Here is a 57,671-nt window from a genome sequence, read left to right on the forward strand (position 1 = left end):
GTGGTCGGCGGCTCATGGGGAACGCTGTCGGAGCTGGCGCTGGCCAATCGACGCAGTGGGGTGCCGGTGACCTCGATCGGTGGCTGGCAGATTGTCGATGCCGACGGTGCTCCGGTGAGCGCGAGCCATATCTCGGCAAACGCGGCCGCCGCTGTCGAATTCGCGCTAGGACGTGGATCGATGAACCCATCTTGAATGAAGGTCTGCGCGCGCCCAGCGGATCTCCACCAGCGCCGGGTCGGCAACGGGATGTGGGCGGTGGAGTCGGAGGCCGAGCTCGTGACGGAACGGCGCCCAGATGTGGCGAATCTCGACCCTCGCATCCCACCACAAGCTCGTCAGGAATCCGGGTCCAGCAGTCGGCGCTCCTGGACGTCGCCCAGTTCGGCGTCGCGCGCCGATCCGAGCAGACGATCCCCGCCATGGGTAAGGAGGACCTGGAGTGTCTCCTGAATGGAATGCCAATCCGCTTCGGAGATCGAGACGGCGTTCCGGTCGCTCTCGGTCACCTCGGTGAACTATCGTGGTCGTTGACCTGCCGCACCAATGAGAAGAGCCGTGGGCACACGATGGACTCGCTAGCACGGTCATTTCCACCCTTCCGCCAACCTCGAAATGAGTTCATCCATCCCGCTGGTCGATCCGATTCCGGGTTCGCCCTGTTCGGCTGATCCTTCGGAGTCGCCTGGGGCCAGAGCAACGCGGCGACGAGTACCACTGCGGGTATGGCGATGACGATAACCAAACCTCCCTCCCAACCGATCACGCCCGCCCCCCGACAGCCGAACACCGCGCGAAAGACAGACGCGCAGTGACGATTTCGACATCGGCAAGATGCATCAGGTTGTCGATCGTCAACGGGCCGAGGTGTTGGGGCGTTCGACCGATTCACCGAGCACTTCAACGAACTGTGGGCACGCGGACGCGATATCTGGAAGGAGACTCCTGACCATGGGACGGATCGACTTCGAGGATGATCCGAACGCACCGAAGCCGAACTCGCTGGTTCCGGCCGCATCGGTCGTCGTCGTGAACGACGCAGGGCAGGTGCTCCTCCAGCGCCGGGTCGACAACGGCATGTGGGCGCTGCCCGGTGGGAAGATGGAACTCGGAGAGTCGTTGGCGGAGTGCGGAATCCGAGAAACGAAGGAGGAGACCGGGCTGGACATCGAGATCGCCGGGATAGTCGGGACCTATACCAACCCGCGCCAGGTGTTCGCCTACGACGACGGCGAGGTGCGGCAGGAGTTCTCGATTTGCCTGTTGGGCAAGCCGATCGGCGGAACGCTCGCCGTATCAGACGAGTCCCATGAAGTCTCTTGGTTCCCGCCCGAAGAGGTGGACCGGCTCCCGATGGTCGAGAGTGTCCGCCGCCGATTCGAAGTCTGGCGCTCGGGTTCGTACCCGGTTGTCAGGTGATGAGGCCGACGGTGAGCTCGGGTCGTGCCCGGTCGCCCGGGCACGACCCGACCGCTCGCCTCACGCGCTGAGGGTGCGGGCCGGTTCCTCGGCGATGATCCGTCGGCGGCGCGACGGCATCATGAGGGTCGGGTGCGACATGCTCCAGGCCGCGCCCCTGCAGATGAATTCCTTGATGCGCACGGCGAACCGGCCGGTGATCGCGGAGGGCGTGGCGCGATCGTCGGGGGTGACGGGCTGGATGACAGCGTCGCGGCGGCCGAGGCTGATGCACTGAATGCTGTAGCCGATCTTGTTGGGCGGCACCTTGCGCCCGGTCAGGCGGGCGGCGATGACGTCCGCGGCCAGCTGGGCGGTCGGGATGCCCGACGCGCAGGACATGCGGAGCGGGTCGCCGTTCGCGCCGGGGGCGAACGCCGCGTCGCCGACGGCGTAGACGTCCGGATGCGAGACCGACCGCATCGTCTCGTCGACGACGATCCGACCGGTTTCCGTTACTTCCAGGGTGCTGGCGGCGGCGATCGGGTGGACCGCGAAACCTGCTGTCCACACCGTCATTTCGGCCGCGATCGTCCGGCCGTCGGCGGTCTTCGCGCCGGCCGATTCGACGCGTGCGATGTCGGTGTGCTCGTGCACGGTGACGCCGAGCCGGTCGAACGCCGCACGGACGTGCTGCTGAGCCTTATCACTCAGCCAGTCGCCGAGGGCGCCGCGAGCGAGGAGCGCAACGGCCAGATCCGGTCGCGCTTCGGCGATTTCGGCGCAGGCTTCGATTCCGGTCAGTCCACCGCCGACAACCAGCACGGGCGCGCCCGCGCCCAGGCCGGCCAGTCGCTCCCGGACCCGCAGCGCGGACTGCTTGCCGGCGATATCGAAGGCATGCTCGGCCACACCGGGCAAACCGCTCGCCGCGACGCTGCCCAGTGCGTAAACCAATGTGTCGTAGGCGATCTCGTCGGCACCGTCGAGGGCGACCACCTTGCGCTCGACATCGACCGCGGTCACCCGCGCGGTGGTCACCCGCACCCCGGTCCCGGCGAAGACCTCGGTCAGCACGCGCCGCTTCAGCTCCTGACCGGAGGCCAGCTGGTGCATGCGGACGCGCTCGACGAATTCGGTGTCGGCGTTGACGAGGGTGATGTCGACATCGGCGGGGTGCAGCCGCTTGGCGAGGCGGGCGGCAGCGTTGGCTCCGGTGTATCCGGCGCCGAGAACGACGATGCGGTGCTTCATGGTCTCACTCCTGTCTGGGTGGGTTTCGCTTCCTGAACCGGACAGCGGCGCGAAACCTGACAGACCTGATGTGTGACCTACATCACCATCCAGCGAACAGGGGTTCCGGGCGATCGCCCGCCGTCCAGTGGCGTGCGGCGCGCTCGAGTTTTTCCGGGTTCGCCTGGGTGTGGACGGCGGCGATGCCGTCGGTGGTCACCTCCAGCGTGATGATCCCGACGATCCGGTCCCCGACCGCGATCACCAGCGCGGGACCGCCATTGACCACCGCGGCGAACAGGTCGGCGCGGCCGCCGATCATCGCCCACTTGTGTTCGGTGGGCTCGAACAGGCGCCGCAGGAACCGGGCCACTCGCAGCGCACCGGTGACCGGATGCGGCAGCGAGGTCACCACGCCGCCACCGTCGCCCGCGCTGATCGCATCGTCGGTCAGCAACCGCACCAGCGAATCGGTATCACCGCTGAGCGCCGCGGCCAGAAACTCCTCGACGACCTTGCGCGCGGTGGCCTCGTCGACTTCCGTCCGGGTCCGGTCCGAGGTCACGTGCTGTTTGGCGCGCCGGTAGATCTGATAGCTGTTGGCCTCGGTCAGATCGAGCATCTCGGCTATCTCGCTGTGCGAGTAGCCGAATGCCTCGCGAAGGACGTACACGACACGTTCCTTCGCCGACAGCCGTTCCATCAGGGTCAGCATCGCGAACGACACCGATTCACGCTGCTCGGCGGTTTCGGCCGGCCCGAGCATCCGGTCCCCGGCGACGATCGGTTCGGGTAGCCACTGGCCCACATAGTCCTCGCGCCGCGCCCGCGCCGAGGTCAGTTGATTGAGGCAGATATTGGTGAGCACCTTCGTCAGCCACGCCTCCGGCGTATCGACGTACTCGCGGTCGGCGGCATGCCAGCGCACGAACGTGTCCTGCACCGCGTCCTCGGCGTCGCTCGCCGAACCCAGCAGGCGGTACGCGATCGCCTCCAATCGCGCCCTGGAGTTCTCGAAGACCTCGGCCTCACGCATACCTACCGACACCGCTCGAAATTAGCCGTCGTCGCCACCTTCCGACAACCACGAGACCTGCCCAGCACCGGAGTGGCCTGCCTTCAGGCGACTGCCGGGCAAACGGAGGACCGCCGGTAATCCACGTCACTTTCGTACCGGAACGGATATTCTTTCGGCGCGCGCCGGCGGACCGAGAGCGCCCCGTCGGATGTGTTAACAAATGTAAAACGCCCGCGAAGCGCCGGTTTCCAAAGCATCACCGGTGGCGCGAATCCCGGCTCCCCACGGCCTCGTGGGAGTGGTGCGAACGGCTATCGCCGCAGGTCGGGCCCGAATTCGCGGCTGCGGTCGGCAATTGCTCAGTGACCGGGACGTTTCTCCCACCTCACAGCTCACCGGCGGTGCGCGCGGGGTGTGAGCAGATTGTTTTGCCGCCCCTGCGCGCGTCCTTACTCTCGGTTTCGTCAGCCCGGTTTTCCTGTGTCTCGATGGGGGCGTTCGTGGTCATTTCGCACAAACAGAGTTCGGCCCCCTCGGCGAAAGGAACGCCCGCGAGTTCGAGCGGTGTCCCCGACTCGGCGGCCGATGCGCTGTTGAAGGTGGGCCGCTACTTCCAGCGCGGCGAGGTGTCCGACGATCTACGCACGGTCCACAAGGTCGGCGGGCGCGAGGCCGACGAGTTCTATCGCGACCGCTGGGCCCACGACAAGGTCGTGCGGTCCACCCACGGCGTCAACTGCACCGGTTCCTGTTCCTGGAAGATCTACGTCTCCGACGGCGTGATCACCTGGGAATCGCAGCAGACCGACTATCCGTCGGTCGGCGCCGACAAGCCCGAATACGAACCACGGGGTTGCCCGCGCGGCGCGTCGTTCTCGTGGTACACGTATTCGCCTGCGCGCGTGCGCTATCCGTACGTGCGCGGCGTACTGCTGGAAATGTATCGGGAGGCCAAGGCCCGGTTGAAGGATCCGGTGCTGGCCTGGGAATCCATCGTCGAGGATCCGGATCGGGCACGGACCTACAAGTCGGCGCGCGGTAAGGGCGGATTCGTCCGGGCGGAGTGGTGGGAAGCCGCCGAAATCGCCGCCGCGGCGCACGTGTACACCATCAAGCAGTACGGCCCGGACCGGATCGCGGGCTTCTCGCCGATTCCCGCGATGTCGATGGTGTCGCATGCGGTCGGCGCCCGCTTCATTTCCCTGCTCGGCGGTTCGATGCTGTCGTTCTACGACTGGTATGCCGATCTGCCGGTGGCCTCACCGCAGGTCTTCGGTGACCAGACCGACGTGCCCGAATCCGCGGACTGGTTCGACGCCGGCTACCTGATCATGTGGGGCTCCAATGTCCCGGTGACCCGGACGCCGGATGCGCACTATATGACCGAGGCCCGCTACCGCGGCCAGAAGGTCGTCGTGGTCTCCCCCGACTACGCCGACAACACCAAATTCGCCGACGAGTGGGTGCCCGCTCGCCCCGGCACCGATGCCGCGCTGGCGATGGCGATGGGCCATGTGGTGCTGCGCGAATTCTTCGTCGACAAGGCCACCGCCCGGTTCGACGACTACATCAAGCGCTACACGGATCTGCCGTTCCTGATCACCTTGGACGAACGCGACGGCGGCTGGAGCGGTGCGGGCGAATACCACGGGCGCACCTGGCTGCCCGGAAAGTTCCTCACCGCAGCCGATCTCGCCGCAGCGGGCATCACGGGCTTCGACGTGGACAACGCCGAGCACAAAACCGTACTTCTCGACGGCGACGGAAATCCCGTCGTGCCCAACGGAACCCTCGGCGACCGCTTTTCCGAATCGGGCGCGGGCCGATGGAATCTGGACCTCGGCGGGGTCGATCCCCTGCTGACGCTGTACGGCCGCACCGACGATGCTGCGGCCGTACAGTTCCCCCGCTTCGACGGCGAGACCGGCGTCGTCACCCGCTCGGTGCCGACCACCGTCGTGGCCGGCCGCCGCGTCACGACCGTCTTCGACCTGCTGCTCGCGCAGTACGGCGTCGGGCGGCCGGATCTGCCGGGCGACTGGCCCACCGGCTACGACGACCCGGCCGCCCCCTACACGCCCGCCTGGCAGGAAACGATCACCGGAGTCCCTGCCGTCCAGGCGATTCGGATCGCGCGCGAATTCGCCGACAACGCCGATCGCTCCGGCGGCCGCTCGATGATCCTGATGGGCGCGGGAACCAATCACTGGTTCCATTCCGACCAGATCTATCGCGCCTTCTTCACCCTCACCCTGCTGACCGGCTGCCAGGGCGTCAACGGTGGCGGTTGGGCCCACTACGTCGGGCAGGAGAAGTGCCGCCCGGTCACCGGCTGGTCCACGCTGGCATTCGGGCTGGACTGGCAGCGTCCGCCGCGGCAGATGCAGGGCACCGTGTTCTGGTATCTGACCAATGATCAGTGGCGCTACGACCCGTTCACCTCCGAATCGTTCGCCTCGCCCTTGGGTTCCGGCGCGTTCGCCGGGCGCACGGCGGCCGACAACATCGCCCTGGCCTCGCGGCTGGGCTGGATGCCGACCTATCCGACGTTCGACCGGAATCCGCTGGACCTGGTAGACGCCGCCGAGGCAGCGGGCAGAACACCGCAGGAGTATGTGGTCGACAGCTTGAAGTCCGGCGCCCTCGAATTCGCCTGCGAGGATCCGGACGCGCCGCAGAACTTCCCGCGCGTGCTGACGGTGTGGCGGGCCAATCTGCTCGGTTCGTCGGGTAAGGGCAACGAGTATTTCCACCGCCACCTGCTCGGCGCCGATTCCAATCTGCAAGCCGACGATTCCGTCGGGGTGCCGCCGCAGGAGGTGCGCCGCCCCGAGCAGGCGCCCACCGGCAAACTCGACCTGCTGATGTCGATGGACTTCCGGATGACCTCGACGACGCTGTTCTCCGACATCGTCTTCCCGGCCGCGACCTGGTACGAGAAACACGATCTGTCCTCCACGGATATGCATCCGTTCGTGCACGCCTTCTCCCCCGCGATCTCCCCGCCGTGGGAGGCGAAAACCGATTTCGAGGCGTTCCATCGCATCGCACGCGGCTTCTCCTGGCTGGCCGAGAAACATCTCGGCGTGCGCAAGGATCTGGTCGCCGTTCCGCTGCAACACGATTCGCCCGACGCGCTGGCCCAGGCGCGCGGGCGGGTGCTGGACTGGAAGGCCGGTGAATGCGAGCCGGTTCCGGGCCGGACCATGCCGAAACTCGTAGTGGTCGAACGTGATTACCCCAAGGTCGCGGAAAAGATGGCGGCCCTGGGCCCGCTGATCGAGACCCTCGGCGTCACCACCAAGGGGGTCACCACCATCCCCGACGCGGAGGTCAATTATCTGCGCGGAGTCAACGGCGCCGTCGTTTCCGGAATCGCGCAGGGTCGCCCCTCGCTGGCCAAGGACGTGCATGCGGCCGAGGCCATCCTGGCGCTCTCGGGCACCACCAACGGCCGGCTCGCGGTGGAGGGATTCCATGCGCTCGAACGGCGCACCGGCACCCGGCTGGCCGACCTGGCCGCCGAACACGAGGGGAAGCGGATCACCTTCGCCGACACGCAGGCACGGCCCGTGCCGGTGATCACCTCACCGGAATGGTCGGGCTCCGAAACGGGCGGGCGGCGGTACTCCCCCTTCACCATCAACACCGAACGGCTCAAGCCCTGGCACACCCTGACCGGCCGCCAGCACTTCTACCTCGACCACGACTGGATGATCGAGTTGGGCGAACAGCTGCCGATCTACCGGCCGCCGCTGGACATGTCGGCGCTGTTCCGTGAGCCCGCGATCGGGAGCGTCGGCGCCGGCGCCGTCGGTGAACGGGGTGTCACGGTCCGCTATCTCACCCCGCATTCGAAGTGGTCGATCCACTCCGCCTACCAGGACAACCTGCATATGCTCACGCTCTCTCGGGGCGGCCAGGCGATCTGGATGTCGGACCGCGACGCCGCGAAAATCGGTGTGACCGACAACGACTGGATCGAGGCCGTCAACCGCAACGGCGTCGTCGTGGCCCGGGCGATCGTCAGCCATCGCATGCCCGAGGGCACGGTCTTCATGTACCACGCCCAGGACCGCGCGGTGGATGTGCCGCGCATCGAGGGCACCCCGGACCTGCGCGCGGGCAAGGGCAAGCGCGGCGGCATCCACAACGCACTGACCCGGATCATGATCAAGCCGACGCATCTGATCGGGGGTTACGCCCAGCAGTCGTTCGCCCTGAACTACCACGGGCCCACCGGAAATCAGCGTGACGAAGTCACCACCATCCGGAAGCGCTCACAGGAAGTGGAGTACTGATATGCGCGTCATGGCACAGCTCGCCATGGTGATGAATCTGGACAAGTGCATCGGATGTCACACCTGCAGCGTCACCTGCAAACAGGCCTGGACCAACCGCTCCGGCACCGAGTACGTGTGGTTCAACAACGTGGAAACCCGCCCGGGGCAAGGGTATCCGCGGCAGTACCAGGACCAGGAGAGGTGGAAGGGCGGCTGGACGCTGGACCGCCGCGGGCGGCTCACGCTGAAATCCGGTTCGCGGATCAAGCGGCTGCTCAACATCTTCGCCAACCCGGATCTGCCGACCGTGTCCGACTACTACGACCCGTGGAGTTACGACTACGACAATCTGCTCTCCGCGCCCGCGATGGACACCACCCCGGTGGCACGGCCGAAATCGCTGATCACCGGCGAGGATACGAAGGTCACCTGGGGCGCGAACTGGGACGACGACCTCGGCTCCGGCCCGGAGCAGGTCGGTCGGGACCCGCTGCTGGCGCGGCTGTCGGACCAGGTCAAACTCGAATTCGAGCAGACCTTCATGTTCTATCTGCCGCGCATCTGCGAACACTGCCTCAACCCGTCCTGCGGCGCCTCCTGCCCCTCGGGGGCGATCTACAAACGCGCCGAGGACGGCATCGTGCTGGTCGACCAGGACAAATGCCGCGGCTGGCGGCAGTGCATCACCGGCTGCCCGTACAAGAAGATCTACTTCAACCACAAGACCGGCAAGGCCGAGAAATGCACCTTCTGCTATCCCCGGGTGGAGGTCGGCATCCCCACGGTCTGCTCGGAGACCTGCGTGGGACGGCTGCGCTACATCGGCGTCATGCTCTACGACGCCGACGCGGTACTCGAGGCCGCCTCGGTCACCGACCCGGAGCAGCTGTATCCGTCGCAGCTGGGCGTCTTCCTCAACCCGCACGATCCGCGGGTGATCACCGAAGCCGAACGTGCCGGAATCTCCCCGGAATGGATTGCCGCGGCGCAGGATTCGCCGGTGTACAAGCTGATCGTCGACTACAAGATCGCGCTGCCGCTGCATCCGGAGTACCGAACCATGCCGATGGTCTGGTACGTGCCGCCGCTGTCTCCGGTCGTCGATGTGCTGTCGGAGACCGGGCACGACGGTGAGGACGCCCGTAACCTGTTCGGCGCCATCGATTCCCTGCGAATTCCGGTGGAGTATCTGGCGGAACTGTTCACCGCCGGCGATGTCGGCCCGGTCCGGGCGGCGCTGCAACGACTGGCCGGCATGCGCTCGTTCATGCGCTCGATCAACCTGGGCCAGGAACCGGACCTCACGATCCCGGGCGCGGTCGGGCTGGAGCCGGAGGAGATCGAGGCGATGTACCGGCTGCTGGCCATCGCCAAATACGAACACCGGTATGTGATCCCGACCGGGGCCACCTCACGGGCGCACGAATTGGATTCGCTCGCCACCGGCTGCAGCCTGGACTCCGACGGCGGGCCGGGGATGACGGCCTTCGATGTGACGTCGGAGAAGTTCGCGCTGGTCGACGCCAATCTGGCCGCACCGGAACACAAGTCGTCCCGAATCAACCTGCTGAACTGGGACGGCGGGTCGACCGAGGGACTGGTACCGGAACGCACCGGCGGCAACGGGGCCGCAGCCGAATCTCGGGAGGCGAAGACAGCGGACGAGGGCCCCGGAGCCGCGGTGACCGAGACAGTGCCGGAGCCGACGGGAGCGACTCGATGAGACCGGTCCGCCACCCCGCACCGCCGGTCGACACCGGGGCGACGGGCACCGAGCGTCGGCGCCCGACCGGCACCCCGAGATCAGAGCCGATCGGCGGCGGACTGCGCGGCCCTGCCCGCTCGGACGAACGACGAGGGAGCCGACCATGGGACTGCTGACACTGCGACGGCGCCCCACGCCCGTCGTGGAGATGTCCGAGCGGGATCGACGGCTGGTCTGGCGGATCTCCTCGCTGCTGCTCGATTACCCCGGGCCGGACACCCTGGCGATGCTCGACGACCTGTCCGAGGCGGCGGCCACCCTCCCGGAGCCGGTGCGCGCCGATCTCGGTCGACTCCTCACGCATCTGGCCGGCACCGAGCCGCTCGTGCTGGCCCGGGACTATGTGGAAACTTTCGACCTGCGCCGACGCGCCAGCCTGCATCTCACCTACTACGCCTACGGCGACACCCGCAAACGCGGGATGGCGCTGCTGCGCTTCAAACACGCCTACCGGCATGCCGGCGCGGAGCTGTCGGATCACGAACTGCCCGACCATCTTCCGGTGCTGCTGGAATTCGCGGCCACCGTGGACCCGATCGGCGGTGAGCGGCTGCTCGGCGAACACGTGCCGGTGCTGGAGATGCTGCGGCTCTCGCTCACCGACAGCCGATCCCCGTACGCCGACGCCCTCGCCGCCGTCCTGTCCACCCTCCCGCCGCCCACGACGGCCGACCGCCGTCGGATCGCGGAACTGGCCGCGCAGGGTCCGCCGGACGAGGACGTGGGGCTGGAGCCGTACTCGATGAACGGCGAGGCGATGCATCCCGCCATGAACCCCGACCTGTACTCCCCGCCCACGGCCGGAAATTCCGCCGGCACCGGGCTTTTCGCCGGATCCGGAGACCGACGATGACATCCACCGTGTGGGCGACCCTGCCCTACATCGCCTTCACCTCGTTCGTACTGGGCCACCTGTGGCGCTATCGCAACGACCAATTCGGCTGGACCACACGGTCTTCGCAGATCTACGAGTCCCGGCTGCTGCGGCTGGGCAGCCCGCTGTTCCACTTCGGCATGCTCGGTGTGATCGGCGGACATGTGCTGGGCGTGCTGATCCCGCAGTCGTGGACGGACGCGGTCGGCATCTCCGAACACCTCTATCACGTGATCGCGGTCGCCGCCGGTTCGGTGGCCGGGGTCGCGGTGATCGCGGGAATCGCGATTCTGGCCTATCGGCGGCTGCGGGTGCCGGCCGTGCGCAAGGCGACCACCCGCAACGACGTGTTCATGTACGTCCTGCTGGCTGCCGCGCTGATCACCGGCCTGCTCAACACGGTCGGCAGCAATCTGCTGTGGGGCACCTACAACTATCGGGAAACGGTGTCGCCGTGGTTCCGCAGCCTCTTCACCGCGCATCCGCAGCCCGACCTCATGGTCGGGACGCCCTGGACCTTCCAGGCCCACGGGCTGATCGTGCTCACCCTCATCGCGGTGTGGCCCTACACCCGCCTGGTCCACATGTTCAGCGCGCCGGTCGGCTACCTCGTCCGCCCGTATGTCGTCTACCGCAGCAAGCCGGTCGACACCGCGAACAAGCGCAAATACGCCCGCGCCTGGCAGACCCCGGTGCTCCCGCGCTGATCGTGCGGCCCTTGACCTGGAGCACGCTCCACGGTCTAGCGTCGCGGATATGAGTGTTTCCGGCAGGGCCACACCGAGTTTCGGTATCAAGACCACACCCGCACACGTCGACTACGCCGACATCGTGCGCGTGTGGCGGGAGGCCGACGGTATCGCCGAGATCGAGCACGCCTGGCTCTACGACCACCTGCTGCCGCGCGCCGCGGTGGGACTCCGCGGCCACGACGGCGACCGCACACCCACCGGCTCCGCGGGCCCGGTGCTGGAAGGGTGGACCCTGCTGTCGGCACTCGCGGCGCAGACCGAGCGGCTGCGGCTCGGGCTGCTGGTGGCCAACAATCGGATCCGGCATCCCGCGCTCCTGGCCAAGATGGCGGCGACGGTCGACATCGTGTCCGGCGGACGCCTCGACTTCGGCATCGGGGTCGGTGGGTTCCCGCGCAGCGATCCGCGTTTCGAGACCATGGTCGCGCCGGAATACGCGGCCTACGGAATTCCGGTGGGCAGCTGGCGTTCGGCGGTCGCGAGCTTCGGCGAGGCCTGTGAGATCGTCCGGCGGTTGTGGACCGAAGAGGTCTTCGATTTCGCCGGACAGCATTATCGGCTCACCGGTGCGCAATGCGACCCCCGCCCCGTCCAGCGCCCGCACCCACCGATCCTGATCGCCGGCTCCGGCGCATCGATCCTGCCCGTCGTGGCCGCATACGCGGACCTGTGGAACGTGATCGGCCCGCCGCTGAGCAGTATCGACACGCTGCGCGAACGCAGCCTCGCCCTGGACGAGCAGTGCGCCGCGATCGGCCGCGATCCCGCGCACATCACCCGCTCGGTGCAATTGCCCATCGACCACGACGATCCGGCTCGGCTGCGGGACCTGTTGATCGACCTGATCGACGCCGGTTTCACCCACCTGGTCCTGAATCCACCCGCCCCGTATGCGCCCGGTACCGCGCACCGGCTCGCCGACGAGATCATCCGGCCGACATTGGACGCCGTCGCGCACTGAGTGTCCACCGGGGGAGAACCGGCGACTCGGTCGCCCGCGATCGCCACCAAGAGCGCGAACAGCGTCCGTGCAATGAGCGCCAATTTCTGCCCGACGCGATCCCTATCATGGAGGCATGCCGAGCCCGCTCTGCGACCCCCCCGAACTCCCGGAACATATGACCTGGGAGGAGCTGTCCGCATTGCCGGAGGAGATCGCAGGCCAGATCGAACTATGGGACGGCCGGGTCGTGTGGGTCCGTCGCGGACCCGCCGAACATCAGGACTGCACCAACCTGTTCTGGAGTGCTCTGCGCCGATGCGTTCGCGAGGAACACGGCAGGAAGCCGGACCGCTGCTGGCGAGTGTCGACCGAAACCAACGTCTTCCTCGGCCGGCACGGCAGATCGAATTTTCTGACGCCGGATTTTCTCGTCTATCGATGCCTGCCGGACGAATACCAGGATGTTCGTGCCGACGACGTTCTGCTGGTAGGCGAGGTGTTGTCGCCGTCGAACACGGTCAGCGACATGGAGGCGAAGAAGGCGCGCTATGCGGAAGCCGGAATCGATTGGTACTGGGAGGTCAAGCTCGCCCGCAACCCGCGCGGCATCGCCACAGTTCGCGCTTACGCCTTGCAGACGCGAACCGGCAACCTCCCGCCAGGTGTGCACGCCCTGCATCCCATGAACTACATCCTGGCCGATGAGTGGAATCCACGGACAGACCCCGACGGCATCAGTACCGAGTTCCCGTTCCCGATCACGATTCCCTGGGAAGAACTGGAGCTGTAGACCGCCGGAAATTCGGTGGCTCGGGCGGACCGATATCCGGATGATCGGTGCAATGATCTCTTCCCAGGAACGGCTCCGGCTGATCGGCCGCGAGGAGTCCCCGGCCGCCTCGGCCGGAGGTCTCTCGTGGGTGATGACCGTCGACGACGCCGACTCACCGCGCGACGTCATCGATGCGCTGTCGCTCGCGCCGTATCTCGACGGCTCGCAGCCGCATGCGCTGAGCGCCGACCTGGAACATGTGAAACCCGATGCCCCACTGTGCCCTTCGGAGGGACGAGTGTTGCGCACCAGCGTGGTCGAGGATGTGCGCACGGTCCTGGCCGCCGGTCCGGGCTGGACCCTGCGATCGACGCGGCGCGGCAACGGCACCGCCGGACTCGAGGTCACCGCGGTCACCGAAGAGCTGGCGGCGGAGGTGATCGCGGCCTGCTCCGCCGATGCCACCGTCGAACCCGAAGCCGATACCGATCAGGTGTCGATGGGTTTCTGGCACAACACCTCACACGGCCCGCAGCGCCGGGAGCGCACCATCTCCGCCGCGTCGTGGACGGATATCCGCGGCAACTACGGCACCGAGGTCGGCGCCGCCATGCACCGGTTGATGGCGATGCGCGCCGAGGACGTGCGCGGCCGCCTGATCCTGCTGCACGGTCCGCCGGGCACGGGAAAAACCTCCGCGCTGCGCGCCCTCGCGCGGGAGTGGTCGGATTGGTGCCAGGTCGACTGCATTCTCGATCCCGAGCTGTTGTTCGCCAACCCGGGCTACCTGATGGAGGTGGCGATCGGCGTCGACACCTACGACGCAACCAAGCGACGGTGGCGGCTGCTGGTCCTCGAGGATTGCGACGAACTGATCCGCGGCACCGCGAAAGAGTCCACCGGACAAGGCCTTTCCCGACTGCTCAACCTCACCGACGGCATGCTCGGCCAGGGCCGCGACGTCCTGGTCGCCATCACCACCAACGAGCAGCTGTCCCGTCTGCATCCGGCGGTGGTGCGGCCCGGCCGCTGCCTGGCGCAAGTGGAGGTGGGCCGGCTCGCCCCGGCCGAAGCGGCAGCGTGGCTGGCCCGCGAACTCGGCGACCGGCCGCATCCCCCGATGGGTCCGGACGGGATGACGCTGGCGGAGCTCATCGAAGCGCGCGACAACCACACCCGGATCGAAGCGGAGCCGACCGGCCCGGCCCCGGGCAGCGGCACCTATCTGTGATCCGGGTACGGCCCGGCGCGCGTGGTGGTGGGTGAGCGCGGGGCGGGAATCAGCGAGCAGGCTGTAGGCCGGCCGCCGCAGGTCGTCGTCGACGGCGACGATGCGTTCGCCGATCACGTGAGGGTCGGGGAAGGCCAATACGCTACTCGCTGCGCGGCCCGATGGACGCTCGCGTATGGAAGCGAGCGTCCTGCCCATGGGAACGCTCAGCGATTCCGGATGTACTGAGTGCATGACAGCGACCACCGCCTCCGCCACCTCGACCACCTCCGGCTTCGCCACCGCGTCCCTGATCGGTGCGACCGTCACCACCGGCCTGCTGGCCGGGGTCTTCTACGCCTACGCCAGCTCGGTCATGCTCGCCCTGCGTCAGCTCGACGACCGCACTTTCGTGGACGTGATGAACCGGATCAACACCGTCATCGTCAACCCGATCTTCATGCTGAGCTTCCTCGGCTCGGTCGCCTGCACCGGCCTCGCCGCCGTGCTGTACTGGCGAACCGATCAGCGCACCGTGCTCTGGTGGGTCCTGCTCGCCCTCGCCCTCAATGTGATCAGCTTCCTCATCACCTCCGGCGGCAACGTCCCCCTGAACAACGCGCTGGCCGACACCTCCTCCGGCGATTTCGCCACCCTGCGGCAGCAATTCGAAGGCCCGTGGATCACCCTCAACATCCTGCGCGCCCTCGCCAACACCGGCGCCCTCGGCGTCCTCGCCTGGGCGCTGCGCACCACGAACAAGGGGTGAGGTGTCCGGCGACCTGCGAGGATAGGGCTCGAAGAAAAAGTTCGGAAAATTTCGGCGGTCGTGTCGATCCGATCCGGGTGCCGTTCGACCTAGGCGTGAGAGGGTCCGGACGGGACCCGCGAAACGAGGAGACATCGTGAAGTACATGCTGATCATGCGCGCCACCGACGAGGCCTGGGCGGAGATGGCCAAGGTCGACTTCGAGTCCGTGCTCGACACGATGGGCAAATTCAACGACGAGCTGATCCGGGCGGGCGTACTGCTCGCCGCCGAGGGGCTCGACGACGCCGCCCAGGGGGCCGTGGTCGACTACTCGTCGGAGACCCCGGTGGTGACCGACGGGCCGTACGGCGAGACCAAGGAGCTGTTCGGCGGGTTCTACCTGCTCAACGTCGCGTCGAAGGAGGAGGCGATCGAATGGGCGAAGCGGATGCCGGTCATCGTGAAGGGGTGCAAGACCGAGATCCGGCGGGTGCCCACGATCGACGAATTCCCGCAGGACAATGTGTGGATTCAGAAGGAGCGGGCGTGGCGCGAGGCGACCGGCCAGCTCTGAGCCGGATATGACGGCCGATCCCACGGGTCGCGAGGCGGTCGCCGCGGTGTGGCGGATCGAATCCGCGCGCATCGTCGGCGCCCTCGCCCGCTACACCGGCGACTTCGCCCTCGCCGAAGATCTGGCGCAGGAAGCGCTGGCCGAGGCCCTGGTCACCTGGCCGCGGGAGGGGACGCCGCGCAATCCGGCCGGCTGGCTGCTCACCGTGGGGCGGCGGCGGGCGATCGACACGTTCCGCCGCCGGTCCGCGCTCGACCAGCGCTATGCCGCGCTCGCGCACGATCTGGGCGAGGGCGGTGCGCTGACCGGCGGGCCGGGATCGGATCCGATGCGGTCGGCGGGCGAGCCGCTGTGGGATCCCGACCGCATCGACGACGACGTGCTGGCCCTGATGTTCACCGCCTGCCATCCGGTGCTCTCCCGCGAGGCGCGGGTGGCGCTGACGCTGCGCGTCGTCGGCGGCCTCACCAGCGACGAGATCGCCAAGGCGTTCCTGGTCCCGGCCGCCACCGTGCAGGCGCGAATCACGCGCGCGAAGAAAACCCTTGCGGCGGAAAAGATTCCGTTCGCCGTTCCGGAGGCCGACGAGCGCGCGGCCCGGCTCGGTTCGGTGCTGAGCGTGATCTATCTGATCTTCACCGAAGGCTCGTCGGCCAGTTCGGGCGCCGACCTGATCCGCTTCGACCTGGCCGGCGAGGCACAGCGGCTGGCCCGGGTGCTGTCGCGCCTGGTGCCGGACGAACCGGAGGTGCACGGCCTGCTCGCCCTGCTGGAACTGACCGCGGCCCGCTTCCCGGCGCGCACCGGACCCGACGGCGAGCCGATCCTGCTGGAAGACCAGGATCGGCGCCGCTGGGATCGCGCCGCCGTGCGGCGCGGCCGCGCTGCCCTCGCCCGCGCCGGCCGGGTCGGCCGCGGCCTCGGCTATTACGGAGTGCAGGCCGCGATCGCCGAATGTCACGCCGTCGCGGCGTCGGTCGCCGACACCGACTGGCAGCGCGTGGTGAGGCTGTACGAGGCGTTGAGCCGGCTCGCCCCCTCGCCGGTGGTCGAGCTGAACCGGGCTGTCGCCGTCGCGATGGCGAATGGTCCCGCCGCGGGCCTGGAGATCGTCGACCGGCTGCGCGCCGAGAGCGCCTTGCGGGACTCGCACCTGCTGCCGACGGTGCGAGGAGAGCTGCTCGCCCGCCTCGGCAGCACGGACGAGGCGCGTGCGGAATGGGCGCGCGCCGCCGAACTCTGCCGCAACGATGCCGAGCGAACGGTATTGCAAGGCAAGATCCGCGATCTCGGCTGACCCGAAAGCGGATCGCGACCACACCATCCGCTACGGCGGTGCGTCGTCCCGCAGGCGTTGCAGAAACGCCCGGTACTCGCTCATCCGGTGACTGTCGCCGTCTTCCAGTGCGAGCCGCTCGTTGCCGGCGAGGTAGCTTGCGCGTTCGCGCTCGAGACCGAACACCTCCACCGGATCGGCGTTCTCCCCGAGACGCTCGAGACGCGCGATACGCTCGCCGACCATATCGCTCCCCTCGCGAACAGAGCCGGTCCATTGGTCGGAGGTGGAGAAGAGATCCCGATTGAAGTCCGAGAAGGTACTCGGCGGCAAGCCATCGCGTTCCAGTGACCAATTCATGAGTAGCCGCGACACTCTGCCGTTGTAGTCGACAAAAGGGTGGATGGCGACACAGTCTCGCTGGAGGTCGGCGGCCAGCCGATACGGGTCCGCCCCCGGTCTGGCGCGGGCGGAATTGTATCTGTCACACATCGCCTGCAATTCGCTCTCGATCGCCTCCGGCTTGGTCCGGTATGCGATCGCGCTGTACTTCATGTGCAGTGGGACCGTGCCGGGTGGCATGTGCTCCAGATAGGGATTGGCCTCGATTGCCGCCACCTCGTCGCGGGTGAGCTGTGTCCGGGTGAGACCGGTCCGCGTACCTGTGCAGAATTTGCCACCGATGTCGGGAAAGCTGAACTGTGCGAGCCGCCGGTGTAGGTCGGTTATGAACGCCACGCTCAATCCCTGATCGCTGCGGCCGCGGGCATAGGCACGGGCGTCCAGATAGCCGGCCCATTCCTCTTTGCCGAACAACAATCCGGGCTGTGGGTGACCGGCCACCACCGCGCAATGCAGCAACGGCTCATCGATCAGCAGGCCCGCTTCCACTGCGTCCCGGCCGGGTGTCCGCAAACCCAGGTCCGAAGACCGTTGCGTGATCATCGCTTCCACGGGATCGCCGAGGTGCTCGGTCGCGGCGGAACCCCCGGCCGGTGGCCACGGTGGGCCGGGTCGGTGCCCCGGCGCGGCGGCGGCAGCTACCGCTTCCGCCGAATCGGCATCCCGCGCCGCCAGCCGCGCGGCGATCTCACGAAGGGTGGCTGTGCTCGCGGTGCTTGTGCTGTGAATACCGTCTGTCGCATCCTTCGCGTCGAAAGCCAGCCTCCTGGCGAGGGCGCGCAACTCTCCCCACACCACCCGCACGGCAACCCCCGATCCGACCGGTCCGTGTCCTACCCCGATGATGACGTGTCCGTACGTTCGTCACACCGGTTCACGCGGCGCCGAGAAACCTCCCACAACGGCGCGAACCGAGTTCGGGCGCGGCGGACCCGTTTCCGAAAACGTAACGGCCGCCGACGAATACCGCGGTCACCGCGGCATCGTTGCGGTTGACCATGCGCGACAGGTTGCCGAAGTAGGGCATGGTGTGTTCGGTGTAACGCTCGAGCTCGTCGTCCAGCCGGGTCGGATCGATGACCACCACATCGGCGCGATCGCCGACGCGCAGGTGGCCGGCGTCGAGTCCGTACCAGTCGGCCAGTTCCCCGGTGAGTCGATGCACGGCGTGCTCGACCGACATGAACGGGTGTCCGGCCAGCTCGGCGTCGCGGACCCGGCGCAGTAGTCGCAACCCGAAGTTGTAGAAGGCCATATTCCGCAGATGCGCTCCGGCATCCGAAAAACCCAGCTGAATACCGGGATCGGCGGCGAATCGATCGAGGACACGCGGGCGATGGTTGGAAATGGTGGTGCGCCAGCGCACCTTCGGCCCGTATTCCACGACCAGATCGAGGAAGGCGTCCACCGGGTGCACTCCCCCGCGTTCCACACCGACCTGCCCGAAGGTCTTGCCGATCACCGACGGGTCCGGACAGTCGACGATCTCGGCGTCGAAGAAGTCGCGATGCCACACCCGGGGCCCGAACTTGCGGTCGTAATCCTTGCGGAATTGCCGTCGATAACTCTCGCTCTGCAGCATGCGGTGCCGTTCGTCGAGCTGATTCGACAGATGCAATGCCGCTGCGCCCGAACCGAATTCCTCGAACACCACCAGGTCGATACCGTCGGCGTACACCTCGAACGGCACCGGCAGATGCTGAAACCGGAAGTCGCCGCCGAGCGCGTTCACCACCCGCGCCAGCGCCGGAAAGACATGGGCCACCAACGGAATGGCCTTGATATCGGCCGCCGACAACAGACTCACCTTGAGCCGCGGCTGCCACCAGCCGATGCTGGACAGCGCCATCGCCACCAGGCTCTGCGGCCGGGCCACGTCCGGACCGCCCTGCAATGCCCGCCGCCGCGACCGCAGCAACGAATTCAATTGGTGCCGTTCCCGCGTCGTCGCATAGGTGGACGGCAGCGTCCGGGACCGGCAGGTGTCGCCGTCGAGTTTGTCGAACATCAACTGCTGCGAGGACATCCCGACGAAGCCGGCATCCAGCGCCTCGGCCAGCTGCCGACGCATCGCGGCGAGCTCACCGGCGGTCGGCTTCACCTCGGTGCGAGTGGCGCGGTCCAGGCCCATCTCGGCGGCGCGGATATCCGAATGACCCAGAAACGCCGCGACATTCGGACCGAGCGGCGCGGCGTCCAGGGCGGCGGCGTAGTCGTGTGCGGTGCGCCAGGTCTTCGCACCCGCGACCGCATCGATCACATGAGCGCGGGGTATGGCCTCGACCCGCCCGAACAGGTCCCCGGCGGTTTCGGCGTCGACATGGACGGTGGACAGCGAACACGATCCGAGCAGGACGGTGGTGACGCCGTGCCGCACCGATTCCGACAGCGACGGATCGAGTAGCACCTCGACGTCGTAGTGGGTGTGGATGTCGAGCATTCCGGGGATCACCCACTTGCCGGTGGCGTCGACGACGGTGTCGCAACCGGTGCCGTCGAGGGGCTCGGCCGAGACCGCGACCACCCGCCCGTCCCGGATCCCCACATCCCGCGTCGCCGACGGTGCGCCGGTGCCGTCGAACCAGGTACCACCCTTGATGATGCTGTCGTACATGACAGTCCCTCTTTCACCCACCCGCCCCGGCGGGGCGCGTCAGATCTCTATCTCGCGGCGCACGACCTTCCCGGTCGCGTTGCGCGGCAACGGTTGTGCCGTGATCACCCAGCGCGCCGGCACCTTGAAGTAGGCGAGCCGCTCGGCCGTGAACGCTCGCAGCTCGTCCTCGGTCACCGTGGCGGGATCGGCGACGACCACGACGGCCGCCACCTCCTGACCCAGATCCGCATGCGGGACGCCGAGCACCGCGGACTCCAGCACCGCGGGATGTTCGTCGAGCACGTTCTCGATCTCGGTCGGATAGACGTTCTCGCCTCCGCGCAGGATGAGGTCGGATCGGCGGCCCGACAGCCGCAGCCTGCCCTGTTCGAGGACGCCGAAATCGCCGGTGTGCAACCACCGTTCGCCGTCGATGGCATGCGCGGTGGCTGCCGGATCGTTCCAGTACCCGAGCATCACGTATGGGCTGCGCACGCAGATTTCGCCTTCTTCGCCGTCGGGCAGTGGCCGGCCGTCCGGATCGCGGATCTCGATGCCGACGCCGATGATCGGCGTGCCGACGGTGTCGGGGTGGGCGGCCAGTACCGGCGGGGTGGCAACCGTTGCGGCGGTGCCACTTTCGGTGAGTCCGTAGCTGGTGGTGAGGGCGACCTCGGCCATCGGCAGCTCCCGGCGCAGCCGCTGGTGGAAGGCCGGTGACGACGGCGCCGCGTTGAGCGAGAACGCCACCAGGCCGGACAGGTCGTAGCGGGACAGGTCGTGTTCGAGCATCCGGCTCACCATGGTGGGGACGGCACCCCAGTTGGTCACTCGTTCCTTTTCCATCAGCGTCAGGACCCGGTGCGGGTCGAAGCCGCCGGTGTGCATCACGACCGTCGCGCCGGTGGCCAGGCGCGGCACGATCAGGTTGTGCAGGCTCGCGATGTGAAACAGCGGCGAGGTCAACAGGAATCGCCGGTCGCTGGGCCCGGGACCGAGCTGCTCACCGCGGAAGGCAGCCGCCATCGCATCGGTGAACCGGTGATAGTCGCAGACGGCCAGCAGATTCCGATGCGTGTGCACGACTCCCTTGGGCCGCCCGCTGGTGCCGCTGGTGTACAGGATGACGGCCGGGTCGTCCTCCTCGATCGATACGTCCGGGGCCGGGCCGGGATGGTCGGCGATCAACCGCGGCAGGTCGGTTTCCATGGTGAGCACCGGAATTCCGGCGGCGACCTCGTCCAGGAGCGCGGCCCGTTTGGCATCGGCGACGACCACGGTGGGGCCGGTGTGTTCGAGGCCGTAGCCGATTTCGCGCGGCGCCCACCACGCGTTGTAGCCGACCGGGATCGCGCCGAGTAGCTGCGCCGCCCAGAAGGTGATCACCCATTCGGGTGTATTGGCGGCGAGGATGCCGATCCGGTCGCCCTTGCCCACTCCGTATCGCTCGGCGAGGGCGCGGGCCGCTGCCGTTGCGGCGGCGCCGTGTTCGGCGAAGGTGAGGCGCCGATCCGCGGTCACCAGGTATTCGTGGTCGCCCCAGGCGGTACCCGCGTGGAACAGTTCGATCAGATTCCGCCGCCGGTTGCGCATGACCGGGATCGGCGCGCCCAGCACCTGTTCGACCACCATCTCGAACGGGCCACCCGGCCCGGTGAGATCGGCGGTGATCCGGGCGGCGATGGCCTGCGGGTCGGCGGCTCGAGTCATATCCTTCACTTTCTGCTCACGGGATCAGTACGGCACGACCACGGATCAGCCCCTGGTCCAGTCGCTCGAATGCGGTCGGTCCCGCCGCGAGGTCGAAGCGTTCCACCGCGACGTCGATGGCGCCGCGTTGCGCCAGCGCGACCGCCGCGTAGAGGTCACTCTTGGTGCCGCCGTAGGACTTTCGAACGGTCGCGCCCCACGGCAGGCCGGGACCGCCGGCCGGTCCGGCGTCGATTCCCGGAATGCCGCCGTCGAGACCCACCATGCGGTAGGCCCCGTTCGGCGCGACCGATTCGACCGCCAGTTTCGCGGTGGCGTCGTTGCCGACGAAGTCGAAGACCGCTTCCGCGCCCCGGCCGCCGGTGCAGTCCAGAATGCGGGCGGCGGTGGTCTCGTCGGCCGTCATGACCAGGTCGGCGCCGCAGGCGGTGGCGAGTTCGAGCTTGTCCGGGGCGACATCCACGGCGATGATCCGGCAGGCCGTGACGGCCTTCAGAATCTGCACCGCGACATGGCCGAGCCCGCCGATACCGATCGCCACCGCCGTCGCGCCGGGTCGCAACTGGTCGGCGGCACCGCGGATCGCGTGATACGGCGTCAGGGCCGCATCGGCCAGCGGCGCGGCGGTCGCGAAGTCCAGATCCCCGATCGGCACGAACGAGGTTGCCGGTATCCGAACGTATTCCGCCATACCGCCGTCGGGTCCGAGTCCCGGGCACGGCGGCATCGCGGTGCGGCCCGCCGCCAGGCAGACGTTCTCGTTACCACTCACACACTCCCGGCACACCCCGCAGGACCAGCACAGGTAGACCAGGCCGCGCTCGCCCTCGATGCGGCCACCGACCTCGCTGCCGACCGCCGCGATGGTGCCCGCGATCTCGTGTCCCATCGTCAGCGGGTCCGCGCGCAACGGAAACGGCAACCCCAGCACGAAGGAATCCGAATGGCAGATGCCGGCGGCCCCCACCTGCAACAGCAGGTCGGTGGGCCCGATCGTCGGAATCGGGACCTCACGCAGCTCCAGCGTGCCCGGCCCGGTCAATTGCAATGCCCGCATCATCTGTTTCCTCACCGCGGCGTTCGGCGCACAGCCGGACGTGACGTGGCACACACGGTAGCACTCGCTGGACACAGCGTCCAGTGAGTTGGCGGGCGTCTATCATCTAGACATGCCTTCGGAATCGACCACGCGGCGCGGATCGCTGCGCGATGAGCAGAAGCGGGCCACGCGGATGCGCATCGTGGAGGAGGCACGGCAATTGTTCGTGCGCGAGGGCTATCTGGGGGTGCGCGTGGACGACATCGCGGCGGCGGTGGGTTGCAGCCGGGCCACCTTCTATCTGCACTTCACCGGAAAAACCGAGGTGTTGCGGGCGATCGCCGAACAGGGCACGCTGGCCAGCGTCCAATTCTTCTATCGAGATCTGGACCGGGTACTGGCCACCGGTTCCCGCGCGGAATTCACCACCTGGATGCGCCAGGCCATCGAATGGTTCTTCGACAACAAGGATCTGCTGCCCGCCTGGGACGAGGCGACGGCCCTGGAACCGGAATTCCGCGACATCGCCCGTGAGGGCATCATGCAACTGGCCGACAGCATGCCCGACTATCTGGCGCGCTGGCCCGAGAGCCGGCGCGACGAGGCGCGGCTGCGCATCGAACTTCTCGTCGCCCAGTTGGAGCGCTTCTTCACCCGCTGGGCCATGCAGGGCACGATCGAGGTCACCGCGGCCGCGGCCGCCGAGGTGCTCACCGATATCTGGTTCCCGGCCCTACAGGCTCCGGAGAACTGAAAACTACTGCCGGGCACGGCATTGCGGCTATTTGGGCGGCAGTGAGCGCGCGTAGCCGAAACCGCGGTCCAGCCAGGTGCTGAGCACATCGTCGTCGCCGAGAGACTCCGGCGCCACCCGCAGCCAGTTCCGCATCTCCCGGCCGCCCATCACCATCGGCGCCACCCCGGAGCCGTCGACGAGTTCCTCGGCCAGTTCGGGGTCGACCCGGACCAGCAGACCACCCTGACCGCTCGCCGCCACCGCCATATTGCCGCCGACCAGAAAGGCCAGCCCACCGAACATTCGCTTTTCGACCGTCTCGGCCACCGCGGGCCCGAGCAGGTCCCGGATCCGATCGGCCAATTCCTCGTCGTAGGCCATACGGCATTGTTCCATCGCCCACCGACAGGGTGCACCGGCCGGAACCGACCACGAAGAATTCACCGAGAATTCGCGCCGTTGGGAACCCACAGTGGTTGCTCCGGTGCGGTGGTTGGACCAGCATCCAACCCCATGCGGAATCGCTTGAACCCTGCCGGTGATATCCCCGATACCGGAATTCCCGAACAGCTGGCCGCCACCATGACCATGGCCGAACAGCACGAATGGCACCGGGGGTATCTGCGCCGGCGGGCGGTGTCGCGACGCAATTTCCTGCGCGGCTCGGCTGCCGCCGCCGCGGTGGCCGCCGTCGGCACCTCGCCGTTCGGCAGCCGGGCCTACGCCGAGGAGGCCCAGCTCGCGGTGGGCGGCCGGCACGTCGGCTACGGCCCGGACGCGGCGAGCCAGCTTCGCTTCGGTGCGCAACTGTCCCGGAATCCGCACGGCGCCAAGGTATTTCTCGATCACGGCCCCACCCCGGCCCTCGGCGCGAGTGTCGAGGCCGAGGTGCGTGATCTGGTCACCCGCATCCCCACCAGCGACGGCGGTGTCCTGGCCGCCGAACAGTTCTACGCGCACGCACCGGTCGACGGCCTGCCCGGGCGGATTCCGCACTTCTACCGCTGGCGCACCTCGGACGGATTCGTCGGCGACATCCGGTCCGCCTCGACGGCCATGCCGAGCGTCCGAAACGCCGTCCTGCCCTTCCGATTCACCATGATGGGTGACCAGGGCACCGACGACACACCCACCCAGCCCGCCGGTGTCGCGCCCGGCGACTACGACGACAAGTACTACAAGCCCGACAACGACCCGGCCGCTCCGCACGCGGACAACGTGCTGAATCAGATCGTGGCCTGCCGACCCGATTTCCATGTGCTGGCCGGGGACATCGCCTACGCCGATCCGTCCGGAGCCGGCAAGAAGCCACAATTCGTCCCCGCCGGCGGTAAGGCCGCCGACGGCTTCGACAAGTTCAATCCGTATGTGTGGGACGTGTATTTCGGCGCCATCGAGGCCAGCGCGTCGACGACGCCGTGGATGTTCGCCACCGGCAACCACGACATGGAAGCCGCCTACGACACCCACGGGTACGGCGGACACCTCGCCCGCCTGGATTTTCCCGGTAACGGCCCGGCGGGCTGCCCGTCGGCGTACTCGTTCAGCTACGGCAACGTGGCCGTGCTGTCGCTCGACGCCAACGACGTCTCCTACGAGATCAAGGCCAACACCGGATATTCCGGTGGCGCCCAAACCGGTTGGGTGGAGCGCACACTGGCGGAGTACCGGTCGAATCCGAACATCGACTTCATCGTCTGCTTCTTCCACCACTGCGCCTATTCGACCACCGATTCCCATGCCTCCGACGGCGGTTTGCGCGACGCCTGGTGCGCCCTGTTCGACCGCTATCAGGTGGACCTGGTGTTGCAGGGGCACAACCACATCTTCGAACGCACCGATCCCATCCGCGGCGGGCGCCCGACCAAGGCGGCGGGTGACAACTCGATCGTCTACCCGGACGTCGACGGCACCGTCTACTACACCGTGGGCGGCGGCGGACGTCCACGTTACGGTTTCCAGCCCGGTTCGCCGGAGACCTACCGCGGTCACGAGGTCGCCGACACCACGGTCCCCAACAGCTACGTGTGGACGCCGGGCGGCACCAAATTGGACGAGGCCGCGCCCTGGTCCCGGGTGCGATTCCGCAACTACTCCTTCATCCGGGTCGATGTGCGGCCCGGCTTCTTCGCCAGCGAGATGGACGTGGTCGCGGTCGACGAGTACGGCCGGGAATTCGACAAGGTCACCTATCGGCGACAGGTGGGTCGCTGACCACCGGCGTACCTTCGGTCAACCCGATGGTCCGCTGAGTCGTTACGGCCGGCCGCTGAGCGGACCGCGCCCCCGGGGCGGGCACGGCGAGCCACCACGATGGCGGATATGCGTTTCCATTTCGCCGAGGCCGCCGGCGAACCCACCCACTGGGTCGACCTCGCCCGCGCGGCGGAGGCGGCCGGGTTCACCGGCATCTGCCTGGCGGACAGCCTGGCCTATCCCCGCGACGGCGACTCGCGCTACCCCTACACCGCGGACGGCCGACGAGAGTTCCTGCGCGGCAAGCCTTTTCCCGAGCCGCTGATCGCCGCCACCGCGATCGCGACGGCGACGCGCACCCTCCGGGTGACGCCGTTCGTCTTGAAACTGCCGGTGCGCCCGCCCGTACTGGTCGCCAAGCAGGCCGCCACCCTGGCCGTGCTGAGCGGGAACCGGTTGTCACTGGGGGTCGGAATCAGTCCGTGGCCACAGGATTTCGCCATGATGGGCGTGCCGTTCGAGAGCCGCGGCGCCCGCTTGGACGAAGCGATCGACATCGTGCGCGGGCTGTGCCGCGGCGGTGAATTCGGTTACCGGGGACGGCTGTACGACCTGCCCGCGGTGACCATCGATCCGGTGCCCACCGAACCGATTCCGATCCTCGTCGGCGGGCACAGCGAGGCCGCGCTGCGGCGCGCCGTCGTCCGCGGCGACGGCTGGATGCACGCGGGCGGCGATCCGGAGGAACTGACCGCGCTGCTGCGCCGCCTCGCCGAATTGCGCTCGGAATACGAAGTTTCCGTTCCCCGCAGCGGAGAGTTCCGGATCCACGCGGTGCCACGCGACGTCTTCGATCGTGACGGCCTCGAGCGACTGGCCGCATCCGGCGTCACCGATGTGATCGTCGGTTTCCGCAGCGCCTACGACACCGCACCGGATACCCGCAGCCTCACCGAGAAGATCGACGCGATCACCCGCTACGGCGATCGCGTCATCGCCGCGTACCGATAGGAGAATCATGGCCGACCATCCGGCACGTGCGGCGGGACTGGCATCCCAGCGCGCCGTGCGCGACAAGGACCGGGACACCTGGCTGGACCTGTTCGCTTCGGACGCGGTGGTGGAGGATCCGATCGGGCGCTCACCATACGACCCGGTCGGTGACGGTCATCGCGGCCGGAACGCGATCGCCGCGTTCTGGGACCTGGCCATCGCCGGCAGCGACATCGACTTCCGGATGCGCGACTCCTACGCCTGCGGTGCCGAGGTCGCCTTCGTCGGCACCATCACCAGTGCCCGGCCCGGCCGCACCGTCGAGGTCGACGGTGTCTTCACCTATCGGGTGGACGCCGACGGGCGCATTCGCGCGTTGCGCGCGTACTGGGAACTCGATCGCGCCCGCCGCCACCCGACGGCACCCGGGAACGCCGGCAGCTGATCGTCCCTATACGCCCAGGGCGGGGGCGAACACCGGCCAGGAATCGTGCAGGTCGTCCTGCCAGTAGGTCCAGGCGTGGGTGCCGTTGCGGTACACCACCGTCGCCGGGATGCCGAGCCCGCCGAGCCGGTCGGTCAGCTGACGGGTGCAGGCGTTGACGACGCCCTCCATCACCCCGCCGACGGCCACGCGATTGACGAGCGCGCCCAGATCGCCGGCGATCGACGGGTCCGTAGGTGCCTCGTGCGCACCGGGCACCCCGTTACCTGCGGAGATGTAGAGCGCCGTACCCCGCAGCCGTTCGGCGTTCAGCACCGGATCGTGGGCCGCCCACGCCGGATCGCCGGGGCCACCCCACATATTCCCGGCGTTGGCGCCGAAAACACCCAGCTGCGTGTACACGTACGCCTGCGGAATCGCACCGCTGGTCAGCGGGCAACCACTGTAGGCGCCGACGGCCTGGTACAGCCCCGGCGACTGAATCGCCAGATCGAGTGCCGAGGTGGCCGACATCGAGGTACCCGCAACGGCATTGCGGCCCGTCATCTGGAATCGCGAATTCAGCAGGGGCGGCAGTTCGCGGGTCAGGAAGGTCGTCCACTCGTTGCGGCCGAGGACCGGATCGTCGGATTTCCAGTCGGTGTAGTAACTCGCCCGGCCGCCCATCGGGACGACCACATTGACCGGCTTGTCGGCGAAGAACTGCGCGACATCGGTGCGATTGGTCCACGGGCCGCCGTCCTCACCGCCGTCGACCGCATTGAGCAGATACAACGCGGGGGCCGCGAAATCCGGATGCGACATCCACACCGTGATCTGCTTGTTCATCGCCGGTGAATAGACCACCACCGAGTATTGCCGTCCGCCCAGCGGCCGCACATCGACGATGGCCGGATCACCGGGATCGGCCGAGGCCACCGCTGGCACGATCGCGGCAATCGAGGCGAAGGCGGCCAACAGGACAGCAAAACAGCGTGGGAGCCGGTGCATGCGTGGAGTATTGCACCCGGCTCCGGTCACCGCGGGGCACTCGGCGGGCGTGTTCGACCGCATCCGCGCGCGGTTGGTTATGTCGACCTCTGCCGGCGCCGGACTCGCATCCGGTCGGCTATCCGCCGGCGCGGCCACGCGGACGCCGCCGGCTCGGTGGCGGCGTCCGGCAGCCGGTCAGTTCGCGGCGACCGCGTCGCGGATCGCGGCGAGATCGATCTTCGACATGGTGCGTAGGGCCGCACCGGCCGCGGCCGCGTGCTCGCCGCGCATCAGCTCCGGCAGTTCGGCGGGCACGACCTGCCAGGACAGGCCGTAGCGGTCGGTCAGCCATCCGCACGGGCCGGGCTTGCCGGCTGCGGTCAGCGCGGCCCACAACCGGTCCACCTCGTCCTGTCCCTCGACCACCACCTGGATCGAGGCGGCATCGGTGAACCGGTGGCCCGGGCCACCGTTCATCAGCGTGACCGCGTGGCCGGCCAATTCGGCCGACACGATGAACACCGAGCCGTCCGGATTGCGGGTGATGTCGACGATGCGGGAGCCGGGAACCCGCTCGGTGTAGAACCGGGCGGCCTCCTCGGCCTCACTGTCGAACCAGAGGAAAGTGTTGACGGCGGTCATGATCGCTCCTGGGGTGTGTTGTCCAACCTGTTGTCACCCCTTGGTCGACGCCGGTCACGCGTCTTCGACACACTTCGCGAAATTTCTTCGGAAATTTTTCCTACGCCCCGGTCCGGCGCGATCCCGGCCGAGCGATCCCGATCGTTTTCCGGCGCTACTCCGCCGAGAGCCGATCCAGCGCGGCCCGACTCGAATCGTCGGCGGCGCGGTAGATGATCAGCCGCTGATCCGGGTCCTGCAGTGGCATCAGCGCCTCGAAGGTCACCGTGACCGGACCGACGCGCGGATGATGCATCGTCTTGCGGCCGCGGCCCTGCACCCGCACATCGCGGCGCTCCCACAGCTGTGCGAATTCCGGACTGCGGCTGCGGAATTCGTCGATCAGCTCGGCGAGCACCCGATCGTCGGGGTGGGCCGCCCAGGCCGCGCGCAGGCCCGCGATCCCCTCCCTGACCGTGTGTTCGCGGTCGGCATAGAAGTTGGCCATCCCCGGATACAGCAGGCACAGCCACATCGAGTTGCGCTGGCGCGGCGGCAGGGCGTCGAAATCCAGCAGCAGCCGCGACATCTCGCGATTCCAGGCCAGGATGTCGTAGCGATGGTTGAGCACCATGGCCGGCAGCGGGGCCAGATCCGCCACCAGCCCGACCAGCTCCGGCGACGCGGTGGTCGCCGGTTTGGCATCGTCCGGCGGCCGCTGCCGGGCCAGATCGAACAGGTACATGCGTTCATCCGGACCCAGTCGCAACGCCTGGGCCAACGCGTCGAGCACCTCCGGCGAGGGCCGCAGACCCCGGCCCTGTTCCAGCCGCACGATGTAGTCGGTGCTCACCCCGGCCAGGTCGGCCACCTCCTCGCGGCGCAGCCCCGGGGTCCGACGGGTCTGCCGGCGCTGCGGCAGTCCGAAATCGCGCGGGTCCAGTCGCTCCCGCCGGGTGCGCAGAAACGCGCCCAGCTCCTGTGTCACTTCCACGGTCCCGGTCATCGCTGTCGATCCTACGACCAGCCTGGTACCGGCGATCCCAGGAAAAACCCTCCCTTACCGTGACCGTCGGGGTCCGCGCACACTTGCCGTCGAGGTCGAATCCACACAGGAGGAAGATATGGCGCTCACTCTCGACACCTATCGGCTGCTGGGCCGGTCCGGGCTGCGGGTCTCCCCGCTCGCCCTGGGCACGATGACCTTCGGCGCCGACTGGGGCTGGGGCGCGGACCGCGACGAGGCGCGCAAACTGTTCGACGACTACGTCTCGCGCGGCGGCAACTTCATCGATACCGCCAGCGTCTACACCAACGGCAGCTCGGAGCGGCTGCTCGGCGAGTTCACCCGCGACAACCGCGAAAGCCTGGTGCTGGCAACGAAATACACGATGCTGCGGCGCCCCGGCGATCCGAACTCGGGCGGGAACAACCGCAAGTCGATGTTCGCCTCGGTGGAGGCCAGCCTGCGCAATCTGAACACCGACTACATCGATCTGCTCTATCTGCACGCCTGGGACTACACGACCCCGGTCGAGGAAGTGCTGCGCGGCATGGACGATCTGGTCCGGCAGGGCAAGGTGCTCTACGTGGCCATCTCCGATACGCCGGCGTGGCAGGTGGCGCGGATGCAGACCATCGCCGACCTGCGTGGCTGGTCCCCGCTGGTGGCGCTGCAGGTCGAATACAGCCTGATCGAACGCACCGTGGAACACGACCTGTTCCCGATGGCGCGCGAACTCGGACTGGGCGTGATTCCGTGGTCGCCGCTGGGCAGCGGGGTCCTGACCGGGAAGTACACGGCCGCGGACCTGGACACGACGGCCGGCGGATCGCCGGAGGGCACCCGCAAGAACGTCGCCCTCGCCAATGGCGCGCTCAGCGAACGCGGCCTGGCGATCGCCGAGGTGGTGAAGGAGGTCGCGGCGGAACTGGACCGGACCCCGGCCCAGACGGCACTGGCCTGGACGTTGCAGAACCCGGCCGTCACGGCGCCCATCATCGGCGCCCGCACCCCCGCCCAGCTGGCCGACAACCTCGGCGCGCTCGACGTCGAATTCGATGCGGCCCAACTGGATCGGCTCGAGGCCGCCAGCGCCGTCGAACCGCCGTTCCCGCACAACATGCTGGCCCGGGAGATGACCCGCACGGTGATCAACGGCGACCTCACCATCGCGCCCCGCGCCTGAGACACCGCCCCCGGCTGCCGATTCCGCGCCGCGTCGGCAACCGGCTCATCGACCGGACTCCCGGGATCGCTGATCCGCCGCGTCGATGAACGCCGCGATGTCGGCGGCGAACCGCTGCTGCCGCACGGCGCCGCGGTGGCCGATTCCGGGGTAGACGATCAATTGTGCGTCCGGGATACCGGCCGCGGTTCGCCGGAAGGTCTCGACGGGGTAGCAGGCGTCGCGGTCACCGCCCAGCACGAGCGTGGGAGCCGTGATCTCGCCGAGCCGGGGTTCGAGGTCGAACTCGTCCTCGGCGTGCAGAAAGGCCGCGGTGTCGGTGGGCCGCACCGGGCGGGCCAAGGGATCGGCCAGCCAGAGTGCGGCGCCGACGAGCCGGGCCAGGATGCGGGAACCGACCATGACCGGTGCCATGTGGTGCAACCCGCGGCGGCCGGCGGCAATCGCCTTCGCATAACTCATCTGGGCCTGCTTCGCGGCCGGGGACAGGGCGTATCCCGAGGAGACGACGGTCAGCGATCGCACCGCGTCCGGGTGGTCGGCGGCGAGCTGCAGGGCGATCGAGCCGCCCGAGGAGACGCCGAGTACGTCCACGGCGCAACCGAACTCGTCTCGGATCGCCTCGGCATGCTCGGCGGCGATATCGGCCATTGTGGTGCCCGGCGCCATGCCCGGCGCGCGACCCACCGCGTAGACGCGGAACCGGCGGGCGAGCGGGGCGAGGGTTGCGATCTCGGACGCGCGCATCCGGCCGGTCGGGTTCGCGTGGTCGGGCGTGAACCAGCGCAGGAACAGCAGTGGGCGGCCACGGCCCAGCGCGAGGTACGGCATGCCGTGGGTGAGGACGCCTTCCGACACCTCGAACGGTGGGGTGTGGCGAGTGGTTCCGATCATGCTTCCAGGATTTCCCGGCGCGCGTCCGGAGTCGAAGACCGGCCGGTTATCGGAGCCGGAAGCGTTCGTGATGGCCGGGGCGAATTCTCGTGTTCAGGCCGCGGCGACCGACAGGTCGCGGGTCGCCGTCCGGTAGCGCTCGGCGAGCAGCCGCACCACGGCCGGATGCGTGCCGAGCGGTTCGGCGACGCCGTCCGCACCGACCTCGTGCAAGCGCCGGTGAAACAGCCCGTGTGCCAGGAGATAGGAGGCGACGAATACCCGGCGGTGCCCGGAATTACGGAGGGCGGCAACCACATCCGGTACTCGTGGCTCACCGGTGGCGATATAGGCGGTGTGCACCCGCGTGCCCAGCTCGGCCGCCAACAGGGCGGTCGCGTGGCGGACGTCATGGCGCGCACGGGCATCCGAGGATCCCGCCGCCGCCAGCACCACGGCATCGCCGCGGCGCATTCCCGCCTCGCGCAGTCGCATCCGCATCACGCGCGCCAACATCGGGTCCGGGCCCAGCGCGGGGGTCACCACCACATCCGACCGGCCACTGTCGCGTACCTCGCGAGGCACATCCTGATACACGTGGTAGCCGGAGGCGAGGAAGGCCGGAACCACCACCGCCGCAGCAGAATCCATTTCCCGCAGGACCTCGGCCGGCGTCGGCCCGAGCACGTCCACGAAGGCGGTGTGCACCTGCGGCGCCGCGCCGGAACCGGCCAATTCCGCGCGCACCGCCGCGGCGAGAGTGCCGATCAGCTGCACGCCCTTGGCGCTGCGGGTCCCGTGCGCGACCAGCACCAGCGCGGGGGCGCTCACCACACTCCCGCCATCGGCGCGGGCCGCGACGGTCGCAGCGACGGGGCGTACCCCACCGGTGGACGCGCATTGTTGTCCACACATTCGGCAGGGTCCAGGGCGAGCCGATAGCCACGCTTGACCACCGTCTGAATCGCCTTCGGCGTACCGAGACCCGCGCGCAACCGGGCGATGCCGGTTTCCACCGCGTGCGTGTCGTCCCCGCCACCGGGCAGCGCCGCCAGCAGATCCTCCCGCGACACGACGCGACCGGGCTGGCGGGCCAGGGCCCGCATCAACGCCATCGGCGCCGGCGCCAGTTGCCGCACCGAACCGTCCACCACCACACAGCCGCCACGCACACTCAACTCGTGTCCGGCGGCGTGAATGCGGTTGGCACGCCGCGGAAGTTCCTCGGCGACGTGGCGGGCCAGCGCGCCCAGGCGCGCCCGGCCCGGCATCGTCGTCGGAACCCCGAGCTCCTCCAGCGGTGCCGCCGTGATCGGACCGACACAGGCCGGGAGCACCCGGCTACGCATCGCCTGCAGCACGCCCTCGAGCAGACCGGTTTCCTTGGCGCGCATCAACATCGACGCCACCGCGGGCGCACTGGTGAAGGTGATGCAGTCCAGGGCGGAGGTCACCACACCCTCGATCAGCCGATCCATCGGCGCCCGGTCGTCCGGCGGCACCCAACGATAGACCGGCACGGCCACCACATCGGCTCCCGCGCACCGCAATACCTCGCAGAAGTCGGGCACCGGCTCCCACTCGGTGGTCGCACCGTGCAACTGCACCGCGATCCGGACGCCCTCGACCCCGGCCGCCAGCAGATGGTCCAGCACTTCGGCCGAGGATTCCGACGCCGGCGACCACTCCTCCCGCAGTTCGGCGGCGCGGATGGCGCCCTTGGCCTTGGGTCCGCGGGCCAGCAGCCGGGTGGAAGACAAGGTGTCCCTGAGGTTTTCGGCCAGGCCCCAGCCCTCGGCCGCCTCCATCCAACCCCGGAACCCGATTCCGGTGGTGGCGACCGCGATCTGCGGTGGGTCGGCAACCAACTGGCGGGTGACACGTTCCAGTTCGGTGTCGTCGGACAGCGGGATGATGCGAATCGCCGGGGCGGAAACGATATTCGCGCCTCGGCGAGTCAGCAGGGTGGCCAGTTCGTCGGCCCGCCGGGCGGCGGTCACCCCGATGGTGAAGCCGTCCAGCGCTCTCGGTTCAGCGGGCCTCGATTCGTTCACGGGGTACCGCCACAGTGCAACGGCTCGTTGGACACCGCGACGACGCCGTCGACCACCCGCACGCCGTAGACCGGCAGGGCAACCGAATCGTCATCCAGGCAGCGGCCGTCGAGCAGCGAGAACGCCTGCTTGAGCAGCGGCGAGACCACCACCGGCGTGCCGGCCCGGTCGCCGACGATACCGCGCGACATCACCGCCGCCCGGCCGAACGGATCGATATTGCCCACGGCGTACAGCGTGCCGTCGGGCAGCAGGAACAGCGCGGCCTGGCGACCGCCCTTCAGGAGAACCGCCACGCCGCGGCCGGGAATCAGATAGTCGAGCCGGCAGGCCGAGGTCCAGCCGGTGGTGCTTGCCGGTGCGAAGCCCGGTGTGTCGATAACGGTCATCGGTAATCTCCTCCGAGTGCCTTACCTAATAGGTACCGGCGTCCTGTTTCCGCACGATTACGTGACTATTTCCCGGGCGTGGCAGTTGTACCCGGCACGTCGGGCACGTCGGGCATGCCGAGCAACACCGGGACCTTGCGTTCGCCGCTGTCGTCGAAGGCGATCGTGGGATCGGCCTCCTCCGGCGCGTTGACGAAGGTCACGAAGCGCGAGAGCTTCTCCGGGTCTTCCAGGACGGCGGCCCATTCGTCCTTGTAACCGGCGACGTGGCGGGCCATGCTCGCCTCGAGGTCGGCGGCGATGCCGAGGGAGTCCTCGCAGATCACCTGCTCGAGGTGCTCGATGCCGCCCTCGAGCGATTCCTGCCACGGCGCGGTGCGCTGCAGCCGGTCGGCGGTGCGGATGTAGAACATCAGGTAGCGGTCGATGTAGCGGATCAGCGTCTCGTCGTCGAGGTCGCCGGCCAGCAGCACCGCGTGCTTGGGGGTCAGGCCGCCGTTCCCGCCGACGTAGAGGTTCCACCCGTTCTCGGTGGCGATCACGCCGACGTCCTTACCGCGGGCCTCGGCACATTCGCGGGCACAGCCCGAGACGGCCAGCTTCAGCTTGTGCGGTGAACGCAGGCCGCGGTAGCGCTTCTCCAACAGGACCGCCATACCGACCGAATCCTGCTGGCCGTAGCGGCACCAGGTCGAGCCGACGCAGCTCTTCACCGTGCGCAGCGACTTGCCGTAAGCGTGACCCGATTCCATCCCCTTGTCGACCAGCCGCTGCCAGATCTGCGGCAGCTGCTCGACCCGGGCGCCGAACAGGTCGATGCGCTGACCACCGGTGACCTTCACGTACAGGCCGAAATCCTTGGCGATCTGGCCGATTTCGATCAGCTGTTCCGGCGTGACCTCACCGCCGGGCATCCGCGGCACCACCGAGTAGGTGCCGTTCTTCTGCAGGTTGGCGAGGAAGTGGTCGTTGGTGTCCTGCAGCGCGGCCTGCTCGCCGTCGAGGATGTGGTCGCTCGAGGTGGACGCCAGAATCGAGGCGACCGCGGGTTTGCAGATGTCGCAACCGATTCCGGTGCCGTGCTTGGCGATCAGTTCCGAGAAGGTGCGGATGCCGGTGACCCGAACGATTTCGAACAGCTCCGACCGCGACTGGGTGAAGTGCTCACACAGCGCCTTGGACATCTCGACACCGGACTGCTCGAGCAGCTTCTTGATCATGGGAACGCAACCGCCGCAGGAGGTTCCGGCGGAGGTGCAGCTCTTGACGCCGGCGATATCGCAGGCGCCTTCGTGAATGGCTCCGACGATGGCCCCTTTGCTCACGTTGTTGCAGGAGCAGATCTGCGCCTCGTCGGGCAGCGCGTCGGCACCGAGTTCGGCGCCGGCGGGCGAGATGAGCGCGGCCGGTTCGGCGGGCAGCTCGCTACCGACCAGCGGGCGCAGCGCCGCGTACTGCGACGCGTCGCCGACCAGAATGCCGCCCAGCAGCGTCTTGGCGTCGTCGGAGATCACCAGCTTGGCGTAGGTGCCCTTGGCGGCGTCGTGCAGCACCACCGACAGCGCGCCCTCGGTGGTGGCGTGTGCGTCACCGAAGCTGGCGACGTCCACACCGAGCAGTTTCAGCTTGGTGGACAGGTCCGCACCCGGGAATTCGCCGGCGCCACCGAGCAATCGGTCCGCGACGATCTCGGCGGTGGTGTAGCCCGGAGCGACCAGGCCGTAGCAGGTGCCCTCCACCGCGGCGACCTCACCGACGGCGTAGATGTGCGGATCGGAGGTCAGCATGCCCAGATCGGTGACCGCGCCGCCACGCGGTCCGATCTCGAGGCCGGCGTCGCGAGCGATCTGGTCGCGCGGGCGCACACCGGCGGAGAACACCACCAGCGAGGCGTCGATGACGGATTCGTCCGACAGCGTAACCCGCAGTCCCGCACCGTCTTCCGCACCGTCGATGGACGAGGTGCCGACGCCGGTGTGCACGTGCAGGCCGAGATCGGTGACCAGCTTCTCCAGGATCGCGCCACCGCCCTCGTCGACCTGCACCGGCATCAGCCGGGGCGCGAATTCGACCACGTGCGGGGTCATCCCCATCAGGCGCAGGGCGTTGGCCGCCTCCAGCCCGAGCAGACCACCGCCGACGACCACACCCACCGCGCCCGGTCCCGCGGCTTCGGCGGCGGCCCGGATGCCGTCGAGATCCTCGAGGGTGCGGTAGACGAAACATTCGGGCCGGTCGTGACCGGGCACCGGGGGGACGAAGGCGTAGGAGCCGGTGGCCAAAACCAGTGCGTCGTACCCGATCACGTCCCCGGAGGACGTGGTGACCTTGCGGGCCGCGCGATCGATCTCCTCGGCGCGCACCCCCAGCCGCAGATCGACCAGTGCGTCACCGGCGTATTCGTTGCCGGGCAGCGCGAGCGCGTCCTTGTCCCAGACGCCGACGTAGGAGGAGAGGCCGACCCGGTCGTAGGCGGGCTGGGTCTCCTCGCTCAGCACCACCACCTGCCACTGTCCGGCCTCGTCGCGCGCGCGCAGCGCCTCCACGAACCGGTGCCCGACCATGCCGTGGCCGACGACCACCACGGTCTTGCGCTGCGTGGGTTCGACTGTCGTGTTCATGACTGTCCTCCGATGCTTTCCGATGGTCAGGCGCGAGCCGAGGTGGTGGACTGGGTGGAATCTGCCCGGGGCGAGCGCTCGGCCTCGAGCACCAGTGCCTCCGCCTCCGCGACGACACCGGATTCGGTACGCGCCGAACCGGTTCCGGGCCGGCGCAGGAAGACCGTCCAGACGACCGCGGCGCAGACGACGTAGAAGCCGAGGAACACCCAGAACGCGGTGGTGGCGGAGTTGGTGGAGGCGTAGGAGGAGCGCAGCACCAGGTTGATGCCCACGCCCCCGAGCGCGCCGATCGCACCGACGAAGCCGATCAGGGCACCGGAGGTGTTGCGCGACCAGGCCGCCTGCTCCGCGGGGCTCACCGGCAGGCTCTTGGACTTCGCCTCGAAGACCGAGGGGATGATCTTGGTGACCGACCCGTTGCCGAGGCCGGACAGAACGAACAGTGCGATGAATCCGGCGACCAGGACAACCAACGTCGCGCCCGAGGCGACACCGCCGTGGTGATCGGCGCCGACACTGGCCACCGCGACGACGACCGCGGCGACCATCATGCCGGCGAATCCGGCCAGGGTGACCCGGCTGCCGCCGAAGCGGTCGGCCAATTTGCCGCCGTAGGGCCGGGCGAGCGAACCGAGCAGCGGGCCGATGAAGGCGATCTGTGCCGCGTGCAGGCTCGCCTGCGCCGCGGTGTCACCGCCGGCCTTGAAGCCGATCTGCAGCACCTGGCCGAAGGCGAAGCTGAAACCGATGAACGATCCGAAGGTGCCGATGTAGAGAAAGGCGATGGCCCAGGACTGCGGCACCTTCAGCGATTCCAGCATGTCCGACAGGTCGGCCTTCTGATTGCGCAGATTGTCCATATACAGTGCGGCGCCGATTCCCGCGACCGCGATGAAGGCCAGGTAGACCAGGCACACCACCGAGGCGTAGCCGTTGCCGAGAGTGGCGATCACCAGCAGGCCGATCAGCTGGATCACCGGGACGCCGATATTGCCGCCGCCGGCGTTCATACCGAGCGCCCAGCCCTTGAGCCGCTGCGGATAGAAGGCGTTGATATTGGTCATCGAGGAGGCGAAGTTGCCGCCGCCGAAGCCCGCGAATGCCGCCACCACCAGGAAGGTGGTGTAGGAGGTGCCGGGGTGGTTGATGAAGTACAGCGTCAGCAGCGTCGGGACCAGCAGCATCAGCGCGCTGAAGATCGTCCAGTTGCGGCCGCCGAAGCGCGCGGTGGCGACGGTGTAGGGAATCCGCAGAATGCCGCCGACCAGGGTCGGCATCGCGACGAGGAAGAACTTGCCGGCCGCATCGATGCCGAACTTGTCGGTCGGCATGAACAGCACCATCACCGACCAGATCGACCACACCGAGAAGCCGACATGTTCGGCGACGACCGACCAGATCAGATTCCGGCGGGCGATGTCCTTGCCGCCGGCCTCCCAGGCCGCGACATCCTCGGCATCCCACTGCTCGATGTCGTGGTTACGCGTCAGCGTGCTCAACAGGGCCTCCTGAATTCCGGTTGGCCCCAAGGTAGGAAACGGGTATTGCCGCGATGCTGCGCCACATGACGCGCAAATCAACGGTTGCTCACGCATTCGGCGATATCCCGGTGAGAACCGCGGCTTTGTTTCGCCCGTATGACACAACGGTTTCCGCGCGTCACGAAGTGCCGACGGTCACGGTGGGCGGCGGTGAGCACGTGGTCCGGACCACACCGCGCGAGCGTCGGCTCACATCATGACCACCGGCTCACCGCGGCGCAACCCCAGCGGTGAAATCCGGCGGCCCGGGCCGGCGCGGTGGACTAGTTCCAGGTGTCCTCGAGCATCCGCGGCTTACATGCCTGCCAGGCGCCGGCGAGCAGCACCAGCACGGCAACCGCGAGCAGGGCGAACGGCGCGCCCCAACCGCCCAGCACGCTGTGCAGGACGCCGAACAGCAGCGGACCCACACAGGCGACGGTGTAGCCGATGCCCTGGGTGAAGCCGGACAGCGCGGCCGAACCGGCCTGGGTGCGGGTGCGCAGGTTGATCAGGGTGAGCGCCATCGGGAAGGTGCTCGGGCCCAGGCCCAGCAGCAGCACCCACAGCCACGGCGCCGCCATCGGCGCGATCAGTAGTCCGGCGAATGCGGCGAAAAACGCTACGGCACAGCCGATTACGATCGGAAACGGATTGCGGATCCGGGCGGTGAACGAGGGCGCGGTCAACGCGGCGGCCAAGCCCATGAACGAGAAGAAGGCGACCATCGTGCCGCCGAAGGCGGCGTCGGCGCCGGCGTCGCTCAGGATTTTCGGCAGCCAGGTGAACATCGAGTAGGTGATCAACGAGGTCATCCCGAACATCGCGGCCATCCCCCAGGCCAGCGGCGAGCGCCGGATATTGCCGCGCGCCGGTTCTTCGCCCGGTATTTCGGCGACCGCGGTGGCGTCGACCCGATCCCGTCCGCGCCGGTCCCGCAGCACACCCAGCCACGGCAGCGCGGCGGCGAAACCGATCAGGGCCCACAGTCCGAGCGACACCCGCCATCCGGCCGCGTCGGCGACCGGCACCGCGATCAGCGCCGGAATGACCGTGCCGATCTGCACCATCGTGATGTAGACCGAACTCAGCACCGCCAGGTGATCCGCGAAATAGCGCTTGACCAGCGGCGGGATCACGACGTTACCGATACCCATCCCGGCCAGGGCGACCGCCGACAGACACAGCAGCTCCCAGGTGTCGGGCACCATGGCGCGAGTGAGCTGCCCGGTCCCCGCCATCAGCATGGCCACCAGCGCCGTGCGTTCCAGACCGAGCCACCGCACACATATCGGGGTGATCAGACCGGCGAGCGCGAACATCGCCGTCGGAATCATGCCGAAGACGCCGACGATCGCGGTGGAATAGCCGATATCGGCGCCGATCCGCTCGGCCAACGGCGTGAACGCCGTGACGGCGACGCGCAACGTGAGCGCCGAGACGACGATCGCGACCAGTACCAGCACCCGACCTTCGGTCAGCGCTCGGCGGCGGAGGTCGGTGCTCGACTGCTGATTGGTAGTAACCGTCACCGAAAAATCATAGGATGATTGGATGAAAGCAGGCAACAAATGTGAGGAGGGGTACTCTGTTGGCCGTGCAACCAGTCCGGCGGACCAGCCTCATCGCTCAGGTCACCGAGCAGCTGCGCGCTGAAATCCGTTCGGGGCGTTGGCCGATCGGCTCCCGCATTCCCACCGAGCCGGAACTCACCACCCTCACCGGCACCGGTCGCAACACCGTGCGCGAGGCGGTACAGGCGCTGGTGCACGCCGGCATGCTCGAGCGGCGACAGGGGTCGGGTACATATGTCATCGCCGCCTCCGACCTCGGCGGCACCCTGACCAAATACTTCGCCGACGCCGTCGAGCGCGATGTCCTCGAGTTGCGGCAGGCGCTCGACGTGCAGGCCGCCCGGCTGGCCGCGCTGCGTCGCGACGACAACGACGTCGAGACCCTGCTGCGCCTGCTCGATCTGCGCCACCGCACCTGGGGCAGCGACACCGCCGCCGCCATCGAGGCCGATGTCGCCCTGCACCGAGCCATCGTCGCCGCCAGCCACAACACGGTCTACCTCGAATTCTACGATTCGCTCCTACCGGTCATCGAAGATGTGATCCGTTCCCGCACAGTCAAATACGGCGAGGACTACCACGACGAACACGCCGAACTGGTCCACGCCGTGATCGACGGCGACAGTGAACGCGCGGCCCGGGCCGCCCACTGCTTCCTCGGCTCGATGATCGCCGAATACGCCGGCCCACCGCCCCGCACCGCCGGGGGTCGTGCGGAGCCGGACACGGCCGCGGAGCCGGCGAACGGCACCGGGGACAGCGTCGGGCACTCCCGGTGAGCTACCCGCCGCCCCGGAGATCGGTGGTCCGCGCGAGCGAACCACGGCTGGTAAACGAGTCGTCACCACGGTGCTCGGCGGCCCGTGAGCGAGATTTGCTGCGAACGTCATCGGCGGTGAACCGGGCGTAATCCCGCGTTCCTACCGTGGATTCGACCGCACCGCCCGGCATTTCGGGCGACAACACCACGATGAGGGCGGTCTCCCCCGTTCGAGAGGACGCGCCGATGACATCCACCACCGACGCCGCTGTGACCACGGCATCCACCCCGGCCTTCCGATATCAGGCCCGCGGACGCTGGCTCGATCATTGGGAACCCGACAACGAAACCTTCTGGGAGAACGGCGGAAAACGGACCGCCCGCAAGAATCTGACCTTCTCGGTGTTCTCCGAGAATCTCGGGTTCAGCGTCTGGGTGCTCTGGGCCAGCGTCGTGACCGCCATGGGGTCGGCGGGCTTCCACTATCTGAGTGGCCCCGACGCCGTCGGAAATTCACTCCTGCTGACCTCCACCCCGACGCTGGTCGGCGCCGCGCTGCGGGTTCCTTACACCTTCGCCATCCCGAAGTTCGGCGGCCGCGCGTTCACGGTCTTCAGCGCCGGCATGTTGTTACTACCGACACTGGGCCTGGCCTACTTCGTCAACCAGCCGGACACCCCGTTCTGGGTGTTCATGATGCTGGCCGCCCTCGCCGGCGTCGGCGGCGGCAATTTCTCCTCGTCGATGGCCAATATCAACTTCTTCTATCCCGAAGGGAAGAAGGGTGCGGCCCTGGGTATCAACGCCGCGGGCGGCAATCTGGGCGTCGCCCAGACCCAGCTGCTGGTACCGCTGATCATCACCCTCGGCACCCATGTACTCGCCAAGGATCCCGCGGGATACCGGTTCGGCATCACGCTGGCGGTACTGGTCTGGATTCCCTTCATCGTGATCGCGATGATCGGCGCGCTGCGCTACATGGACTCCATCACCAACGCGAAATCCGACGGCAGCTCCTACCGGTTGGCGCTGACCAATCGGCACACCTGGATCATGGCGGTGCTCTACATCGGCACCTTCGGATCGTTCATCGGCTTCTCCTTCGCCTTCCCCACCCTGCTCAAATCCACCTTTCCCGAGCTGGCCAAGATCGGGTGGATGTCGACGATCGGCAATCTCGCCTTTCTCGGCGCCTTCGTCGGATCGCTGAGCCGGCCCTTCGGCGGCTGGATCGCCGACAAATTCACCGGCGCGCGGATCACCGTCTACGTCTTCACCGGCATGGCCGCGGCCACCGCGCTGATCGTCGCCGCGCTGTCGATGAAGAACTTCCCGCTGTATCTGCTGTCGTTCCTGTTGCTGTTCGTACTGAGCGGAATCGGCAACGGCTCGACCTATCGGATGATCCCGTCGATCTTCGGCGCCGAGGCCAAACGCCGCGCGGCCGAGGCCGGACAGGATCCGGCGGTCGCGGTCGCCGCGGCCAAGCGGCAGGCCGGTGCGGCGATCGGTGTGGTCGGTGCGGTGGGCGCGGCCGGCGGCTGGATCCTGCAGCAGGCGCTGCGGGAGTCGAATATCCACTTCGGCGGGATGGCGCCGGCCTTCTGGGGTTACGCCGTGGCCTTCCTGGTGATGAGCGGCCTCACCTGGTGGTTCTACCTGCGCTCATCGTTCGCCGTGACGCGGATGCCCTCGCTGGCGCACGCGGGCGTATAGGACCGGATATATCGACCGGCGCCGATACGCGCCGGGGCGGAACCGTCGGGCTCGCCGCTCGGATTCGAGCGGCGGGCCCGCTAGAGCATCAGCCGGATCATATCCGCGGTATGGGCCAGGCCGGGGAACGCTTCCGGCGTCGACCGCGGATGCAACGCGTGCACCGCCAATCGGAACATGACCGCGCGCAACAACATCTGCGACCACTGCGGCAGATCGGACCATCGTTCCAGCAGCCCGGGGTCGGCGCCGCCCCACGACAGCGCGTCGACCACGATGACCCCGGCCGCCCAGGACGCGGGCCGCCAGTATGGGGTGATGTCGGTGAGACCGGGTGCCTGCCCGTTGGCGAACAACACCGTGCCGAACAGGTCGCCGTGCACCAGCTGTGCGGGCACCTGCACCGGTTTACGCAGGGTCGCCAGCTGGGCGAGCATATCCAGGCTGTGCCGGCCGTCGGGCGTGGTCACCGGCAACATCCCACCGGCCTTCAGGCTGCGCAGCGGGACCGTCTCCCAGGCCGCGCGGTCGGCGGCGACGAAGACGTCCACATCGACCCAGGGCGCGATCGGCTGCTGGACCAGGAAACGCGGACGCTCCAACGAGGCGGTCGCGTGGTGCAGGCGTAACGACACCGACACCACCTCGTCGTGGCGAGGTTCGGGCGTGCCGTCCATGAAGGTGTCGGCACGCCACCCGGAGACCACGTAGCGACCGTCGGTCGCGCGCACCGGCCGAGCCAGCCGCACGCCGTCCACCTGCAATGTCTCCCGGACCTTCGCCGACCACGCGGCGCGCGCATGATCGGCGACCGGGCTGAGCACCACATCTCCGCATCGCCACCCACCGTCCCAGTCGCCCAGCGCGACCGGGGTCACTTCGCGCAGGCCGAAGGTGGCCCGCACATGCTCCGGAGGTTCGACAGATGTCACGGCCGTACCGTAACCCCGGAAACTTGTCCACTCGGGGCGCCGCGCCGGGCATCGGACGGCGATGACCGCCGTCAGTAGACGGGCAGGCTCGGGTCGATCTGGTTGGCCCAAGCGATGATTCCGCCCTGAAGGTGGGTGGCATCGGAGAAGCCGGCCCGTTTCAGTGCCGCGAGCGCCTCCGCCGAGCGAATGCCCGTCTTGCAATGCAGGACGATCGGCGTGTTCTGCGGAAGTTCGGCCAGCGCCTCACCCGACAGGATGCGGTCCTTGGGAATCAGCGTCGCGCCGTCGATGCGGACGATATCCCACTCCACGGGTTCGCGGACGTCGATGATCGCGACATCCTTACCTGCGTCGAGCATGTCCTTCAGTTCCCGCGCGGTCACCGTGGAACCCTGCGCCGCGGCCTGCCCCTCCTCGGAGACCACCCCGCAGAACGCCTCGTAGTCGATCAGCTCGGTGATGGGCTGACGCTCCGGATCGCGGCGCAGCTTGATGGTGCGGTAGTTCATGTCCAGGGCGTCGTAGACCATCAACCGGCCGAGCAGCGTCTCACCGATGCCGGTGATCAGCTTGATCGCCTCGGTGACCATGATCGAACCGATCGACGCGCACAGCACGCCCAGCACGCCGCCCTCGGCGCAGGACGGGACCATGCCCGGCGGCGGCGCCTCGGGGTACAGGTCGCGGTAGTTGATGCCGCGCTTCTCCCCGTTCGGGCCATCGGGAGCGTCCTCCCAGAACACCGAGACCTGGCCCTCGAACCGGTAGATCGAACCCCACACATAGGGCTTGCCGGCCAGCACGGCGGCGTCGTTGACCAGGTAGCGAGTGGCGAAGTTGTCGGTGCCGTCGACGATCAGGTCGTACTGCGCGAAGAGTTCGACCGCGTTCTCCGGCTCCAACCGAATCTTGTGCAGCACCACATCGATGCCGGAATTGATCTCCAGAATGGAATCGCGCGCACTGTCGGCCTTGCTGCGACCGATATCGGATTCGCCGTGAATGATCTGGCGCTGCAGATTCGACGCGTCGACTTCGTCGAATTCCACGATGCCGAGGGTGCCGACACCGGCGGCGGCCAGATACAGCAGCGCCGGCGAACCGAGCCCACCCGCGCCGATCACCAGCACCTTGGCATTCTTCAAACGTTTCTGACCGTCCATCCCGAGATCGGGAATGATCAGATGCCGGCTGTAGCGGGCGACCTCATCCCTGGTCAGCTCCGCGGCCGGTTCGACCAGTGGCGGCAGGGACTGTGGTGATGACACGTCGCAGACTCCTCGAATCGAATTCGCCGATAGGGCTCCTGGTTGCAACACGGTGCATCGGGCCGTTCTTCCCGGCCGCCTCCCCGCGGCGCCGGCGTGCCGCTACCTACCCACGAGGATACGGCCAGGGGTTGAACCGGCACTTCTTGCCGTCCATCGGCACCACGCCCTGCGGGTCGAGGACGGCGATGTCGTTGTTGCGGGTGCCGAAGGTCTGCTGCATCATCACCGGCGCCAGTCCCCCGTCGGTCTCGCACGGCTGGTGCTCGTGGTAACCGATCGCGTGGCCGACCTCGTGGTTGATCTGGTACTGACGATATGACCCGATATCGCCCTCGAAGGACGTGGCCCCGCGCACCCAGCGCACCTGCGACAACACGACGCGGCCGAGATCGGAGTTGTAGCAGGAGGAGTCGATCGGGATCTCGAATCCACAGACCGATTTGGTGGTCTGCCGGGAGGTCAGTGAGACCCGGAAATCGGGTTCGCCGGTATCGATGCGGCGGAAGCCGAAGCGCGGATCGTGGGTCCAGCTCTTGGGGTTGGCCAGGGTCGCCTCGACCATCTTGGCGACCGCGTCGTCGCCGCCGAGCGAGCTGGTGTCGACTCCGTTCTCGACCTCGACGGTATAGCTGAACACGTGTTCCTGACCGGCTCCCACCTGGGCCGATACGCCGGGAACGATATGCCAGGTACCTGCTGCCGCCTCGGTGAACGGCCCGCCCGCGGGCAGGGCGCCGGAGGGCAGATCGCCGCCGAACTTACCGTCGCCCTTCGGCGGGGCGCCGATGATTCCGGCCTTGCTGGTGTGCTGGCTGAGTCGGCCGAGCGCGGGCGTGGACCGGCCGCCGGTATCGGTACCCCCCTTGACGGCATCCACGATCACCAGCACGGTGATGATCACCAGCACCGGCAGGGCGTAGGCGCGCCAGCCATAGGTGGAGACGAATCGGCCCAGCGCGCTCTGCTTCTTCGTATCGCGTTCGGGCCGTGGCCGATTGACGTCGTGCGCCCCGGTGGGATCCCACTTCGCGCGCAACGGCTGATGTGACAGGTCGGTTCCGCTGCCGGCGAAGGCGCCGAAACCATCTGCGCCCGAGTTCGCACCGCCCTCGCCCGCGCTGTCGTCGGAGTTGTCGTCGCCGGAATACAGACCGAGCGGATCGTAGACCTCGGACTCGCGGTCGGGTTGCTGCCGATTTCGTCGTGTGGTGCCGAGCGATCCCACACGTGCTGCCAGGGTGCCCGCGGGGCGGCGCGAATCGGGCCCGCCGGTAGTTCTGCCCCGTTGGTCGCTCACCGAAACAGAGTCTCACAGCCTGTTCGAGCGCACCTACATCCCTGCCCCGACCGGCCGGGGTTGCGAGAAATCTCACGACTGTGCGAGATTTCTCACGGCAACCAGTTACTGACAGGTTGCCAATAGGTGTGGGACGTTATTCGAATACCACAACGGCAGGAACGGGATCGGCTTCCCAGCCAGTGCACCCGACCCGCAGCGAGCTGCATCACGAACGAGTATCGTTCGTTGGATACCGTGCACATCCACGTTCCCGCCGGGAATCGACTGGGAGAACCGAAATGACTGACCTCGTGGACCGGATGACGTCCTCGCGACTGTCGTCCGAGGCCATGGCACCGAGCAAGCGCGGAACTCGCCTACCCCGGGAGGCCCGTCGTGCTCAGCTGCTCGCCGCGGCCAGCGAGGTCTTCGTGCTCCGCGGCTACCACGCCGCCGGCATGGACGAGATCTCGCAATGCGCCGGCGTCTCCAAACCCGTTCTGTACCAGCACTTCTCGAGCAAGCTGGAACTCTATCTCGCGGTGCTGCAGAACTACATCGACGCGCTGGTCTCCAGCGTCCGCCAGGCGCTGCGGTCGACCACCGACAACCGGCAGCGCGTTCGGGCCGCCGTCGCCGCGTATTTCGACTTCGTCGACCACGAAACCCAGGGTTTCCGGCTGGTTTTCGAATCCGACCTGACCAGCGAGCCGCAGGTGCAACGCCGGGTCGAGCAGGCCACCGAGGCCTGCGTCGACGCGGTCTTCGATCTGGTCGCCCACGATTCCGGGCTGGACCCGTACCGGGCCCGCATCCTGGCGGTCGGACTGGTCGGCGCCAGCCAGATCACCGCCCGCTACTGGCTCGAAGCCGATCGGCCGATTCCCAAGGAGGAGGCGGTCGACACCACCGTTCAGCTCTGCTGGGGTGGGCTGTCGCGCGTTCCGCTTTCCCAGCGCTGAGCGCTCTGCGCGTATTCGCGAACAAGGTATTTGCGAACAAGCGAGTGCCGCGGAGGTTTCCGCGCGGTCCTGAATCGAGGACGCGGGCGCGCCCGGCGAGTGACCTATGTTGTTCGGGAGATCAGCAAATGTTTCGGCCCCGGCTTGCTTCGACAGCAAACCGGGGCCTTTTCGTTCGTCACGCCCGCGGCGACGTCGGCCGCGGTCGCTGCTACACCGCGGCGAAACCCACGCGGCCGCTGGTGGAGGTGCCGATTTCGACGTAGGCGACCTTGGCGGCCTGGATCAGGTACTTGCGACCCTTCTCGTCCTCCAGGGACAGCACCCCACCCGAACCGCTCAGCGCGCCGGACACCAGCGCCTCGACCTCCTCGGGGGTCTGCGAGCTGGCGATCACCAGTTCCCGCGGGCTATCCGAAATGCCGATCTTGACCTCCACGGCCAACCTCCTAGAGTCCAGATGTGTCGTGCTCAGGCTAATGCAGCGGGGGTTGCCGCGCCGACGCGCGGGCCTGTGCTGTCAGCGAACAACGGCCGGGACTAGCCCAGGCTCAGCACCCGCATCCGCTCGGCGTGCGAATTCTGCATCCGCTCGAACAGGGCGGCCACGCCGTTCAGGTCTCCGGTCGCGGTGAGGACCAGTTCGGTCAGCTCGTCCCGCTGCGCCATCACGTACTGCGCCTGGGTGATCGCCTCACCGAGCAGGCGGCGGCCCCACAGCGTCAGCCGGTCGCGTTCGGACCGACTGACGGTGACCGCGCGGCGGACCTCCTCGACGACGAATTCCGAGTGGTGGGTTTCGGCCAGCACATCGCGAACCACCGCGGCCACATCCGGAGCGAGCGCATCGGCGAGCACCGCGTAGAAATCGGCCGCGATCCCGTCGCCGACATAGAACTTGACCATCGACTCGAGCCAGGTCGAGGGGTCGGTCGAGGCGTGATAAGCGTCGAGGGCCCGGACGAACGGCGCCATCGCGTCGAAGACGTCGACGCCGCGGTCCTGTAGCGCGCGCTCGAGCGTTTCGAAATGTGCCATCTCGGCGGCGGCCATCTTCGCCACGGCGACCTTTCCCCGCAGCGTGGGCGATAATTTCGCCTCTTCCGCCAGTCGGTAGAACGCGGAGATCTCACCGTAGGCGAGCACCGCGAACAGGTCGGTGACACCGAGATGGTCGGCGGGGATTCGGTGGTCGGATTCGGTCGAAACACCCAGCGCGCCAGATGTGTTTGCACCCATGCAGCCCAGCCTAGTAGGTCGCGGTCCGGCTGCGGCAGCGGAAGGCCGTCGCGGCGGCACCGCGACCGGTCGCCGCGGCGCCGTTCACGACTGGTCCCGCAGAAACTTCTCGAGGTGGCCCCAGGTGGTGTCGCGGGCGATCAGGATGCCCAGATGGCTGCCCGGCACGCTCTCGTAGCGCACCTCGCGCGCGCCGGTGAGGGTGGTGCGGCCGTGTTCCACCGCCGCCGCGGGCGTGATCACATCCTGGGTACCGCCCACCAGCAGCACCGGTGCGGTGATCTCGGCCAGCGCGATCGGCCGCGGGCCCACGTGGACGACACCCTTGCCGATGTCGTTGGCCAACATGAACCGGCTCCACAGCTGGTTGTAGAACCGGCCCGGATATCCGGGCAGCTGGGCCTGGAACCGGTCGATGGTCTCCATCCGGGCCAGTGTCGCCGAATCGGCCAGATTGCTCGCCAGGAACAGCGGCCGGCGCAGCTCCCGATCCCAGGCCGCGGCCCGGTAGGCCAGCCGGGTCAGCGGCGCGGGCACACCGCCGGCCGCGCGGATCAGCGTCGACATCGTGCGGCCGCCGTCGATCCGGGCCAGCGCGCGCACCTGGGGGACACCGTTGACCCGGTTGTAGTCCAACGGCGCCCCCACCGCGGTGATGGAGCGGATCGGCAGTGTCACATCGGCGGCCGCGGTCAGCAGCGACAGCACGCCGCCGAGGGACCAGCCGATCAGGTCGACGGGCGCGCCGTCCCGGTCCGCCGATACCCGCCGCACCGCCTCGGGCAGGATGTCGTCGACCCAGTCCTCGAAGCCCATCCGCCGATCGGCGAACCCGATCTCGCCGTAGTCGATCAGATAGGGGCGGCGGCCGAGGTCGAGCAGGAATTTGGCCACGCTCTGGTCCGGCCGCAGATCGAAGCAGACGGCCGGAGCCGCCAGCGGCGGAACCAGCAGGACGGCCGCGTCGTCGACCGGCGGCGGACCGCCGGGGTCGATATCGTAGCGGCGCAGCAACCGGTGCGGTTCGTCCCACAGCACGGTCGACGGCGTGGGAGCGGGCGCCTCGATCCCATCGCCGAAGGTCAGCGCCCATGCGTTGCGGGCGGCGACGCCCACGGTCTCTGCCAAGCTCACTCGATCAATTTATCCCGTGACAGTCCGTCTCACATATGTGGGCTGGACCACGCCCGGTCCGGCGCGGCCGGCGTCGTCCATGCACGGGAAGGGACATATCGGACGTCAGCACCGCGTCGAGAAAATCGGAGCGCGGGCGCGGACGCAATTCTTCGAACACCCCGAATTACCATGTGCCACAAACGGACCGGGAGCGCCGACCCGGCCGGCGGACAGCGGAAGCGCGGCGAAGAAAGCTATCACGCTACAATCACTGTGGGCAACGGAAATTTTGGGTCGCGCAGCCATATCCCGGCCGGCATATCGAGACCGGTCGATCGGGCCGGCGCGACAGGGGTAACCGAAGCCCGCCGAAAATGTGCGCGCACCAGATCCGCGACACCTTTGCGCCGCGCCCAGGCAGCGTCCTCGGTGGCGAGAGTGCAGGTGGAAACCGCCGGATATGTGGTGGCCCGGAATTCCGGTCCCAATCCACCCTCGTGCGCGCGGGATGCGATTCACACGAGGAAGGCACTGACCCTGAGCAAGATCACCGTAGAACAAGAACCCGGGTTGGCGGACACCCTGCTCACCGCAGAACTGGACCCCACCCACACCACGCCGACTTTCGCCGAATTGGGCGTGCGCCCGGAAATCGTGCGCGCACTGGGCGAGATCGGAATCGAACATACTTTCGCGATCCAGGAGCTGACCCTCCCGCTGGCCCTGGCCGGTGATGATCTGATCGGCCAGGCCCGGACCGGAATGGGTAAAACGTTCGGCTTCGGCGTTCCGCTGCTGCATCGAATTTCGACCACCGATTCCGGCACCACCGCATTGGACGGGACGCCGCGGGCATTGGTCATCGTGCCCACCCGCGAGTTGTGCATTCAGGTCACCCAGGATCTGGAGAACGCCGGAAAATATCTGACCAATCAGCGGGGCCCGCTGCGCATCACCTCGATCTACGGCGGCCGGCCCTACGACGCCCAGATCGCGGCCCTGCGCGAGGGCGTCGACGTCATCGTCGGTACCCCCGGCCGACTGCTCGATCTGGCCGAACAGCAGCATCTGATCCTCGGCAAGGTCGGCGTGCTGGTCCTGGACGAGGCCGACGAAATGCTCGACCTGGGCTTCCTGCCCGATATCGAGCGCATTCTGTCGATGGTTCCGGACCAGCGCCAGACCATGCTGTTCTCGGCCACCATGCCCGGGCCGATCATCACCCTGGCCCGCACGTTCCTGCACAAGCCCACCCATATCCGGGCCGAGGAGCCGCACGATTCGGCGGTGCACGACCGGACCGCGCAGTTCGTCTACCGGGCGCACGCGCTGGACAAGAGCGAATTGATCGCTCGCGTGCTGCAGGCCGAGGGCCGCGGCGCGACCATGGTCTTCACCCGGACCAAGCGCACCGCGCAGAAGGTCGCCGACGATCTGGCCGAACGTGGCTTCGCGGTCGGCGCGGTACACGGCGATCTGGGCCAGATCGCGCGCGAGAAGGCGCTCGACAAATTCCGCAAGGGCAAGATCGACGTGCTGGTCGCCACCGACGTCGCGGCTCGCGGCATCGATATCGACGATGTCACCCACGTGATCAACTACCAGTGCCCGGAGGACGAGAAGACCTACGTGCACCGCATCGGCCGCACCGGCCGCGCCGGGCGGACCGGTGTCGCGGTGACCCTGGTCGACTGGGACGAGCTGCACCGCTGGGAGAGCATCAATTCCGCACTGGGACTGGGCATTCCGGAGCCGGTCGAGACCTACTCGCGGTCCGAGCACCTGCGCGCCGACCTCGGCATTCCGGAGGACGCGACCGGCACACTGCGGCGCGCTCCGGAACGCGATCCCGATGCCGTGGTGGTCGAGCGGGAACCGCGTCAGCCGCGCAAGCGCAACCGCCGCCGCACCCGCGGGGGCAAGCCGATCGATTCCGAATCCGGCGCGCCCGCGACCGACGAGGCGCAATCCGACACCCCCGCCTCGTCGACCGAAGCGGCTGCAGCGCAGCCGGTTTCGGACGACCAGCCCGAGGGCGACAAGCCGGCTCGGCGTCGCCGCCGGCGGCGGCGCAAGACCGCGGCCGAATCCGGCGACGCCACCGCGACCGCGGCGGCGAGTGGTACCGACAGCGGCAGTGACGCGAGCGGGACCGATCGGACTGCCGCGTCGGCCTGATCGCCGAATCGGTTAGTCTCGCTGACGTGCTCGCACCCGAGCGGCGGACGCGCGCCGACCTCTATGCCGCAGTCGCGATCGCCGTCGTGGTGGCGATCGCGGCGGCTGTCGTCTGGGCGACCAGCGACGCCCGCGGCACCGAATCCGATCCCGCGGCGCATCCGGCATCGGTGGCTCCGTCGGTCGGCCGGCTTCCGGACGCGCTGAGCGAACGGTGGCACGCCTCCGACGGGGCGGCCACCCGCGCGCTGACCTCGAGCGGCGTCGCGATCACCGCCGACGACGGCACGGTGCGCGGGCTCGATCCGGAGACCGGCTGGCAGCTGTGGAGATATCAGCGCGACCTGCCGCTGTGCGGAGTGGAGAGTCAGTTCGCCACCGTTATCGCCACCTATCGCGACCAGCGCGGATGCAGTCAGACCACGATGCTCGGCGCCGAGGACGGGCGGCGGCGCACCGCCCGGAGCAGCTACCTGGATTCGCGCGTGCGGCTGTCCGCCGACGGCACCTATGTGCTGGCCCAGGGCCCGGACCGGCTGGAAGTGTGGCGCTCGGATCTGGTCCGCACCCTCGAATACGGCTATGTCGACGCGCCGGTCAACCCGCACACCCAGCCCCGCCACGGCTGCCGGTTGCTGTCGGCGGCCTCCGGCGGCAGCCGGCTGGCGGTGGTCGAGCGTTGCCCCGACGATGTCGCCGACCGGCTCACCGTCCTGAATCCCGCTCCCAAGGACGCCTCCGCGCCGGAGGAGTACGGCTCGCACGTACTCACCGAACCCGGGGGTGCGGCCGAGAACGCGCGCGTGATCGCGGTCTCGGACAACCGTATCGCGCTCTACCTGCCCGGAACCGACGCCGCCCCACCGGAATTCGCGATCTACGACTCGGCCGCCAATTCCGTTGCGGTGCACAGGCTCACCGCTCCGATCGGGGCGGACAGCACGGTGACGCGGCTCGGCTCCGCCTACTTCGTCTTCACGGGCAACAGTGTGATCGCCTTGAACGCGACCACGTTCGAGCCGCTGTGGACGGCGCCGGACGCGCTCGGATCCCCGGCCATGATGGCGGGCAGCATTCTCGTTCCGGTCGCCGACGGTATCGCGGCACTCGATCCGGGCACCGGCATTCAGCAGAAGCGTATTCCGCTGCGGCGCAGCGATTATCACGGCGAGCCGATATCGCTGGCGGTCAGCGGCCCGGTGGTGCTGGAGCTGCGCGGCGGCCGGCTGTACGGCACCGCCTGATCCGCCCCGGAACCCGCCCGCGCGGTGCGGCATGATCGAGATCATGAGTGCATCGGACAGGGAGTATCGGCTGGTGCTGCTGCGCCACGGCGAAACCGCGTGGTCGGCGGCGCGCAGACACACCGGGCGCACCGATATCGCGCTCACCGAACGCGGTGAACGGCAGGCCCGGGCGGCCGCCACGGTGCTGGCCGGCCTGGACCTCAGTGATCCGCTGGTGCTCACCAGCCCCAAACAGCGAGCGGTGCGCACGGCCGAATTGGCGAGACTGCCCGAGCCGCGCATCGACGACGAGCTGGTGGAGTGGGATTACGGCGAATACGAGGGGTTGACCACCCCACAGATCCGCGAGTCCACCCCCGGCTGGACCATCTTCACCGGTGACGTGCCCGGCGGTGAATCGGTCGATGCGGTCGGTGCGCGCGCCGACCGGGTCCTGGAATCCGTGGCGCCGGCCCTGCGGATCCGGGATGTGGTGCTGGTCGGCCACGGGCATTTCTCCCGGGTGCTGATCGCGCGCTGGGCCGGTTTCCCGGCCCGGGAGGGGCGGCGGTTCTTCCTGTCCACCGCGGCGCTCAGCGTGCTCGGCCACGACCATCAGGCACGCACCATCCTGGCCCACAATCTGGTCCCGGCCGAGGAGGTCCGATGATCCGCCGCGCCACCCCCGCGGATGTGCCCGCACTCGTCGATCTGGTCTACGACCTCGCCGAATACGAGAAGTCCCGCGAGCAGTGCGCGCTCACCGCCGACGATCTGCACACGGCGCTGTTCGGTCCGGCGCCCGCGTTGTTCGCGCACGTCGCCACGCTCGACGCCGATTCCCCGGTGGTGGGCTGCGCGATCTGGTTTCTCAACTTTTCGACCTGGACCGGAAAGCACGGGATCTATCTCGAGGACCTCTATGTCCGCCCTGCGGCCCGGGGCCGCGGCCTGGGCAAGGCGCTGTTGGCGGAACTGGCCCGCGAGGCGGTGACGCACGGATACACCCGGGTGGACTGGTCGGTGCTGGACTGGAACACCCCCTCGATCGAGTTCTACCGCGGGCTCGGTGCGGTGGCGCAGGACGAGTGGACCGGTTTCCGGCTCAGCGGTGACGCGTTGTCCCGGCTGGCCGGGGCTCGGTGAAATTTTCCCCCTGCGGGTGTCGATCCGGCCGCGCGACGAACGTCGAAGAGTTGAATGGCTCGAAAGGCGGGCCACCCACTCGGAGGACGAAACCATGTCGCAGTACCTGATCCTGATCTACCAGGATGAACGCGCCCTGCCGGAACCGGAACCGGGCAGCCCGATGATGACCAGCCACCGCGAGTTCGGACAGGCCCACGCCGCGGCCCTGCGCGGCGGCAACGCGCTGCACCGCAGCCACACCGCGACCAGCCTGCGCCCCGACGGCGCCGGCGGTGTCGTGATCACCGACGGCCCGTTCGCCGAGACCAAGGAGCAGCTCGGCGGCTACTACCTGATCGAGGCCGACGACCTGGACGCCGCGATCGCGATCGCCCGCCAGGTGCCGATGGCGGAGGGCGGCGTCGAGGTCCGTCCGATTCGCGACTTGGCCTGACTCGATGATCGGGCAGGAGCGGGTCGGTGACGCTCGGGCGGCCGCGCCCGCCCGGTCCGGATCGGACGCGGTCGCCGCCGCGGTCGCCGCCGCCCATCGTCACGAATGGGCGTTCGTGCTGGCCGCGACCGTGCGGGTGACCCGCGATATCGAACTCGCCGAGGAATGCGTCCAGGATGCGTATGCGCGCGCACTGGTCCAGTGGGCGACGCGCGGGATTCCCGCCCGCCCGGCCGCCTGGTTGACCACCGTCGCCCGCAACCGGGCGTTGGACCTGCTGCGCCGCCGGGCGACCGCGCGCCGGGCGCTACCGTTGCTCGTCGCGGACGAAATCAATTCCGAGACAACGAGTCTCGGCGATCCGGAGGATTCGGCGCAGGACTACCCCGACGATCGGCTGCGCCTGATCTGCACCTGTTGCCACCCGGCGCTGGCCCAGCCGGCTCGGGTGGCGCTCACCCTGCGGCTGGTGTGCGGGCTGACCACCGCCGAGGTGGCCCGCGCCTTCCTGGTCACCGAATCGACCATGGCGGCGCGGATCACCCGGGCCAAGAAGAAGATCGCGGCGGCCGGCATCCCCTACCGGGTGCCGGATCCGGCCGAACTGCCGGAGCGGATCGAGGCGGTGCTGGCGGTGGTGCATCTGCTGTTCACCACCGGCCACACCGCGCCGTCCGGGGACGCGCTGATTCGCCGCGATCTCACCGAACGTGCCATCGATCTGGCCGGGATGCTGCACGCCCTGCTGCCCGACGACGCGGAGATCGCCGGCCTGCTGGCCCTGCTGTTGCTCACCGACGCCCGCCGTGCGGCCCGCCTGGCTCCGGACGGCGGCATGATCGCGCTGGCCGATCAGGACCGCTCCCGCTGGGATCGCGACCGCATCCGTCAGGGCCTGGCCCTGGTCCGCTCGGCCCTGGAACGGCAACCCGGACGCTACGCACTCCAAGCCGCGATCGCGGCCGTGCACGCGGAGGCACCCAGCTATGCGGAGACCGATTGGCGCGAGATTCTCGGTCTCTACGATGTGCTGATCCAGCTGTGGCCCTCGCCCGTGGTGGCGCTGAATCGGGCGGTCGCTGCCGGCATGGCCGACGGGCCGGCCGCCGGAGTCGCCGCGCTCGACGCGCTGACCGCCGAACCGCAGCTCGCCGGCTACGGATATCTCCCGGCCGCCCGAGCCCATTTCCTCGCCGAACTCGGGCGTCGCGAGGAGGCCCGGCAGGCGCTGACCGAAGCGTTGCTGCTCACCGAGAACGCCACCGAGCGCGCCTTTCTCGACGCCCGGCTGGCCGAGCTCGACAGCTGATCGCAGCGACCGCCGGCAGCGGCCGGGCCGCCGTTGCGGTACCGGCCCGGGCATAGGGTGGACCGATGGAGGTCACCGTTCGGCCCGTCGTGGAATCGGAAGTACCCGAGCTGTCCCGGATGCTGGGCCGCGCGTTCCACGACGATCCGATCATGCAGTGGTGCATCCGGTCCGAACGCCACCGCTCCCGGCGCGCGGCGGTGATGTTCGCGGCATTGATCCGCCACCTGTATCTGCCGCACGGCGCGGTCGACGCCGCCTTCGACGCCTCCGGCCGGATCGTCGGCGGTGCGGTATGGGCTCCGCCGGGAACGGGTAACGCCGACGATGCCGAATCGCTGCGGATGCTGCCGGCGCTGGCGCGAGCCTTCCGTTGGCGGCTGGCGGCCGCCGGGCGGATGTCTCAGCGGATGAGCGAGGCGCACCCGCACGACCCGCACTGGTATCTCGCCATCCTCGGCACCGACCCGAGCGTCCGCGGCCAGGGCTACGGACAAGCGTTGCTGGCGCCGCGACTGGCCCGCTGCGACCGGGTCGGCGCCCCCGCGTACCTGGAGTCCAGCAAGTTCAGCAACATCGCGTATTACGAGCGCTTCGGTTTCGTCCTGCGCGGTGAGCTCGACGCCACCGGCGGCGGTCCGCTGCTGTGGCCGATGTGGCGTCAGTCCGCGTCGTCGTAGGCCTGCGCCATCCAGTGCACCGAGGGCGGGGAGAAGATCAGTCCGAGGGTGATCAACGCGGCGAGGCCCACGGGTATCGCCAGTTCGGGCCGATGTGAACTGAGCATGTACCACGCGGCCGGCAGCAGCAGGATCTGCGCGATCACCACGATGGCGCGGCCCCAGCGCTTACCCCGCAGCAGCCCGATCCCGGCCGCCAGCACCGCACCGGCCAGGATGACGAACCAGGCGGCGGTTCCGTAGGCGGAGACCGCGGAATCGTGCGTTTCGGTCGCGCCTCGCACCACCAGCACGATCGCGATGATCACTCCGATCAGACCCTCGAGAGCTGCCAGCGCGCCCGCACCGCGCACCGTGCCCGGGGTCGGGTCGGCCGTGCCTGCGGTTCCGGTGCTGTCGCTGTCCGCGTTCTGCTTCGCCACCCGCCCAGCGTAGAACCGGACGAACTCCCCCGCGCACCCGTGGTCGCCTCCACCGTGCGGATCCCGGGGCGATCGCTCAGTAGGCTGCTCAGGGTGCGGACGCTGCTCATCGTGAACCCGAATGCCACCTCGACCACTCCGGCCACTCGCGATCTGCTCGCCCATGCCCTGGAGAGCCGGACCCAGCTGATCGTCGCGCACACCCAGCATCGCGGCCACGCGGCGGAACTGGCGCAGTGGGCGACCGAGGCGCGGATGGACCTGATCGTGGTGCACGGCGGCGACGGCACCGTCAACGAGACGATCAACGGATTCCTGCCGCTGCCCGCAGTCGACGCGGCGGAATCGGCTGGCGCGCAACGAGGTTGGCTCCCGAGGTTGGGCGTCATCCCGGGCGGTTCGGCGAACGTGTTCGCGCGCTCGCTGGGGATCGAGGCGGATCCGGTGGCGGCGACCAATCAGCTCATCGATCTGCTGTCCCTGGACGGCGGCGGCACCCACGCCGGTGACCGCCGCATCGGCCTGATGGTCGCCGACGGCCGCTGGTGTGCCTTCAGCGCCGGGGTCGGGCTCGACGCCGATGTCTGCGAGGCGATCGACCGCAGCCGCGCAGCCGGCCATGCCGCCACCCCGGCCCGGTATCTGCGCACCACCGTCCGCCAGTTCTTCCGAGCCAAGCGGCGCGATCCGCTGATCACCGTGCACGTGCCGGACCACGATCCGGTGCCCGGCGTGCACTACGCCTTCGTGACCAACACCAGCCCGTGGACGTACCTGGACAACACCCCGGTGCGCACGAATCCGGGCACCAGCTTCGAACGCGGACTCGGTGTGTTTGCGATGCGGACGATGGGGGTATTGCCCACACTGTCGGTAGCCCGGCAACTCTTGGCCTCCAATGGAGATCCCAAGGGCCGCAACCTGTTTCGCGTCGACGATGTTTCGACGGTGCGAATCGAGGCCGACGACGAGGTCGGCCTGCAAATCGATGGCGACTTCATCGGCCGCCGCAACGTGGTGGATTTCACCTCGGTGCCCGAAGTGCTCGAAGTGGTGGCACCGAAGCCGGAATCCGCTCGACACAGTTGAGAAACATCGCAGTTGCGCTGCGAAAACCGAGACAAGCGAGTACAAAGGACTCCGCGGGCCCGGCTGTTCAGGGCTTTAGAGCGTGAGCTTCCCCACGGTGCACCAAAAGGCTATTGACATCTACG

At 68.3% G+C, this 57,671-nt stretch carries 53 protein-coding genes (1 of these 53 only partly in view); 28 read left to right on the forward strand and 25 right to left on the reverse strand.

Annotation, left to right across the window (positions count from 1 at the left end; genetic code table 11):
- Positions 1–195 carry the final stretch of an SLOG cluster 4 domain-containing protein gene (locus tag ON37_RS19285; RefSeq protein WP_040721119.1) on the forward strand. Its footprint begins 297 nt before the window's first position, so only the last 195 of its 492 coding nucleotides appear in the window; its start codon lies beyond the left edge, outside the window; its stop codon occupies positions 193–195.
- A gap of 143 nt (positions 196–338) precedes the next feature.
- Here ON37_RS19285 and ON37_RS33010 read toward each other — a convergent pair whose 3' ends face one another.
- Complete coding sequence (locus ON37_RS33010; protein ID WP_157171508.1) at positions 339–509, reverse strand: type II toxin-antitoxin system Phd/YefM family antitoxin; 171 nt, start codon at positions 507–509, stop codon at positions 339–341.
- Positions 510–951: 442 nt separating this feature from the next.
- On the opposite strand from ON37_RS33010, the gene ON37_RS19290 reads away from it, so the two are divergent.
- The gene (locus tag ON37_RS19290; protein WP_040721120.1) at positions 952–1,419 is read left to right on the forward strand and encodes an NUDIX hydrolase; all 468 of its coding nucleotides are present in this window, start codon (positions 952–954) and stop codon (positions 1,417–1,419) included.
- 60 nt (positions 1,420–1,479) lie between these two features.
- Here the strand turns inward: ON37_RS19290 and ON37_RS19295 are convergent, their stop codons facing one another.
- A complete protein-coding gene (locus ON37_RS19295) occupies positions 1,480–2,652 on the reverse strand; it encodes an NAD(P)/FAD-dependent oxidoreductase (RefSeq protein WP_040721121.1) in 1,173 nt (390 codons plus the stop codon).
- An 82-nt stretch (positions 2,653–2,734) separates the two neighbouring features.
- Complete coding sequence (gene sigJ / locus ON37_RS19300; protein ID WP_040721122.1) at positions 2,735–3,667, reverse strand: RNA polymerase sigma factor SigJ; 933 nt, start codon at positions 3,665–3,667, stop codon at positions 2,735–2,737.
- A gap of 470 nt (positions 3,668–4,137) precedes the next feature.
- Between sigJ and ON37_RS19305 the strand changes: the two genes are divergently transcribed.
- From ON37_RS19305 to ON37_RS19350, 10 genes are all read left to right on the forward strand, one after another.
- A complete protein-coding gene (locus tag ON37_RS19305) occupies positions 4,138–7,950 on the forward strand; it encodes a nitrate reductase subunit alpha (RefSeq protein ID WP_083893119.1) in 3,813 nt (1,270 codons plus the stop codon).
- A 1-nt stretch (position 7,951) separates the two neighbouring features.
- The gene (gene narH / locus ON37_RS19310) at positions 7,952–9,655 is read left to right on the forward strand and encodes a nitrate reductase subunit beta (RefSeq protein ID WP_245553269.1); all 1,704 of its coding nucleotides are present in this window, start codon (positions 7,952–7,954) and stop codon (positions 9,653–9,655) included.
- A 145-nt stretch (positions 9,656–9,800) separates the two neighbouring features.
- Positions 9,801–10,550, forward strand: a complete 750-nt coding sequence (gene narJ, locus ON37_RS19315) for a nitrate reductase molybdenum cofactor assembly chaperone (RefSeq protein WP_040721123.1) — start codon at positions 9,801–9,803, stop codon at positions 10,548–10,550.
- Positions 10,547–11,278, forward strand: coding sequence for a respiratory nitrate reductase subunit gamma (narI, locus tag ON37_RS19320; protein ID WP_040721124.1), 732 nt, complete (start codon positions 10,547–10,549; stop codon positions 11,276–11,278). The genes narJ and narI overlap by 4 nt, the downstream gene beginning before the upstream one ends.
- A 49-nt stretch (positions 11,279–11,327) precedes the next feature.
- A complete protein-coding gene (locus ON37_RS19325; RefSeq protein ID WP_040721125.1) occupies positions 11,328–12,284 on the forward strand; it encodes an LLM class flavin-dependent oxidoreductase in 957 nt (318 codons plus the stop codon).
- Between the two features lie 115 nt (positions 12,285–12,399).
- Positions 12,400–13,056 (forward strand): Uma2 family endonuclease, encoded by a 657-nt coding sequence (locus ON37_RS19330; protein WP_040721126.1) that lies wholly within the window; start codon positions 12,400–12,402, stop codon positions 13,054–13,056.
- 52 nt (positions 13,057–13,108) lie between these two features.
- A complete protein-coding gene (locus tag ON37_RS19335) occupies positions 13,109–14,269 on the forward strand; it encodes a DUF5925 domain-containing protein (RefSeq protein WP_051031800.1) in 1,161 nt (386 codons plus the stop codon).
- 232 nt (positions 14,270–14,501) lie between these two features.
- A complete protein-coding gene (locus ON37_RS19340; RefSeq protein ID WP_051031787.1) occupies positions 14,502–15,017 on the forward strand; it encodes an anthrone oxygenase family protein in 516 nt (171 codons plus the stop codon).
- A gap of 136 nt (positions 15,018–15,153) precedes the next feature.
- A complete protein-coding gene (locus ON37_RS19345; protein ID WP_040721128.1) occupies positions 15,154–15,573 on the forward strand; it encodes a YciI family protein in 420 nt (139 codons plus the stop codon).
- Positions 15,574–15,580: 7 nt separating this feature from the next.
- Positions 15,581–16,870 (forward strand): RNA polymerase sigma factor, encoded by a 1,290-nt coding sequence (locus ON37_RS19350; protein ID WP_040721130.1) that lies wholly within the window; start codon positions 15,581–15,583, stop codon positions 16,868–16,870.
- A 30-nt stretch (positions 16,871–16,900) separates the two neighbouring features.
- On the opposite strand, the gene ON37_RS19355 is transcribed toward ON37_RS19350, so the two are convergent.
- The 4 genes from ON37_RS19355 to ON37_RS19370 all read right to left on the reverse strand — a co-directional run bounded on the left by ON37_RS19355 (position 16,901) and on the right by ON37_RS19370 (position 22,614).
- Positions 16,901–17,794 carry a Fic family protein gene (locus ON37_RS19355; RefSeq protein ID WP_083893127.1) on the reverse strand — a complete coding sequence of 298 codons (894 nt, stop codon included), beginning with the start codon at positions 17,792–17,794 and terminating at the stop codon, positions 16,901–16,903.
- A 331-nt stretch (positions 17,795–18,125) separates the two neighbouring features.
- Positions 18,126–19,865 (reverse strand): N-acyl-D-amino-acid deacylase family protein, encoded by a 1,740-nt coding sequence (locus ON37_RS19360; protein ID WP_040721134.1) that lies wholly within the window; start codon positions 19,863–19,865, stop codon positions 18,126–18,128.
- A gap of 39 nt (positions 19,866–19,904) precedes the next feature.
- On the reverse strand, positions 19,905–21,557 hold the full coding sequence (gene casG, locus ON37_RS19365) for a steroid-24-oyl-CoA synthetase (protein ID WP_040721246.1): 1,653 nt from the start codon (positions 21,555–21,557) through the stop codon (positions 19,905–19,907).
- Positions 21,558–21,573: 16 nt separating this feature from the next.
- Complete coding sequence (locus tag ON37_RS19370) at positions 21,574–22,614, reverse strand: alcohol dehydrogenase catalytic domain-containing protein (RefSeq protein ID WP_040721248.1); 1,041 nt, start codon at positions 22,612–22,614, stop codon at positions 21,574–21,576.
- 112 nt (positions 22,615–22,726) lie between these two features.
- On the opposite strand from ON37_RS19370, the gene ON37_RS19375 reads away from it, so the two are divergent.
- Complete coding sequence (locus tag ON37_RS19375; protein WP_040721135.1) at positions 22,727–23,350, forward strand: TetR/AcrR family transcriptional regulator; 624 nt, start codon at positions 22,727–22,729, stop codon at positions 23,348–23,350.
- A gap of 27 nt (positions 23,351–23,377) precedes the next feature.
- On the opposite strand, the gene ON37_RS19380 is transcribed toward ON37_RS19375, so the two are convergent.
- Entirely contained in the window at positions 23,378–23,713 is a 336-nt protein-coding gene (locus ON37_RS19380; RefSeq protein WP_040721137.1) for a TfoX/Sxy family protein, read from the reverse strand.
- 132 nt (positions 23,714–23,845) lie between these two features.
- Here ON37_RS19380 and ON37_RS19385 point away from each other — a divergent pair, with 132 nt between their 5' ends.
- From ON37_RS19385 to ON37_RS19395, 3 genes are all read left to right on the forward strand, one after another.
- Positions 23,846–25,546, forward strand: a complete 1,701-nt coding sequence (locus ON37_RS19385; RefSeq protein WP_040721139.1) for a metallophosphoesterase family protein — start codon at positions 23,846–23,848, stop codon at positions 25,544–25,546.
- Positions 25,547–25,654: 108 nt separating this feature from the next.
- Positions 25,655–26,539 carry a TIGR03619 family F420-dependent LLM class oxidoreductase gene (locus tag ON37_RS19390; protein ID WP_040721251.1) on the forward strand — a complete coding sequence of 295 codons (885 nt, stop codon included), beginning with the start codon at positions 25,655–25,657 and terminating at the stop codon, positions 26,537–26,539.
- A gap of 7 nt (positions 26,540–26,546) precedes the next feature.
- The gene (locus tag ON37_RS19395) at positions 26,547–26,966 is read left to right on the forward strand and encodes a nuclear transport factor 2 family protein (protein ID WP_040721141.1); all 420 of its coding nucleotides are present in this window, start codon (positions 26,547–26,549) and stop codon (positions 26,964–26,966) included.
- A gap of 6 nt (positions 26,967–26,972) precedes the next feature.
- Here ON37_RS19395 and ON37_RS19400 read toward each other — a convergent pair whose 3' ends face one another.
- The 3 genes from ON37_RS19400 to ON37_RS19410 all read right to left on the reverse strand — a co-directional run bounded on the left by ON37_RS19400 (position 26,973) and on the right by ON37_RS19410 (position 29,565).
- Positions 26,973–27,956 (reverse strand): alpha/beta hydrolase, encoded by a 984-nt coding sequence (locus tag ON37_RS19400; protein WP_040721143.1) that lies wholly within the window; start codon positions 27,954–27,956, stop codon positions 26,973–26,975.
- Between the two features lie 177 nt (positions 27,957–28,133).
- The gene (locus tag ON37_RS19405) at positions 28,134–28,580 is read right to left on the reverse strand and encodes a VOC family protein (protein WP_040721144.1); all 447 of its coding nucleotides are present in this window, start codon (positions 28,578–28,580) and stop codon (positions 28,134–28,136) included.
- Positions 28,581–28,734: 154 nt separating this feature from the next.
- Complete coding sequence (locus ON37_RS19410; protein WP_040721146.1) at positions 28,735–29,565, reverse strand: helix-turn-helix transcriptional regulator; 831 nt, start codon at positions 29,563–29,565, stop codon at positions 28,735–28,737.
- Between the two features lie 118 nt (positions 29,566–29,683).
- Here ON37_RS19410 and ON37_RS19415 point away from each other — a divergent pair, with 118 nt between their 5' ends.
- Positions 29,684–30,748, forward strand: a complete 1,065-nt coding sequence (locus ON37_RS19415; RefSeq protein WP_040721147.1) for an aldo/keto reductase — start codon at positions 29,684–29,686, stop codon at positions 30,746–30,748.
- Positions 30,749–30,793: 45 nt separating this feature from the next.
- Here ON37_RS19415 and ON37_RS19420 read toward each other — a convergent pair whose 3' ends face one another.
- The 7 genes from ON37_RS19420 to ON37_RS19450 all read right to left on the reverse strand — a co-directional run bounded on the left by ON37_RS19420 (position 30,794) and on the right by ON37_RS19450 (position 39,740).
- On the reverse strand, positions 30,794–31,642 hold the full coding sequence (locus ON37_RS19420) for an alpha/beta fold hydrolase (protein ID WP_051031788.1): 849 nt from the start codon (positions 31,640–31,642) through the stop codon (positions 30,794–30,796).
- 93 nt (positions 31,643–31,735) lie between these two features.
- On the reverse strand, positions 31,736–32,452 hold the full coding sequence (locus ON37_RS19425) for a sirohydrochlorin chelatase (RefSeq protein ID WP_040721254.1): 717 nt from the start codon (positions 32,450–32,452) through the stop codon (positions 31,736–31,738).
- Positions 32,449–33,675 (reverse strand): uroporphyrinogen-III synthase, encoded by a 1,227-nt coding sequence (locus ON37_RS19430; RefSeq protein ID WP_040721149.1) that lies wholly within the window; start codon positions 33,673–33,675, stop codon positions 32,449–32,451. The genes ON37_RS19425 and ON37_RS19430 overlap by 4 nt, the downstream gene beginning before the upstream one ends.
- On the reverse strand, positions 33,672–34,064 hold the full coding sequence (nirD, locus tag ON37_RS19435; RefSeq protein WP_040721151.1) for a nitrite reductase small subunit NirD: 393 nt from the start codon (positions 34,062–34,064) through the stop codon (positions 33,672–33,674). Before nirD ends, ON37_RS19430 begins: the two co-directional genes overlap by 4 nt.
- Before the next feature lie 65 nt (positions 34,065–34,129).
- Positions 34,130–36,685, reverse strand: a complete 2,556-nt coding sequence (nirB, locus tag ON37_RS19440) for a nitrite reductase large subunit NirB (RefSeq protein WP_040721152.1) — start codon at positions 36,683–36,685, stop codon at positions 34,130–34,132.
- Positions 36,686–36,711: 26 nt separating this feature from the next.
- Entirely contained in the window at positions 36,712–38,190 is a 1,479-nt protein-coding gene (locus ON37_RS19445) for a nitrate/nitrite transporter (protein ID WP_040721256.1), read from the reverse strand.
- 302 nt (positions 38,191–38,492) lie between these two features.
- On the reverse strand, positions 38,493–39,740 hold the full coding sequence (locus ON37_RS19450; protein WP_245553270.1) for an MFS transporter: 1,248 nt from the start codon (positions 39,738–39,740) through the stop codon (positions 38,493–38,495).
- A gap of 65 nt (positions 39,741–39,805) precedes the next feature.
- Between ON37_RS19450 and ON37_RS19455 the strand changes: the two genes are divergently transcribed.
- A complete protein-coding gene (locus ON37_RS19455; RefSeq protein WP_083893123.1) occupies positions 39,806–40,561 on the forward strand; it encodes a FadR/GntR family transcriptional regulator in 756 nt (251 codons plus the stop codon).
- Positions 40,562–40,788: 227 nt separating this feature from the next.
- Positions 40,789–42,258 (forward strand): MFS transporter, encoded by a 1,470-nt coding sequence (locus ON37_RS19465; protein ID WP_040721156.1) that lies wholly within the window; start codon positions 40,789–40,791, stop codon positions 42,256–42,258.
- 80 nt (positions 42,259–42,338) lie between these two features.
- Here the strand turns inward: ON37_RS19465 and ON37_RS19470 are convergent, their stop codons facing one another.
- The 3 genes from ON37_RS19470 to ON37_RS19480 form a co-directional block, all read right to left on the reverse strand.
- Positions 42,339–43,190 (reverse strand): TIGR02569 family protein, encoded by an 852-nt coding sequence (locus ON37_RS19470; RefSeq protein WP_040721158.1) that lies wholly within the window; start codon positions 43,188–43,190, stop codon positions 42,339–42,341.
- Between the two features lie 71 nt (positions 43,191–43,261).
- The gene (gene moeZ / locus ON37_RS19475; RefSeq protein ID WP_040721160.1) at positions 43,262–44,461 is read right to left on the reverse strand and encodes an adenylyltransferase/sulfurtransferase MoeZ; all 1,200 of its coding nucleotides are present in this window, start codon (positions 44,459–44,461) and stop codon (positions 43,262–43,264) included.
- A 106-nt stretch (positions 44,462–44,567) separates the two neighbouring features.
- Complete coding sequence (locus ON37_RS19480; RefSeq protein WP_051031801.1) at positions 44,568–45,515, reverse strand: DUF3152 domain-containing protein; 948 nt, start codon at positions 45,513–45,515, stop codon at positions 44,568–44,570.
- Between the two features lie 527 nt (positions 45,516–46,042).
- Here ON37_RS19480 and fasR point away from each other — a divergent pair.
- Positions 46,043–46,705: an HTH-type transcriptional activator FasR gene (fasR, locus tag ON37_RS19485; RefSeq protein WP_030515992.1), complete on the forward strand. Its 663-nt coding sequence runs from the start codon at positions 46,043–46,045 to the stop codon at positions 46,703–46,705.
- 211 nt (positions 46,706–46,916) lie between these two features.
- Here fasR and ON37_RS19490 read toward each other — a convergent pair whose 3' ends face one another.
- From ON37_RS19490 to ON37_RS19500, 3 genes are all read right to left on the reverse strand, one after another.
- Complete coding sequence (locus ON37_RS19490) at positions 46,917–47,144, reverse strand: DUF3107 domain-containing protein (protein ID WP_040721163.1); 228 nt, start codon at positions 47,142–47,144, stop codon at positions 46,917–46,919.
- A 101-nt stretch (positions 47,145–47,245) separates the two neighbouring features.
- Entirely contained in the window at positions 47,246–47,944 is a 699-nt protein-coding gene (locus ON37_RS19495; RefSeq protein WP_040721165.1) for a ferritin-like fold-containing protein, read from the reverse strand.
- Between the two features lie 84 nt (positions 47,945–48,028).
- Positions 48,029–49,078, reverse strand: a complete 1,050-nt coding sequence (locus ON37_RS19500; RefSeq protein WP_040721168.1) for an alpha/beta fold hydrolase — start codon at positions 49,076–49,078, stop codon at positions 48,029–48,031.
- 495 nt (positions 49,079–49,573) lie between these two features.
- Here ON37_RS19500 and ON37_RS19505 point away from each other — a divergent pair, with 495 nt between their 5' ends.
- The 7 genes from ON37_RS19505 to ON37_RS19535 all read left to right on the forward strand — a co-directional run bounded on the left by ON37_RS19505 (position 49,574) and on the right by ON37_RS19535 (position 56,035).
- Entirely contained in the window at positions 49,574–51,238 is a 1,665-nt protein-coding gene (locus ON37_RS19505) for a DEAD/DEAH box helicase (protein ID WP_040721262.1), read from the forward strand.
- Between the two features lie 26 nt (positions 51,239–51,264).
- Positions 51,265–52,482, forward strand: coding sequence for an Rv3212 family protein (locus ON37_RS19510; protein ID WP_040721170.1), 1,218 nt, complete (start codon positions 51,265–51,267; stop codon positions 52,480–52,482).
- A 43-nt stretch (positions 52,483–52,525) separates the two neighbouring features.
- Positions 52,526–53,134 carry an acid phosphatase gene (locus ON37_RS19515; protein WP_040721263.1) on the forward strand — a complete coding sequence of 203 codons (609 nt, stop codon included), beginning with the start codon at positions 52,526–52,528 and terminating at the stop codon, positions 53,132–53,134.
- Positions 53,131–53,610 carry a GNAT family N-acetyltransferase gene (locus ON37_RS19520; protein WP_040721172.1) on the forward strand — a complete coding sequence of 160 codons (480 nt, stop codon included), beginning with the start codon at positions 53,131–53,133 and terminating at the stop codon, positions 53,608–53,610. Before ON37_RS19515 ends, ON37_RS19520 begins: the two co-directional genes overlap by 4 nt.
- Before the next feature lie 94 nt (positions 53,611–53,704).
- Entirely contained in the window at positions 53,705–54,046 is a 342-nt protein-coding gene (locus tag ON37_RS19525; RefSeq protein ID WP_040721174.1) for a YciI family protein, read from the forward strand.
- A gap of 4 nt (positions 54,047–54,050) precedes the next feature.
- Positions 54,051–55,355: an RNA polymerase sigma factor gene (locus ON37_RS19530; protein WP_040721177.1), complete on the forward strand. Its 1,305-nt coding sequence runs from the start codon at positions 54,051–54,053 to the stop codon at positions 55,353–55,355.
- A 65-nt stretch (positions 55,356–55,420) separates the two neighbouring features.
- A complete protein-coding gene (locus ON37_RS19535; protein WP_040721179.1) occupies positions 55,421–56,035 on the forward strand; it encodes a GNAT family N-acetyltransferase in 615 nt (204 codons plus the stop codon).
- Here the strand turns inward: ON37_RS19535 and ON37_RS19540 are convergent.
- Positions 56,017–56,457 (reverse strand): hypothetical protein, encoded by a 441-nt coding sequence (locus tag ON37_RS19540; protein ID WP_051031791.1) that lies wholly within the window; start codon positions 56,455–56,457, stop codon positions 56,017–56,019. The genes ON37_RS19535 and ON37_RS19540 overlap by 19 nt on opposite strands.
- A gap of 93 nt (positions 56,458–56,550) precedes the next feature.
- Here ON37_RS19540 and ON37_RS19545 point away from each other — a divergent pair, with 93 nt between their 5' ends.
- Positions 56,551–57,546 (forward strand): diacylglycerol/lipid kinase family protein, encoded by a 996-nt coding sequence (locus ON37_RS19545; RefSeq protein ID WP_040721181.1) that lies wholly within the window; start codon positions 56,551–56,553, stop codon positions 57,544–57,546.
- Positions 57,547–57,671: the final 125 nt, after the last annotated feature.

Origin of the sequence: Nocardia veterana NBRC 100344 (genome assembly GCF_000308855.1) — a bacterium.
GTDB lineage: Bacteria > Actinomycetota > Actinomycetes > Mycobacteriales > Mycobacteriaceae > Nocardia > Nocardia veterana.

What these genes read in the sequence shown, in the direction of transcription:
- ON37_RS19290 (WP_040721120.1), top strand. Translation starts at nt 952, where the DNA reads ATGGGACGGATCGACTTCGAGGATGATCCGAACGCACCGAAGCCGAAC.
- ON37_RS19295 (WP_040721121.1), bottom strand. Translation starts at nt 2,652, where the DNA reads ATGAAGCACCGCATCGTCGTTCTCGGCGCCGGATACACCGGAGCCAAC.
- sigJ (WP_040721122.1), bottom strand. Translation starts at nt 3,667, where the DNA reads ATGCGTGAGGCCGAGGTCTTCGAGAACTCCAGGGCGCGATTGGAGGCG.
- ON37_RS19305 (WP_083893119.1), top strand. Translation starts at nt 4,138, where the DNA reads ATGGGGGCGTTCGTGGTCATTTCGCACAAACAGAGTTCGGCCCCCTCG.
- narH (WP_245553269.1), top strand. Translation starts at nt 7,952, where the DNA reads ATGCGCGTCATGGCACAGCTCGCCATGGTGATGAATCTGGACAAGTGC.
- narJ (WP_040721123.1), top strand. Translation starts at nt 9,801, where the DNA reads ATGGGACTGCTGACACTGCGACGGCGCCCCACGCCCGTCGTGGAGATG.
- narI (WP_040721124.1), top strand. Translation starts at nt 10,547, where the DNA reads ATGACATCCACCGTGTGGGCGACCCTGCCCTACATCGCCTTCACCTCG.
- ON37_RS19325 (WP_040721125.1), top strand. Translation starts at nt 11,328, where the DNA reads ATGAGTGTTTCCGGCAGGGCCACACCGAGTTTCGGTATCAAGACCACA.
- ON37_RS19330 (WP_040721126.1), top strand. Translation starts at nt 12,400, where the DNA reads ATGCCGAGCCCGCTCTGCGACCCCCCCGAACTCCCGGAACATATGACC.
- ON37_RS19335 (WP_051031800.1), top strand. Translation starts at nt 13,109, where the DNA reads ATGATCTCTTCCCAGGAACGGCTCCGGCTGATCGGCCGCGAGGAGTCC.
- ON37_RS19340 (WP_051031787.1), top strand. Translation starts at nt 14,502, where the DNA reads ATGACAGCGACCACCGCCTCCGCCACCTCGACCACCTCCGGCTTCGCC.
- ON37_RS19350 (WP_040721130.1), top strand. Translation starts at nt 15,581, where the DNA reads ATGACGGCCGATCCCACGGGTCGCGAGGCGGTCGCCGCGGTGTGGCGG.
- ON37_RS19355 (WP_083893127.1), bottom strand. Translation starts at nt 17,794, where the DNA reads ATGATCACGCAACGGTCTTCGGACCTGGGTTTGCGGACACCCGGCCGG.
- ON37_RS19360 (WP_040721134.1), bottom strand. Translation starts at nt 19,865, where the DNA reads ATGTACGACAGCATCATCAAGGGTGGTACCTGGTTCGACGGCACCGGC.
- casG (WP_040721246.1), bottom strand. Translation starts at nt 21,557, where the DNA reads ATGACTCGAGCCGCCGACCCGCAGGCCATCGCCGCCCGGATCACCGCC.
- ON37_RS19370 (WP_040721248.1), bottom strand. Translation starts at nt 22,614, where the DNA reads ATGCGGGCATTGCAATTGACCGGGCCGGGCACGCTGGAGCTGCGTGAG.
- ON37_RS19375 (WP_040721135.1), top strand. Translation starts at nt 22,727, where the DNA reads ATGCCTTCGGAATCGACCACGCGGCGCGGATCGCTGCGCGATGAGCAG.
- ON37_RS19380 (WP_040721137.1), bottom strand. Translation starts at nt 23,713, where the DNA reads ATGGCCTACGACGAGGAATTGGCCGATCGGATCCGGGACCTGCTCGGG.
- ON37_RS19385 (WP_040721139.1), top strand. Translation starts at nt 23,846, where the DNA reads ATGCGGAATCGCTTGAACCCTGCCGGTGATATCCCCGATACCGGAATT.
- ON37_RS19390 (WP_040721251.1), top strand. Translation starts at nt 25,655, where the DNA reads ATGCGTTTCCATTTCGCCGAGGCCGCCGGCGAACCCACCCACTGGGTC.
- ON37_RS19395 (WP_040721141.1), top strand. Translation starts at nt 26,547, where the DNA reads ATGGCCGACCATCCGGCACGTGCGGCGGGACTGGCATCCCAGCGCGCC.
- ON37_RS19400 (WP_040721143.1), bottom strand. Translation starts at nt 27,956, where the DNA reads ATGCACCGGCTCCCACGCTGTTTTGCTGTCCTGTTGGCCGCCTTCGCC.
- ON37_RS19405 (WP_040721144.1), bottom strand. Translation starts at nt 28,580, where the DNA reads ATGACCGCCGTCAACACTTTCCTCTGGTTCGACAGTGAGGCCGAGGAG.
- ON37_RS19410 (WP_040721146.1), bottom strand. Translation starts at nt 29,565, where the DNA reads ATGACCGGGACCGTGGAAGTGACACAGGAGCTGGGCGCGTTTCTGCGC.
- ON37_RS19415 (WP_040721147.1), top strand. Translation starts at nt 29,684, where the DNA reads ATGGCGCTCACTCTCGACACCTATCGGCTGCTGGGCCGGTCCGGGCTG.
- ON37_RS19420 (WP_051031788.1), bottom strand. Translation starts at nt 31,642, where the DNA reads ATGATCGGAACCACTCGCCACACCCCACCGTTCGAGGTGTCGGAAGGC.
- nirD (WP_040721151.1), bottom strand. Translation starts at nt 34,064, where the DNA reads ATGACCGTTATCGACACACCGGGCTTCGCACCGGCAAGCACCACCGGC.
- nirB (WP_040721152.1), bottom strand. Translation starts at nt 36,685, where the DNA reads ATGAACACGACAGTCGAACCCACGCAGCGCAAGACCGTGGTGGTCGTC.
- ON37_RS19465 (WP_040721156.1), top strand. Translation starts at nt 40,789, where the DNA reads ATGACATCCACCACCGACGCCGCTGTGACCACGGCATCCACCCCGGCC.
- fasR (WP_030515992.1), top strand. Translation starts at nt 46,043, where the DNA reads ATGACTGACCTCGTGGACCGGATGACGTCCTCGCGACTGTCGTCCGAG.
- ON37_RS19495 (WP_040721165.1), bottom strand. Translation starts at nt 47,944, where the DNA reads ATGGGTGCAAACACATCTGGCGCGCTGGGTGTTTCGACCGAATCCGAC.
- ON37_RS19515 (WP_040721263.1), top strand. Translation starts at nt 52,526, where the DNA reads ATGAGTGCATCGGACAGGGAGTATCGGCTGGTGCTGCTGCGCCACGGC.
- ON37_RS19520 (WP_040721172.1), top strand. Translation starts at nt 53,131, where the DNA reads ATGATCCGCCGCGCCACCCCCGCGGATGTGCCCGCACTCGTCGATCTG.
- ON37_RS19525 (WP_040721174.1), top strand. Translation starts at nt 53,705, where the DNA reads ATGTCGCAGTACCTGATCCTGATCTACCAGGATGAACGCGCCCTGCCG.
- ON37_RS19530 (WP_040721177.1), top strand. Translation starts at nt 54,051, where the DNA reads ATGATCGGGCAGGAGCGGGTCGGTGACGCTCGGGCGGCCGCGCCCGCC.
- ON37_RS19535 (WP_040721179.1), top strand. Translation starts at nt 55,421, where the DNA reads ATGGAGGTCACCGTTCGGCCCGTCGTGGAATCGGAAGTACCCGAGCTG.